Annotated in this window: 54 protein-coding genes (1 of these 54 only partly in view); 27 read left to right on the top strand and 27 right to left on the bottom strand. The window is 54.9% G+C overall.

From position 1 onward, the window contains the following. Window positions 1–9: 9 nt before the first annotated feature. Complete coding sequence (locus QC816_RS12370) at window positions 10–216, top strand: transposase (RefSeq protein WP_422823743.1); 207 nt, start codon at window positions 10–12, stop codon at window positions 214–216. Between the two features lie 374 nt (window positions 217–590). Next, window positions 591–890 carry an addiction module antidote protein gene (locus QC816_RS12365; protein WP_309782582.1) on the top strand — a complete coding sequence of 100 codons (300 nt, stop codon included), beginning with the start codon at window positions 591–593 and terminating at the stop codon, window positions 888–890. 190 nt (window positions 891–1,080) lie between these two features. Here the strand turns inward: QC816_RS12365 and QC816_RS12360 are convergent, their stop codons facing one another. Next, window positions 1,081–1,929 carry a hypothetical protein gene (locus tag QC816_RS12360; protein ID WP_309782580.1) on the bottom strand — a complete coding sequence of 283 codons (849 nt, stop codon included), beginning with the start codon at window positions 1,927–1,929 and terminating at the stop codon, window positions 1,081–1,083. Between the two features lie 1,247 nt (window positions 1,930–3,176). On the opposite strand from QC816_RS12360, the gene QC816_RS12355 reads away from it, so the two are divergent. From QC816_RS12355 to tal, 7 genes are all read left to right on the top strand, one after another. Further along, window positions 3,177–3,905 (top strand): SDR family oxidoreductase, encoded by a 729-nt coding sequence (locus QC816_RS12355; protein ID WP_085918922.1) that lies wholly within the window; start codon window positions 3,177–3,179, stop codon window positions 3,903–3,905. 177 nt (window positions 3,906–4,082) lie between these two features. Next, window positions 4,083–5,021 (top strand): ABC transporter substrate-binding protein, encoded by a 939-nt coding sequence (locus QC816_RS12350; RefSeq protein WP_085918923.1) that lies wholly within the window; start codon window positions 4,083–4,085, stop codon window positions 5,019–5,021. A 61-nt stretch (window positions 5,022–5,082) separates the two neighbouring features. Next, complete coding sequence (locus QC816_RS12345) at window positions 5,083–6,585, top strand: sugar ABC transporter ATP-binding protein (protein WP_309782577.1); 1,503 nt, start codon at window positions 5,083–5,085, stop codon at window positions 6,583–6,585. Further along, complete coding sequence (locus tag QC816_RS12340; protein ID WP_199284954.1) at window positions 6,582–7,562, top strand: ABC transporter permease; 981 nt, start codon at window positions 6,582–6,584, stop codon at window positions 7,560–7,562. The genes QC816_RS12345 and QC816_RS12340 overlap by 4 nt, the downstream gene beginning before the upstream one ends. 55 nt (window positions 7,563–7,617) lie before the next feature. Then, a complete protein-coding gene (locus QC816_RS12335; RefSeq protein WP_309782575.1) occupies window positions 7,618–9,159 on the top strand; it encodes an FGGY-family carbohydrate kinase in 1,542 nt (513 codons plus the stop codon). A gap of 9 nt (window positions 9,160–9,168) precedes the next feature. Beyond that, a complete protein-coding gene (locus tag QC816_RS12330) occupies window positions 9,169–9,900 on the top strand; it encodes an SDR family oxidoreductase (protein WP_309782574.1) in 732 nt (243 codons plus the stop codon). 17 nt (window positions 9,901–9,917) lie between these two features. After that, window positions 9,918–10,871, top strand: a complete 954-nt coding sequence (gene tal / locus QC816_RS12325) for a transaldolase (protein WP_309782571.1) — start codon at window positions 9,918–9,920, stop codon at window positions 10,869–10,871. Window positions 10,872–10,890: 19 nt separating this feature from the next. On the opposite strand, the gene QC816_RS12320 is transcribed toward tal, so the two are convergent. The 3 genes from QC816_RS12320 to QC816_RS12310 form a co-directional block, all read right to left on the bottom strand. Then, window positions 10,891–11,889: a LacI family DNA-binding transcriptional regulator gene (locus QC816_RS12320; protein WP_264826537.1), complete on the bottom strand. Its 999-nt coding sequence runs from the start codon at window positions 11,887–11,889 to the stop codon at window positions 10,891–10,893. Window positions 11,890–12,095: 206 nt separating this feature from the next. Further along, window positions 12,096–12,728: a nucleoside/nucleotide kinase family protein gene (locus QC816_RS12315; protein WP_268900903.1), complete on the bottom strand. Its 633-nt coding sequence runs from the start codon at window positions 12,726–12,728 to the stop codon at window positions 12,096–12,098. Further along, window positions 12,706–13,770, bottom strand: a complete 1,065-nt coding sequence (locus QC816_RS12310; RefSeq protein ID WP_268900904.1) for a LacI family DNA-binding transcriptional regulator — start codon at window positions 13,768–13,770, stop codon at window positions 12,706–12,708. The genes QC816_RS12315 and QC816_RS12310 overlap by 23 nt, the downstream gene beginning before the upstream one ends. Before the next feature lie 260 nt (window positions 13,771–14,030). On the opposite strand from QC816_RS12310, the gene QC816_RS12305 reads away from it, so the two are divergent. The 5 genes from QC816_RS12305 to QC816_RS12285 all read left to right on the top strand — a co-directional run bounded on the left by QC816_RS12305 (window position 14,031) and on the right by QC816_RS12285 (window position 19,648). Beyond that, entirely contained in the window at window positions 14,031–15,038 is a 1,008-nt protein-coding gene (locus QC816_RS12305; RefSeq protein ID WP_268900905.1) for a substrate-binding domain-containing protein, read from the top strand. Between the two features lie 41 nt (window positions 15,039–15,079). Next, window positions 15,080–16,600, top strand: a complete 1,521-nt coding sequence (locus tag QC816_RS12300) for a sugar ABC transporter ATP-binding protein (protein ID WP_309782564.1) — start codon at window positions 15,080–15,082, stop codon at window positions 16,598–16,600. Next, complete coding sequence (locus QC816_RS12295) at window positions 16,593–17,612, top strand: ABC transporter permease (protein WP_309782562.1); 1,020 nt, start codon at window positions 16,593–16,595, stop codon at window positions 17,610–17,612. The genes QC816_RS12300 and QC816_RS12295 overlap by 8 nt, the downstream gene beginning before the upstream one ends. Next, entirely contained in the window at window positions 17,612–18,637 is a 1,026-nt protein-coding gene (locus QC816_RS12290) for an ABC transporter permease (protein ID WP_268900908.1), read from the top strand. The genes QC816_RS12295 and QC816_RS12290 overlap by 1 nt, the downstream gene beginning before the upstream one ends. 156 nt (window positions 18,638–18,793) lie before the next feature. Then, window positions 18,794–19,648, top strand: coding sequence for a sugar phosphate isomerase/epimerase family protein (locus tag QC816_RS12285; protein WP_268900909.1), 855 nt, complete (start codon window positions 18,794–18,796; stop codon window positions 19,646–19,648). 333 nt (window positions 19,649–19,981) lie between these two features. Here the strand turns inward: QC816_RS12285 and hglS are convergent, their stop codons facing one another. The 5 genes from hglS to QC816_RS12260 all read right to left on the bottom strand — a co-directional run bounded on the left by hglS (window position 19,982) and on the right by QC816_RS12260 (window position 25,225). Next, window positions 19,982–21,358 (bottom strand): 2-oxoadipate dioxygenase/decarboxylase HglS, encoded by a 1,377-nt coding sequence (gene hglS / locus QC816_RS12280; protein ID WP_309782559.1) that lies wholly within the window; start codon window positions 21,356–21,358, stop codon window positions 19,982–19,984. A gap of 146 nt (window positions 21,359–21,504) precedes the next feature. Beyond that, a complete protein-coding gene (locus QC816_RS12275; protein WP_309782558.1) occupies window positions 21,505–22,305 on the bottom strand; it encodes an alpha/beta fold hydrolase in 801 nt (266 codons plus the stop codon). A gap of 100 nt (window positions 22,306–22,405) precedes the next feature. Further along, a complete protein-coding gene (gene pcaF, locus QC816_RS12270) occupies window positions 22,406–23,608 on the bottom strand; it encodes a 3-oxoadipyl-CoA thiolase (RefSeq protein WP_309782557.1) in 1,203 nt (400 codons plus the stop codon). A 10-nt stretch (window positions 23,609–23,618) separates the two neighbouring features. After that, window positions 23,619–24,392: a CoA-transferase subunit beta gene (locus QC816_RS12265; RefSeq protein WP_309782555.1), complete on the bottom strand. Its 774-nt coding sequence runs from the start codon at window positions 24,390–24,392 to the stop codon at window positions 23,619–23,621. Then, window positions 24,392–25,225 (bottom strand): CoA transferase subunit A, encoded by an 834-nt coding sequence (locus QC816_RS12260; protein WP_309782553.1) that lies wholly within the window; start codon window positions 25,223–25,225, stop codon window positions 24,392–24,394. The genes QC816_RS12265 and QC816_RS12260 overlap by 1 nt, the downstream gene beginning before the upstream one ends. Before the next feature lie 361 nt (window positions 25,226–25,586). Here QC816_RS12260 and QC816_RS12255 point away from each other — a divergent pair, with 361 nt between their 5' ends. Continuing rightward, the gene (locus tag QC816_RS12255) at window positions 25,587–26,381 is read left to right on the top strand and encodes an IclR family transcriptional regulator domain-containing protein (protein WP_309782551.1); all 795 of its coding nucleotides are present in this window, start codon (window positions 25,587–25,589) and stop codon (window positions 26,379–26,381) included. A gap of 107 nt (window positions 26,382–26,488) precedes the next feature. Here QC816_RS12255 and QC816_RS12250 read toward each other — a convergent pair whose 3' ends face one another. From QC816_RS12250 to QC816_RS12230, 5 genes are all read right to left on the bottom strand, one after another. Then, a complete protein-coding gene (locus tag QC816_RS12250) occupies window positions 26,489–27,415 on the bottom strand; it encodes an electron transfer flavoprotein subunit alpha/FixB family protein (protein ID WP_309782549.1) in 927 nt (308 codons plus the stop codon). Window positions 27,416–27,485: 70 nt separating this feature from the next. Next, complete coding sequence (locus QC816_RS12245; RefSeq protein WP_309782547.1) at window positions 27,486–28,235, bottom strand: electron transfer flavoprotein subunit beta/FixA family protein; 750 nt, start codon at window positions 28,233–28,235, stop codon at window positions 27,486–27,488. Window positions 28,236–28,268: 33 nt separating this feature from the next. After that, the gene (locus QC816_RS12240) at window positions 28,269–29,534 is read right to left on the bottom strand and encodes a CaiB/BaiF CoA transferase family protein (protein ID WP_309782545.1); all 1,266 of its coding nucleotides are present in this window, start codon (window positions 29,532–29,534) and stop codon (window positions 28,269–28,271) included. Next, complete coding sequence (locus QC816_RS12235; protein WP_309782543.1) at window positions 29,534–31,063, bottom strand: 3-hydroxyacyl-CoA dehydrogenase; 1,530 nt, start codon at window positions 31,061–31,063, stop codon at window positions 29,534–29,536. Before QC816_RS12235 ends, QC816_RS12240 begins: the two co-directional genes overlap by 1 nt. Beyond that, window positions 31,063–31,854, bottom strand: a complete 792-nt coding sequence (locus QC816_RS12230; RefSeq protein WP_309782541.1) for an enoyl-CoA hydratase — start codon at window positions 31,852–31,854, stop codon at window positions 31,063–31,065. Before QC816_RS12230 ends, QC816_RS12235 begins: the two co-directional genes overlap by 1 nt. A 277-nt stretch (window positions 31,855–32,131) precedes the next feature. On the opposite strand from QC816_RS12230, the gene QC816_RS12225 reads away from it, so the two are divergent. Both QC816_RS12225 and QC816_RS12220 read left to right on the top strand, forming a co-directional pair. After that, window positions 32,132–32,953: an IclR family transcriptional regulator gene (locus tag QC816_RS12225; protein WP_309782539.1), complete on the top strand. Its 822-nt coding sequence runs from the start codon at window positions 32,132–32,134 to the stop codon at window positions 32,951–32,953. Between the two features lie 46 nt (window positions 32,954–32,999). Continuing rightward, on the top strand, window positions 33,000–34,151 hold the full coding sequence (locus QC816_RS12220) for an acyl-CoA dehydrogenase family protein (protein WP_253024688.1): 1,152 nt from the start codon (window positions 33,000–33,002) through the stop codon (window positions 34,149–34,151). Between the two features lie 113 nt (window positions 34,152–34,264). Here the strand turns inward: QC816_RS12220 and QC816_RS12215 are convergent, their stop codons facing one another. From QC816_RS12215 to QC816_RS12190, 6 genes are all read right to left on the bottom strand, one after another. After that, window positions 34,265–35,380 carry a hypothetical protein gene (locus tag QC816_RS12215; protein ID WP_309782538.1) on the bottom strand — a complete coding sequence of 372 codons (1,116 nt, stop codon included), beginning with the start codon at window positions 35,378–35,380 and terminating at the stop codon, window positions 34,265–34,267. A 416-nt stretch (window positions 35,381–35,796) separates the two neighbouring features. Further along, window positions 35,797–37,305: a tripartite tricarboxylate transporter permease gene (locus QC816_RS12210; protein ID WP_253024691.1), complete on the bottom strand. Its 1,509-nt coding sequence runs from the start codon at window positions 37,303–37,305 to the stop codon at window positions 35,797–35,799. Between the two features lie 32 nt (window positions 37,306–37,337). Further along, window positions 37,338–37,838, bottom strand: a complete 501-nt coding sequence (locus QC816_RS12205; RefSeq protein ID WP_309782536.1) for a tripartite tricarboxylate transporter TctB family protein — start codon at window positions 37,836–37,838, stop codon at window positions 37,338–37,340. A 96-nt stretch (window positions 37,839–37,934) separates the two neighbouring features. Continuing rightward, on the bottom strand, window positions 37,935–38,924 hold the full coding sequence (locus tag QC816_RS12200) for a Bug family tripartite tricarboxylate transporter substrate binding protein (protein WP_309782535.1): 990 nt from the start codon (window positions 38,922–38,924) through the stop codon (window positions 37,935–37,937). Window positions 38,925–39,159: 235 nt separating this feature from the next. Further along, window positions 39,160–40,188, bottom strand: coding sequence for a cyclase family protein (locus QC816_RS12195; RefSeq protein WP_309782533.1), 1,029 nt, complete (start codon window positions 40,186–40,188; stop codon window positions 39,160–39,162). Then, window positions 40,185–41,090, bottom strand: a complete 906-nt coding sequence (locus tag QC816_RS12190; protein ID WP_309782531.1) for a 3-hydroxyacyl-CoA dehydrogenase family protein — start codon at window positions 41,088–41,090, stop codon at window positions 40,185–40,187. The genes QC816_RS12195 and QC816_RS12190 overlap by 4 nt, the downstream gene beginning before the upstream one ends. A 170-nt stretch (window positions 41,091–41,260) precedes the next feature. Between QC816_RS12190 and QC816_RS12185 the strand changes: the two genes are divergently transcribed. From QC816_RS12185 to QC816_RS12170, 4 genes are all read left to right on the top strand, one after another. Continuing rightward, window positions 41,261–42,595 carry a short-chain fatty acid transporter gene (locus tag QC816_RS12185; RefSeq protein WP_253024700.1) on the top strand — a complete coding sequence of 445 codons (1,335 nt, stop codon included), beginning with the start codon at window positions 41,261–41,263 and terminating at the stop codon, window positions 42,593–42,595. Window positions 42,596–42,621: 26 nt separating this feature from the next. After that, window positions 42,622–42,918, top strand: coding sequence for a YciI family protein (locus tag QC816_RS12180; protein ID WP_253024702.1), 297 nt, complete (start codon window positions 42,622–42,624; stop codon window positions 42,916–42,918). Between the two features lie 42 nt (window positions 42,919–42,960). Further along, window positions 42,961–43,251, top strand: a complete 291-nt coding sequence (catC, locus tag QC816_RS12175) for a muconolactone Delta-isomerase (protein WP_309782528.1) — start codon at window positions 42,961–42,963, stop codon at window positions 43,249–43,251. Between the two features lie 88 nt (window positions 43,252–43,339). Beyond that, window positions 43,340–44,083: an SDR family NAD(P)-dependent oxidoreductase gene (locus tag QC816_RS12170; protein WP_309782526.1), complete on the top strand. Its 744-nt coding sequence runs from the start codon at window positions 43,340–43,342 to the stop codon at window positions 44,081–44,083. 739 nt (window positions 44,084–44,822) lie between these two features. Here the strand turns inward: QC816_RS12170 and QC816_RS12165 are convergent. Then, entirely contained in the window at window positions 44,823–45,554 is a 732-nt protein-coding gene (locus tag QC816_RS12165; protein WP_309782524.1) for a FadR/GntR family transcriptional regulator, read from the bottom strand. A 220-nt stretch (window positions 45,555–45,774) separates the two neighbouring features. On the opposite strand from QC816_RS12165, the gene QC816_RS12160 reads away from it, so the two are divergent. From QC816_RS12160 to QC816_RS12135, 6 genes are all read left to right on the top strand, one after another. Then, window positions 45,775–46,794, top strand: coding sequence for an asparaginase (locus QC816_RS12160; RefSeq protein WP_309782521.1), 1,020 nt, complete (start codon window positions 45,775–45,777; stop codon window positions 46,792–46,794). A gap of 68 nt (window positions 46,795–46,862) precedes the next feature. Next, window positions 46,863–47,867: a TRAP transporter substrate-binding protein gene (locus QC816_RS12155; RefSeq protein ID WP_309782519.1), complete on the top strand. Its 1,005-nt coding sequence runs from the start codon at window positions 46,863–46,865 to the stop codon at window positions 47,865–47,867. A 65-nt stretch (window positions 47,868–47,932) separates the two neighbouring features. Beyond that, window positions 47,933–48,454, top strand: a complete 522-nt coding sequence (locus tag QC816_RS12150) for a TRAP transporter small permease (RefSeq protein WP_309782517.1) — start codon at window positions 47,933–47,935, stop codon at window positions 48,452–48,454. Between the two features lie 15 nt (window positions 48,455–48,469). Next, complete coding sequence (locus QC816_RS12145; RefSeq protein WP_309782515.1) at window positions 48,470–49,744, top strand: TRAP transporter large permease; 1,275 nt, start codon at window positions 48,470–48,472, stop codon at window positions 49,742–49,744. 25 nt (window positions 49,745–49,769) lie between these two features. After that, window positions 49,770–51,026: a M20 family metallo-hydrolase gene (locus QC816_RS12140; RefSeq protein WP_309782513.1), complete on the top strand. Its 1,257-nt coding sequence runs from the start codon at window positions 49,770–49,772 to the stop codon at window positions 51,024–51,026. 133 nt (window positions 51,027–51,159) lie between these two features. Beyond that, entirely contained in the window at window positions 51,160–52,563 is a 1,404-nt protein-coding gene (locus tag QC816_RS12135; protein ID WP_309782512.1) for an amidase, read from the top strand. A gap of 112 nt (window positions 52,564–52,675) precedes the next feature. Here QC816_RS12135 and speB read toward each other — a convergent pair whose 3' ends face one another. From speB to QC816_RS12105, 6 genes are all read right to left on the bottom strand, one after another. Further along, complete coding sequence (gene speB, locus QC816_RS12130; protein WP_309782510.1) at window positions 52,676–53,662, bottom strand: agmatinase; 987 nt, start codon at window positions 53,660–53,662, stop codon at window positions 52,676–52,678. Window positions 53,663–53,672: 10 nt separating this feature from the next. Next, window positions 53,673–54,962, bottom strand: a complete 1,290-nt coding sequence (locus QC816_RS12125; RefSeq protein WP_309782508.1) for a M20 family metallo-hydrolase — start codon at window positions 54,960–54,962, stop codon at window positions 53,673–53,675. Between the two features lie 20 nt (window positions 54,963–54,982). Next, window positions 54,983–55,702: a DUF1989 domain-containing protein gene (locus tag QC816_RS12120; RefSeq protein ID WP_309782506.1), complete on the bottom strand. Its 720-nt coding sequence runs from the start codon at window positions 55,700–55,702 to the stop codon at window positions 54,983–54,985. A gap of 79 nt (window positions 55,703–55,781) precedes the next feature. Continuing rightward, window positions 55,782–56,600, bottom strand: coding sequence for an amino acid ABC transporter ATP-binding protein (locus QC816_RS12115; protein WP_066315887.1), 819 nt, complete (start codon window positions 56,598–56,600; stop codon window positions 55,782–55,784). Next, the gene (locus QC816_RS12110) at window positions 56,587–57,285 is read right to left on the bottom strand and encodes an amino acid ABC transporter permease (RefSeq protein ID WP_309782504.1); all 699 of its coding nucleotides are present in this window, start codon (window positions 57,283–57,285) and stop codon (window positions 56,587–56,589) included. Before QC816_RS12110 ends, QC816_RS12115 begins: the two co-directional genes overlap by 14 nt. 13 nt (window positions 57,286–57,298) lie before the next feature. Beyond that, window positions 57,299–57,671, bottom strand: the 3' portion of a protein-coding gene (locus tag QC816_RS12105; RefSeq protein ID WP_309782502.1) for an amino acid ABC transporter permease. The gene runs 284 nt beyond the window's last position; only the last 373 of its 657 coding nucleotides appear in the window; its start codon lies beyond the right edge, outside the window; the stop codon is at window positions 57,299–57,301.

The raw sequence follows: 57,671 nt of genomic DNA, 5'->3' as shown, positions 1-57,671 counted from the left end.
AGGTGTCAGATGACCAGAAAACGACGACCTTTTACGCCAGAGTTCAAACAGGAAGCTATCTGTCTGGTGCTTGACCAAGGTTACAGTGTTGCCGAAGTCAGCCGATCTTTGAATGTCGGACGAGATGAATCGTACGTGCTGATAGACCAGTTAAGTGAGCTGGAATCGGTTCAGCGTCAGCCATCCCGCATCGAGCAAAGCATGGCTCGCCGGTGAAATTGCTGGGATAACGCCCCGGTGGAGGCATGCCGCCCATGATTGCAGAAGAAAACTTAAAATACTGACCGGAATTAGTTGATCACTAAAGATAGCGTCTATCGCACCACCAAGACCAAGTTGACGACCAGCCAAACATAGCCTTAATGATCGAGCCACCGTAGGCTATCGCCCGACGAAGTCTGGCTCCTAAAGGGGCTGAGTACCAACCACCAACGCATGTGCATGTGGGTTCGTAGGAGCTCAATTCATTGAGCGATCAGCAATAATACCCCCACAAAGACTCTTGAATTATCTTGCGTCTAAGTAGTCCAAAAACTACAGCAAAGCGATATCGAAACTGCGCACCGATTAGCATTAGAGTGGGAGGCGTCATGACCGACAAAATCTATGAGTACGATCCAGAAGCGGCCTTGGAGAGTGAGGAAGCGATTGCCGTGTTTCTCGCGGATGCCCTAGAAACCGGCGATTCAGCTTACATCGCAAAAGCGATGGGGGTGATTGCACGCGCCAAGGGCATGACAGAACTAGCCCGTGAAACAGGTCTCTCACGTGAGCAGCTTTACCGCTCATTCAGCGAGCAAGGTAATCCCACACTTAAAACCATGCTCGCCGTAACGCGTGCACTGGGTGTCGATCTCACAGCACGCCCACACGAAAAACCAGCGGCATAACCCCCGGCCGGATAATGAGGTTCGAAGCCCAATTCATTGCGCGATCAGCAACCATTGAGCCACCGCAGATTATCGCTTTTCAACGGTCTGAGCACCCGACAAGCGTAGCGCTAAACGTGCATCATTCCTTTCCCCTGCCAACCGAATGTTACCACCGGACAGATAAGCGAGTGTTTAAAACTACTTAATTCTAATTGCACATTTCACTAATTTCCGATCGTGCCTTTTGAAAACTGTCATTAGTAAATAGCGCAGGATGGGGGCGTCCATCTGCATTCCATGCCATAAGGCTCATTTTGATGGGCAAGCTCAAATTGATACCTATTGCTTGATTATCTGACACCGCATCCTCAGGCGGAGTTGGGTAACCAAAGAACAATTCATTAGCAAGTGCCAAGGTAGTTGCCGATTGGTCATTGAGTGATTCTTGGATATCAGCTTCTGATTGAGAGCTTTGCAACTCCGCGACTAACTTTTCATCATGGGAATGATTATTCTTCCATTCTTGAATGGCTTCGACAGCCGTGAAGCATAAGGCACCTAGTTCCACAATATCTTCGGCAGATCCAGACCTAGCATAGAAATCAAGATTCCTATAGGCAATTTCGGCCGCGTGCATCCTCATTATAAAATCATGCATGGCACCTTCAGTGAATATTCCAAGCCTTGGCCCCAGCACAATGTTACTTAAGCCTGAGTTGATTGATACAGCAAGCGTCGTGATTTGCTTTCCCTCCGTCTGGTATAAGCTTTTTGCTAAAGACTTTATTTCATCAGACGATGGGTAGTCTTGCATAATCGAAAAAAGCCCATAACATTGATAAAAATTTACAACGTTTCTGGCTTTATTTCTACTTCCTGCCAACATCGACAAGGCGGTACCTTTCGGCATACCTAAAGTCTGGTTTATCTGATGACAAGCTGTCTCTTGAGTATCTTGTTGTGGTGGCTCTTCCGGAGGTGACTGCATAACGTCTGCCAACCCAATCGCAGGAAATAATGTCAAAAAGCATGTCATTAAAAAGCTTAATCTTGACATTTTATTAATCCTCCACGCTTAGTTGGTATTTCATATTTATTCGACGCAGTAGTCGCCAAGACTCATCATGCCTCACATGCTTTTGAGGAAAGCCCTGTGAGTCGATTTAATTCGGTATTATTGGTTATACGAGTTCTGAAAAAATCCGCTAATGCTTTTGATTTAGTAACAATAAGGCTATCGCTACCGACTGGTGCTCTCAATGCGCAGCCTTGCCTCTGACAGCTGCCAGAGGGTAATATATACATGATCGGTGCTAAACAAACTGGTTTAGCTAAAGACATAAAATATGCTGAAGGAGCGCCATCATAATCTAGTCGTTGAGTAACCTAATGCTCTGTTTCACTATTTAAGCAAGCGCTACCTCCCCTGTTAGGTCCCGATGTTTCGAGCATAGGTGAAGTGGTTAACAAATTTCTACTTCTCTCAAGAATCAATGCAACCCCGTTATTGTGTGTATTGTTGTTGCGAATCACTTTAGTGCAACTATTTGAAAAAATACTTATAAGATAAACAGGGTCAGCGCCATCAACCCAACTCTTTAGTAAATCACTATCTTCTGGGCTTGGAGGAAAAGGCTCATACTGTGCTTTAGCAGAACCTATAACCAAACATATAGTTATTAGCAGGGTTGCTATTAACAGTCCGCGAGACGACTTCATGACATCACCATGATAAAATATTTTTATTAACTTTTGTCTATAACTTAGATTTATTCAAGAAGCAAAGTACAATTGACTATATAAATAAAGGTATAGTGGTATTTATTTCCGACTGATAAAATTATATCAACATCTTGATAGGTGAACTTTTTTATTAGATTACTAAGATAGTTCTGATAAAATCTTAAACTTTTCAAGCTGGTACGGATCAGGACCTCTCATGGCACCTCATTAAGGACGTCAAATCGGTTTACAACGCGGCTAAATGTCGTTTATCAAGATCAGGGCGTATGCAGGTTCTGAGTGCAACACCGTCAATGTGTCGATGACGTAACCTCATGGTACTTCGCCATCTGCTTGATATTTGCCTGCGCCTGATGGCACTCCAGCATTGAGTGATGGCAGCCATACCTCCCCCCACGCTAGACATTGGTCTACCCTCCATTGATTTGCCCATGGCGGACGACTAGTGTTCATTAATGTTGACGTTAACATTCGAGAGATATCAGCACTCACCCGCTGTACAAATGTTTGTCCAACGTCAAGTTGCTTTAACGACAAAAGACAATTAAAGGAGAGAATTTGATGGCTAATGAATTGGAAGGAAAAGTAGCCGCCGTTACAGGCGCGGCGTCGGGAATAGGGCTTGCGACGGTAAAGGCGATGATTGCATCAGGCGCTCGCGTCGTACTGGTTGACCGCGACCAGGCCGCACTGAAGGCAATCTGTGAGGAATTGGGCGATGCGGCGATTCCGCTGGTCATGGACTTGCTCGATCCCAAGGACTGCGCAACGCTGCTGTCACAAATCCTGGAGAAAGCCGGCCAACTCGATATCTTCCACGCCAATGCGGGTAGCTATATCGGGGGTGACTTGCTTGACGCTGACCCAGATGCCATTGACCGCATGGTGAGCCTCAATGTCAGCGTCGTGATGAAGAACGTCCAGAACGTCTTGCCACACATGATTGAACGCGGAACAGGCGACATCATGGTGACAAGCTCGGTCGCCGGGCACTTCCCCGTCCATTGGGAGCCGGTCTACGCCTCATCCAAATGGGCCATGAACAATTTCGTTCAGACCGTGCGTCGCCAAGTCCTGAAACATGGCATCCGGGTGGCTTCGGTGTCACCGGGTCCTGTCAACAGTGCCTTGCTGGCTGACTGGCCGGAAGAAAACCTGCGCAAGGCGAAAGAGTCAGGCAGCATTATTGAGCCAACGGATGTATCTGATGCTGTCATGTACATCCTGACTCGCCCTCGCAATGTCACCATTCGTGACATGGTGGTCCTGCCCAGCAATTTCGATATGTAAAGTAAACCTCGGAGAGAGTCATCAGGCGCTAGTAGACATTGGTCTGAGTTCTATTGCTTTGTCATCAGGACTCTTCTAGCTTTTCAATGTTGACGTTAACATTTCAATAAATGTCAGCTCTCTCGCATCATTAAATGCCACAACAGCAATGCCACAACAAAAACCTTGGAGCCAACCATGAAAATTAATGATATCGCAGCCCCCTTTCGCAAGACGGCCATCGTCGCCGCCAGCGCCGCCGTTTTGACAGCGGGAACCGCAACGGCCGATGAGCATAACCTTAAGATCGGCATGTCTTTTCAGGAACTTAACAACGAATACTTCGTGACCATGCAAAAGGCGCTCGAGAGCGCCGCGGAGAGCATTGGCGCCGAAGTGATCACCACCGATGCCCGCCACGATGTCTCCAAGCAGGTCAGCGATGTCGAGGATATGATCCAGCAAGACATTGATATCCTGCTGCTCAATCCCGCCGACTCGGTCGGTGTTGAAACGGCGGTGCTGGCCGCAGAGGAAGCAGGCGTCACCACCGTTGCCATTGACGCTCAGGCCGAGGGACCCGTGGACGGCTTCGTGGGGTCAAAGAACTACGACGCCGGTTATAAAGCCTGCGACTACCTGGCCCAGGAACTCGGCGGAGAAGGTCAGGTGGCGCTACTGGATGGCATTCCGGTCGTGCCTATCCTTGAACGCATCGAAGGCTGCAACGATGCGCTTGCGGAATACGATGGCATTGAGGTCGTCGACAAGCAGAATGGTCGCCAGGAGCGTACCCACGCCATGTCCGTGACCGAGAACATGATTCAGGCCAACCCCGAGCTCGACGGCCTGTTCAGCGTCAACGACATCGGCTCCCTGGGGGCCCTGATCGCCATCAACTCCAGCGGCAATGATATCAAACTGGTGAGCGTTGACGGTCACCCCGAAGCCGTTGCCGAGATTCAGAAAGACGACTCGCAGTTCATCGCCACCTCGGCACAATACCCCGCCGACATGGTGCGTGTGGGCCTGGGCCTGGCGCTGGCCAAGCATTGGGGCGCTGAAACCGCACCCGCAGAAATCCCCATCGACGTCGAGCTGATTGACCGAGATAAAGCCGCCGATTTCAGCTGGTAACCCTGATACCACTGACGCTGACAACGTGTGCCGCCGCCAGGCGGCACATGAGGGTATTTCCATGACTCCATTACTTTCCCTGAGGCACATCTCGAAGTCGTTCCCCGGGGTGAAGGCCCTGCAAGATGTGTCGCTCGACCTCCACGCTGGCGAGGTGCATGCCCTGCTTGGCGAGAACGGGGCTGGCAAGTCGACGCTGATGAAAATTCTCTGCGGCATCTACCGTCAAGATGAGGGAGACATCATCATTGATGGCAAGCGCTGCGAATTTCACGGTTATCAGGATGCGCTCGACGCCGGGATCGGCATTATCTTCCAAGAGTTCAGTCTGATCCCCGACCTGGACGCCGTCGACAATATTTTCCTGGGACGTGAAAAACGCAACCGACTAGGGCTACGTGACCGACGTGGCATGGTCGCCGACGCTCAGCGCCTGTTCGAGCGCCTCAAGGTGAGTATCCCCCTGGACTGCCCTATCGTGGAGCTGAGCGTCGCCGACCAGCAGTTTATCGAAATTGCCAAAGCACTATCGCTGGATGCGCGCATCCTGGTGCTTGACGAGCCAACCGCCACCTTGACGCCCAGTGAAGCCGACCACCTGTTCAGCATCATGCGCGAATTGCGCAAGCAAGAGGTCGGCATGGTGTTCATCTCTCACCATATGGAAGAAATCTTCACCATCTGCGATCACGTCACGGTGATGCGTGATGGCGAAAAGGTCTATGACGGTGACACCGCCTCGACCACCCCCGATGACCTGATCGAGAAGATGGTCGGACGGCGCGTGGACAACCTGTTCCCCGAATACCGGTGCGATGCCGACCACGCTGACGTGGTGCTGGACATTGAGTCGCTGCGCCTCGCCCCCGGTGGTCCCGAGTATTCATTGAAACTGCATCGTGGCGAGATCCTTGGCTTCGCTGGCCTGGTAGGCTCCGGTCGCACGGAACTGGCCATGGGACTTATCGGTGCGACACGTCCCGCACATGCCAAGGTCACGATGGAAGGCCAGTCGATCAAGCTCCGACACCCGGCAACCGCCCTTGAGCAGGGAATCGGGTTGCTACCAGAAAGCCGCAAGACCCAAGGACTGGTTCTGCCATTTTCTTGCCGCGATAACATCTCCCTGAATAACCTGGCGCAATTCCAGGGCGCCTTGCCTTTTATCAAACGCCGAAAGGAATCAAGTACTGCCGCCGACCTGATGAACTCGGTGCGGGTTAAAGCTCCTAGCCCTGAAACGCCGGTCGACAACCTTAGTGGTGGCAATCAGCAAAAAGTGGTCATCGCCCGCTGGCTGGGTCACCAGTGCAAGGTATTGATCTTCGACGAACCTACCCGGGGCATCGATGTTGGCGCCAAGTCAGAAATCTATGCCTTGATGAAGGAGCTCACCGCACAGGGCGTGTCGATCATCATGATCTCCTCAGAACTACCCGAAGTGCTCGGCTTGTGTGACCGCGTCGCGGTCTTCTATCAAGGCCGGATAGCCGCCGAACTCGAAGGCGAACATCTCAGCTCACAATCTATCATGCACCATGCTACTGGGGGACTCAGCGCATGAACCAGCTTGCATCTACTCCCGGCTCCGCCCGTCAGTCACTCAAGATGCGACTGGCTCGCTGGCGCCGCACGCCAGTCTTCTACCCGTTGATCGGTTTCATCGTCGTCTTCCTCGCCATGGGATTAATCAATGACAACTTCCTGTCAGGCAGCAATCTGGCCAACCTGGTGCGCCAGTCGTCGATCATCGCGATCATCGCCGTCGGCATGAGCCTGGCCATCCTCACCGGCGGCATCGACCTGTCGGTCGGCCCGGTCATGGCGCTATCAGGAACGCTCATGGCCGGCATGATGGTGGCCGGGTTGCCACCCTCGCTGGCGATCGTGCTCGGGCTCTTGGTAGGTGCCGCTTTCGGAGCCTTCAATGGTGTCTTCGTCGCCTTTGCGGGGATGCCACCGATTATCGTCACCCTGGCGACCATGGGCATCGCGCGTGGCCTCGGGTTGATCTACACCGGCGGCTATCCGATCTCCGGTCTGCCGGAGGGGTTTGCCTTTTTCGGGCGCGGCAGCGTGGCCGGTATCGAGACGCCGATCCTGATCATGATTGCCGTTTATGCCGTCGGTTATGTACTGCTCAGCCATACATCGACCGGTCGCTACCTGTATGCCATCGGTGGCAACGAGGAAGCGACCCGGCTGTCCGGTATTCGCGTCTCCCGCTACAAACTGCTGGTCTACACCCTGAGCGGTACGACGGCCGCTATCGCCGGGTTGATTCTGACCTCTCGACTCATGAGCGGGCAGCCCAATGCCGGGGTCGGCTTCGAACTCGATGCCATCGCCGCCGTGGTACTGGGGGGCGCCGCCATCACCGGGGGGCGCGGCATGATCCTGGGTACGCTAGTCGGCGCCATGCTGCTGGGCGTGCTCAATAACGGCCTCAACCTGATGGGCGTGTCGCCCTATCTCCAGACCGTCATCAAGGGCTTGATCATCCTGCTGGCGATCTACATCAGCCGCAAGCGCACGCTGTGAATCCCGACATACGCTTTGGCGAGATTCAGCCGCGCGCGGGGAAAAGGAGAGCTGCATGGAAACTGTGATCGGTATCGATATTGGCACCCAGAGCACCAAGGCGCTAGTGCTCGATGGCAAGGGCCAGATACTGGCCGAACATAGCCGGGGTTATCGCGTTGACACGCCACACCCACTCTGGGCTGAACAATGGGCGGATGTGTGGTGGGAGGCGGTGCTCGACTGCCTTCGCGACTGCCTGGCTGACCCGAGGGTCGATCCCCAGCATGTCAAAGGCCTTTGCGTCAGCAGCCTTTACGGCGGTTCGGGTATCCCGGTCGACGCGGATATCCGGCCCGTCTATCCCTGCCTGATATGGATGGACCGTCGGGCTGAGGCTCAGGTGCAGTGGGTGAAAGCGCACGTCGACCTCAGCCGGTTGGGGGATATCACCGGCAACGGCGTGGACAGCTACTACGGGTTCACCAAGATGATGTGGCTCAAGGCCGAACGCCCCGAGGTCTGGGAGCAGACCCGTTATCTGCTGCCGCCCAACAGCTACATCAACTACCGCCTGAGTGGCGAAATCGCTATCGATCACAGCTCAGCCGGTAATATCGGCGGTATCTACGACCTGGAAAAACGCGCCTGGTCCCCCGAAATGCTCGATGCGCTGGGTCTCGATCGAGACAAACTGCCGACCCGGCTGGTGGACTCGGGAGCGACAGTCGGCGGCCTGGTGCCATCGCTGGCCGAATCGCTAGGGCTGCAAGCCGGTATCCCCGTGGTCGCCGGTGGCGTCGATGCGGCGATGGCCACGCTGGCGGCAGGGGCGACCCGTCCAGGCAACCACGTCGCCATGATAGGGACCAGCATGTGCTGGGGGGTGATCAATCGGCGCGTCGATGCCCGGCAGGGGCTCATCAGCATGCCGCATGTGCTGAATGGCGACCAGGACCTTTACACCTTCGGCGGGGCCCTGACCGCGGGGGCTTCCGTTAGTTGGTACGTCGATACCTTCTGTGGTGAGGACAAGGCCGCCGCCGGTGAGAGCGGGAGTGCCTTTGAACGTCTCGAGCCGCCCGCGCGCGAACTCCCCCCGGGGGCCAACGGCCTGCTCTTCCTGCCCTACTTGATGGGCGAGCGCAGCCCAGTATGGGATGCCCATGCCAGCGCCGGTTTCATCGGGCTCAGCCTTTATCACCAGCGCCATCATCTCTACCGAGCCGTGCTGGAAGGCGTGACCTTCGCGCTACGGCACAACATCGAAGCAGGCTCCCAACAGGGAGTAACCCTCGACGACCACCTGGTCGTGGTCGGCGGTGCCACTCAGTCGGATCTATGGATGCAAATCATCGCCGACGTGACCCGCATGCCCGTCTACACCTACCGGGAGAGCGTTGAGGCCGCCCTGGGGGCTGGCCTGCTGGCCGGTCAGGCTTGCGGTTTGCTCGACCTCGCCAGGCCGCTACAGCACGGCACCCTCGTCGAGCGCGCCACGCCATGCGAGACGGCGGCTTGTCGATACGATGAACTCTTCACACTTTATTGCCAGCTCTATCCGACGCTCAAGCCGATCATGCATCAGCTCAATACCCGCCACACACAGAGCGAGTGAACGTATTCCATGAATTTCGAACTGCAGAGTCAACGCATTCTCGTCACGGGCGCGACCAGCGGTATCGGTCTCGACATTGCTAAAGCCCTGGCCGAGCTGGGCGCTAACCTGGTGCTGATAGGCCGTAATCAAGACATTCTCAACGAACTTGAGCAGTCGCTCGGGGCGCTTACCCTGGCCGTCGATATTACCGATGAAGCGGCGGTCACCGCGGCCTTCGCTGAAATGCCTGTCATTGATGGCCTGGTCAACTGCGCGGGCGTCTCGATCCTCGACGACGTTCTCGACGTCAAGGCGAAAGACCTTGAGCAAATCATGGCCACCAACGTCACCGCCAGTGCCGTGGTCGCCCGGGAGGCCGCACGTCACATGATTGCCAATGGCCGCCAGGGCAGCATCGTCAATGTCTCCAGTCAGGCGGCCATGGCGGCCCTGCCGGGGCATCTCGGCTACTGCGCGTCCAAGGCGGCCATGGATGCCATGACGCGGGTGCTGTGTCTCGAACTTGGCCCCAAGGGCATACGCGTCAACAGCGTCAACCCGACAGTGACACTGACGCCCATGGCCGAACGCGCCTGGGCAGACCCCGCCAAGCGCGACCCGATGCTGGCAGCCATTCCCCTGGGGCGCTTTGCCTCTCCTCGTGAAGTGGCGCTGCCGGTTGCCTTCCTGCTCAGCTCGGCGGCGTCAATGATCAGCGGTGCCAGCCTGCCGATAGACGGCGGCTTCACGTCTCACTAATGCCAAGGGGAAACTCCATGACCTATCAGCTCGATGCGCTTCGTCAGCACTCCATGGTGGTCGCCGACACCGGTGACCTGGAGGCCATTCAGCGCTATCAACCGCACGACGCCACGACCAACCCGTCATTACTGCTCAAGGCCTTTGAGCTACCGGGTTACCAGGCATTGATTGATCAGGAACTCGCTGCCGTCAAAGCCGAACCCCGCGACCAGCAGGCAGAACATGCCGTGGATCGCCTCGCCGTGGCCATGGGCAGCGAGATTGCCAAGCTCATCCCAGGTCGCGTATCCACCGAAGTGGCCGCGAAGCTGTCCTTCGACACCGAGGCCAGCATCCGCAAGGCCCACGAGTTGGTGGCGCTCTACGAGAAGCGAGGGGTGGCCAAAGACCGAATATTGATCAAGTTAGCCTCCACCTGGGAAGGCATTCGTGCCGCAGAAGTGCTGGAAAAAGAAGGCATCAACTGCAACCTGACCCTTCTGTTCAGCGATGCGCAGACCCAGGCGTGTTTTGATGCGGGTGTGTTCCTGGTGTCTCCCTTCGTCGGCCGCGTCACCGACTGGTACAAGAAGGAGACCGGGCAAACCTTCACCCCCGAAAACGACCCCGGCGTACAGTTCGTGCGTGGCGTCTGCGAGCGGGTCAGCCAAGGCGGTTACGATACCGTGGTGATGGGCGCCAGCTTCCGCACCGCCGACCAGGTGCTGGCACTCGCCGGCTGCCCCCGGTTGACCATCTCGCCGGTGTTGCTCGAAGAACTGGCGACGACATCGGGCGACGTGAAGGCCAATGTGTTGATGACACGCAATGGCGGCCCACGGCCAACACCGCTCAACGAGCCTGCTTTTCGTTGGGGACACAATCAGGACGCCATGGCCAATGACAAGCTGGCCGAGGGTATCCGCCGTTTCGCCGATGATCAGTCGCGCCTTGAAGAGCAGATTGCCGAACGCTTGGCCACCCTGTGATGTCAAGTTCCCGCGCGACTTACTGAATCAGCGTGGCAGAGATCGTGACCTCACGGCCATCGGTGGTGGGGTCTTTTATTTGCTCGAAGAGCAATCGAAAGGCTTCATGCCCTAATTGGTAGGTGTCGTGCACTGCGCAGGGGATCGATACATCGAAAATATCGGCATAGGGAAGCCGATCGATGCCGACGACGAGCACATCATCCCGTGATACATGGGCATCGTGCAGGGCTCGCATCGCCCCCAGCGTGATCAACTGGTTGAAACCGAATACGGCGTCGGGGAGCTTACCCTGGCGAAGATGGGCGGCCATGTCGCGATAGGCAGGCTGTAAGGTATAGTCGCCTGGGCGTTGCTCCAATGACAAAGGAACGCCCGCCTCCTCATAAGCCGCTTTGAGCCCGGCCAGCCGATGCCGTGTGATTTGCGAGCCGCTGGGGCCTGTTAGTGTCAGCACGCGCTCGATGTTCTTCTTTACCAGCCACTCGCCAAGCAATCGCCCGGCCAGGTGGTTGTCCAGTACCACACGGCTGAAGTCTGTCACATCCAGCGTTCGGTCCAGCATCACCACCGGCAAGTTGGCCTTGCGCAGCCGTTCCAGATAATTGGGTCGGTAACTGGCATCGTCAGAAACGGGCGACAGAATGATCCCCGCCACCTGATAACTGAGCAGGGTATCGATCGCCACTTCTTCAAGCTCTGGCGAGCCATCGGTGTCGATCAGCATGATGGTGTAGTCATGCTCCTTGGCCGCACGTGAAATCGCCTTGATCACTTCACTGTAAAAAGGGTTATCCACGCTGGCTGTCACCAGCCCAATGAGCCGGTTCTTGCGACTTCGGAGATGGCTGGCGAAGGCATTCGGTACGTAGCCCAGCTCGTTTGCCGCAGCCAGTATTTTCTCACGCGTCTCTGGCCTGACCTTCTCAGGCTTTTTCAATGCACGCGACACCGTCATGTTGGTCATGCCCACATGTTTGGCGATATCGGTGATAGTGACTTGGCTGCGTTTCGTCATTTACGACTCGTATATCAGGGATACAGTGCACGACCAACGATCCAATAGCCTGGCAGTTGGAACCGGGAATACAACAGGATCAGTGCTTAGTAGCGCCTTCAAACTTTCAATTGGCGGGAGCCACCTCAGTCGGTCTTGCCGCGGTTGACCGTACCGTAACGTATTACCTCCATGAAGTGGCCTTCATTGTCAGGAAGCTCAGACTGTCAAACATTGTAAAGATAGAAATCAGGAAAGCTACTCTGCTGGACGACCAAACGCATATTTGGCAAGTCATTGCCTTCCAACTTGGTCTTACGTTGCGCATCAGGTAGATGAGCCCAGCGCTGCCACAAGCGCTGCTCAAGTGTATGTTCAGGCACCTGAATGAAAACACGCAAATCCATCAGGTCAGACAACCTCACCCACTGCGGGTCATTCAGCAATAAGTAGTTCCCCTCAACGATGACCAGACGCGCCTCGGGATCGATTATACGCGCGGCAGCTCGCGAAATCTCCCTGGATCGATCAAATACCGGGACGGCTACGGCGGTGCCATCATCAGCTGTAATACGCTGTAGCATCACATGCAGGCCATCAACATCAAAGGTATGAGGAGCGCCCTTGCGACCCAAGTCACCGCGTTGCGACAACAACTCATCATCGTAGTGGAACCCATCCATGGGCAGAATCGCCACGTGGCCAGGAGAAATTGCCGAAAGCGCTTCAAACAGTTGTTTGGCGATATAACTCTTGCCTGCCCCGGGTGGACCTGCCAATGCGAGAAGGCGTCGCTCAGGCCCCTGTAACCAAGGGGTGAGACGTACAACCAGTTCATCAAGGTTGATAGTATTCAGCATCCGGCTGCTCCTCCTGCAAAAACTGAGACTCAGAGGGATTACCAATCACCAAACGTGGCGGAATAACCACTACCTCACCAGCCCGCTCGGCGCTGCCATCAAACCACTCGAAACAGGTTTGAATCATTGTTTCCATATCCTGCCTCAGCATGATGGTATCGAGCGGTAAACAGGCAGCAAAAGGGTCCCAGTCAAAGCAAGCCAGGCGGGCATGACGAACCCGTTCGGGATAAGCGTGCCAGAACATGGCAAACCCCTCAAAAGCAGTGATCGAGTTAACCAACAACGCCGCAGGAGGCTTGCCGCCATCGGAAAAAAGCGCCTCCAGAGCGGCCTTGGATGCCAGAGGGCTGTATCCACAGCGCAAAATATCGCCTGGCTCAACGGTACGAGAATGCTCTCGGCATACCGCCATAAACCCCTCCACCCGCTGGTCTGTTGCGTACTCGTCCTCCCGCCCACCGAGAAAAATCACTCGCTCGCTCTGAGGAATATCCTTCAACAACATACGGGTCAGATTACGGGCACCACCCACGTTGTCCGTCACTACAGAAAATGTATCAGCCCCCGGCAAGTCGACATTGACACAACGCACCCCCCGCGATCGGCATAGCTGATTCAAGGGCTCCGGATGGCGCACGCCTGCAATGACCAATAGCTCTACCTGTTGGCCCACCAGAGTAGCGGTCACTTGCTCCTCAATATCCTGATCACGCTGAGTACTCACCACAATCGGCACTAAAGAGCGTCGCCGCGCCTCACTCTCAAAGTTCTCGATCAGGCCAGCAAAAAAGCGATTGCGATGGTGAGGCACGATCATACCGGCCAGCGACGAGCGCTGCATTCGTAGTCCCCGGGCACGCTGATTCGGTTGATAATCCAGTTGCTTGGCCAACGCCAGTATATGCTTTGCCGTCGCCTCCTTGATCCGATGCTGCTGCCAACTGCCATTGAGCACAAAGCTGACCGCCGAGGTCGAAGTGCCCGCCGCACTGGCAATATCCCTGATCGTAGTTCGCCCTCCCGGCTTTGCTCTGGTCATATTGATCTCCGTGATATAAGCGCTGAATCACCATGCCATGCTCTTTTTGACGAGACAAGCTAAAAGGTTTTAGCTTCAGGGCATAAATATGCGCCAAGCGTCTTGACGAAACAAGCTAAAAGGTTTTAGCTTTTAACTGACAGAGGCAGCATTAGCTCTGAAAACAGGCTCCCAGCCAGCAAAGTGCATATCCGTTAGATCTATAAGATCAACCAACAAGATCCGTAAATAAGATCAACAAACATAACGGGAGAACAAACATGAACCTCAGCAAACTTTCACGCCGCGCATTCAAGCTCGCCGCCACAACAACCATCATGGCCCTCGCGTCTGGTGCTGCCATCGCCGATGAAAGCCCCACCATAGGTGTTGTTGCCAAAATCGGCGGAATCCCCTGGTTCAACGCCATGGAAAATGGCATTGAAGAAAAAGCCGAGGAACTCGGGGTTGACGGCTTCATGGTCGGACCTACCAGTGCAGATCCAGCCCTTCAGGTACGTGCCATCGAAGATATGATCGCCCAAGGCGTGGATGTAATCGGCGTCGTGCCTAATGATGCTCAGGTACTTGAACCTGTGCTTGCCCGAGCACGTGAGCAAGGCATCATCGTGCTTACTCATGAATCGCCTGATCAGCAAAATGTGGACTGGAACTTCGAGCTTGCCTCAGCCCAGGGGTTTGGCGAGGCTTACGGCGAGCGTCTGGCCGAACTGATGGATGGCAGCGGTCAGTATGCGGTATTTGTTGGCGGACTTTCCGTTCCCCTGCACAACGCCTGGGCAGACGCCGCAATCGCCTATATCGAAGATAATCACCCGGACATGAGCGTCGTTGGCGACCGCTATGGCGTTGCCGAGGATGTGGACGCCTCACGGCGTACAGCGCTTGACCTGATGCGGGCCAACGAAGACCTCGGTGGCATACTCGCCTTTGGCAGCCAAGGGCCGATTGGTGCAGCACGCGCTGTAGCGGAACGCCGACTCAGTGGCGAGGTTGTCGTGCTTGGCCCGTTCTCACCAGGCCAGGGACGCCGCCTGCTACATGACGGCGTGTTAAGCGGTGGTTTCATGTGGAATCCTAAACAGGCTGGCGAAGTATTTGTCACTCTTGGCACCCTGCTTGCCAATGGCGAGACGCTGGAAAGCGGCATGGAAGTCGAAGGACTCGGCGTGATTGACCCGGACGTAGAGAGCCGCAACATCATTGTCGACCAGCTGATCGAGATCAATAGCGAAACCGTCGATGAGCTGGCCGCTCTCGGCCTCTAACAGCGCCTAGCTATCCCCCAGGAGCACGCCAGAGGTCAACCATGAACCATAAACTAGCTGGGGCTGATGAGCAGCCCCCTGAGTTGCTGCGCCTTGAGCACGTATCCAAGCGTTTTGGCGGTGTGCAGGCGCTTGACGATATCTCCTTTAGCGTCATACCAGGCGAGGTATTATGCCTTGCCGGAGAAAACGGTTGCGGGAAATCCACGCTGATCAAAACCATTAGCGGCGTACACCAACCAGAACCCGGCGCCATCATGCAATGGGATGGCAAGGACATGCTCGGTCTAGGTCCCTCCCAGGCAAGAGAAATGGGCATTCAGGTTATCTGGCAAGACCTTGCCCTATTTCCCGAAATGAGCGTGGCCGAAAACATAGCCTTTGAACAGAACCTCGGCACTCGCGTGAGCTTGGTAAACTACGCGACCATGCGTCAAAAGGCCGCCGATCTACTCCAAAGGTTAGGGGTATCTATCGACCTGGACGTCAGGGTCGACTCCCTGTCCATTGCCAACCGCCAGCTCGTCGCCATCGCCAGGGCCCTGATTGCTGACGCACGCCTGGTTTTCATGGACGAGCCTACCGCCTCACTGTCGCGGCACGAAACCGAAGCCCTCATCACTATCGTCCGAAAGCTGTCCGAACAGAATATTGCCGTAGTGTTTGTAAGCCATCGGCTAGCGGAAGTTCTGGATATCTGTACCCGGGTCACAGTGCTGCGCGACGGTCGCTACGTGGGCACCTACTCCACCAGCAACATGACCCAATCACGCTTGACCGAACTGATGACGGGCCAACGTTTCGATTACCAGACGCGCCCAGCTCCAGCCCAACAGGGCGACCCGCTACTGAACGTTAAAAATCTCTCCCGCAGTGGGGAGTATCACAATGTAGATCTCGATATACACCCTGGAGAAATCGTCGGGCTAACTGGCCTGCTTGGCGCGGGCCGCACAGAACTCGCACTATCGCTATTCGGCATGCGACGACCCGACGAAGGCCAGATTGTGTTCGAAGGCAAGCCGCTTCACATGGCCTCAAACCGTGATGCCATCAAGGCCGGGATTGCCTATGTATCCGAAGACCGGCTATCGCTTGGCCTGATCCAACAGCAATCCATCGGCGATAACACTGCCATTACCGTGCTTGGTCGCCTGCTAAACCCGCTCGGTTTGCTCTCACCGAAGAAAAAACAGAGTCTGGTGGATGACTGGATTCACCGCCTGAAGGTCAAGATTGGCGATACCCGCGATCCCATTTCCAGCCTGTCTGGCGGTAATCAGCAGCGCATCGTACTTGCCAAATGGCTAGCCACCGAGCCAAAACTATTAATTCTCGACAGTCCCACCGTCGGTGTGGACGTCGGTGCCCGTGCCGGTATTTTCGAAATCGTGACCGCCCTTGCAGAGCAGGGAGTGGCGATTCTGCTGATTTCAGACGAAATACCTGAAGTCTATTTCAACTCGGACCGCGTGTTGCACATGCGTGATGGCCGTTTAATAGAGGAATTCACACCCGCGACGACCGAGCTTACGCGCATTGAGGAGGCTGTTCATGCATAAATTTATTCCTCGTGTGGGTGGTACCGAGCTATGGCTGATCGCCGTGATCGTGTTGATTTGCATCGCGCTATCACTCACCACCGATACCTTTCTGACGCTGGTCAATATCCTGGACCTCCTTAACTACTCGGCCGTCAACGTGATCTTCGCTGCGGGCCTTTTGGTGGTGCTGGTCGCCGGTGGTATCGACATCTCCTTCGCCGTGGCCGCCTCGGTCGTCCAGTACCTTACTGCCACCACCTTAATCAGCATCGGCGGCGGCAACTGGGCTATTGGTTTTGGCTTAGCCATTGGCTTTGGCACTTTGCTAGGTTCCATCAACGCCGCCTTTATCTATCACTTCAAAATCATCTCGATTGTCGTGACCATCGCCACCTTTAACCTGTTCTTCGGCTTGCTGATGTTTCTAACCGACGGCGCCTCGATTTATCTACTACCGGACTGGGTGGTTGACCGTGTCGTATTCTTCGAACTGGAAACCAGCAACGGCTGGGCCGAACTCACCCTGCCCGTTTTCGTCATGGCAGTGGTGCTATTTGCCACTTGGCTGCTGCTTAGGCGCCTTAACATTGGCCGCCAGATATTCGCCATGGGCGACAACCCCGAAGCCGCACGGCGACTGGGGATAGGCATTGGCAAGATGCACTACCTGGCCTACGGCTGGCTGGGTGCTTGCGCCGGCATTGCAGGGCTGATGCAGATGCATTACGCCCAAGAGGTCGTGCCCAATGCCATGTACGGTCGAGAGCTCGAAGTGCTTGCCGCTGTCGTGCTGGGCGGAGCACGCCTGGGAGGCGGACGCGGCACATTGCTGGGCGCAGTACTTGGCCTGGCTCTGATAGCCATTACTCAAAACGGCCTCAACCTGCTTGGCATTTCCTCTTACGCTTTCCGAATGATCGTGGGGGCCACCATTTTGATCGCCATCTGCATGTCGGGGGACACCCTCGATGCCCTGCGCGCTCGCCTTAAACGCACTCGTGCCACGCGGCGTCATGAGGAGGTAGTGTAATGTACTCATTTGTCATGCAACTTTTCTCTCGCAACGCCTCCAGAGGTAGTCCCTCATCAGGCCCAGCAGGAGAACTGATAGGCATAAGCATTGTTCTGTTAGCGCTGCTGATCCTGTTCAGCTCTTTATCCGACCGCTTTTTTACCGGCGCCACCTTTTCCTCCATCGCCTTCCAGCTACCTGAACTGGGCCTGCTGGCCCTGGCCATGTTGATCCCCTTGCTCTCCGGTGGGCTCAACCTCGCGATTACTTTCTCCGCCAATATCTCAGCGCTAGCGATGGCTTGGGTAATTGGCTGGTTGGGTGGTACAGACGCAGGAATGACAGGCATTCTACTCGGCATGTTGGCCGCCATACTCAGCGGTGCCCTGATTGGCTGGGCGCTGGGGGCAATCGTTGCCTATACCGGAGCACATCCTATTCTCGCCTCACTGGCAATGATGATATTCCTGCGCGGATTAGGCGAGTTTCTTACCCGTGGCGGCAGTATTTCAGGTTTCCCCGAAGAACTTGCCTATCTTGGCCAAGGCACACTGTTTGGCATTCCCATTCCACTTCTGATTTTCGGCCTCAGTGCCGCTATTTGGGCACTGATCCTCAACCGCACCCGATTAGGGTTCTCGATCTACATGCTGGGTTCCAACACAGCCGCTACACGCTACTCAGGCATCAGCACAAGACGCACCCTAACCATGGTGTATGTACTGTCCGGCATCATGTGCGGTATCGCGGGTATCATCATGGCAAGCCGCTTCAACTCAGTGCGCGTTGGCCATGGCGAAGCCTACCTTTTGATCACCGTGCTGGCTTGCTTTTTAGGCCGGGTTGACCCCTTCGGTGGCTTTGGTCGCGTAGCGCCGGTTGTCATGGCACTCATCATTTTGCAGGTCATCAGCTCCGGTCTTAACCTGCTCGGCACCAACCAACACCTGGCAACGGCGCTATGGGGCGGCATTCTCATTGCCGTCATGGTGGTGCGCTACATCTGGGCCAGGTTCTCCTCAAGGCGCAAGGCAAGTGCCTGAGGATTCCGCCACGATGACGTAAGTGTGCAACGAGCACGTACTCACATAACAAACGCACTTACATAACAAACGCACTTACATAACAAACGCACTTACACATAACCATCATATCCACGCAAGAATCGCACGTTCACACAACAATAGAAGGAGTGACCCATGAGTGTTAGTGGCTTTGGCGTACATACCGCCATGTGGGCAATGGAGTGGGACCGGGCAGCCGCCGAGCTGGCCATTTCCGAAGCGGTCAAGCACGACATCGACTTTCTTGAGATAACGATGCTGGATCCCATGGGGGTCGATACCGCCCATACCCGCAACCTGCTGGAAAAAGCTGAGGTAGATTGTGTCTGCTCGCTAGGGCTCCCCCTGGACAAGCTGCCTACCAACAACCCAGAAGGTGCACTCGACTTTCTAACCATGGCCATTGATAAATCCGCCGAGATAGGCGCCCAAGCGATGAGCGGGGTCATTTACGGCGGCATTGGTCAGCGCACCGGCTCCCGCCCCACGCAGCAAGAATACGACGCGACGGCGCGAGTGGTCGAAAAAGCCGCCGCCTACGCCCAGTCAAAAGGAATGCTATACGGGCTTGAAGCGGTGAACCGCTATGAAAACCACTTGCTCAATACCGCCGACCAGGCGGTCATGCTATGTGAAATGGTCGGCGCCGAAAATATCTTTGTCCACCTCGATACCTATCATATGAATATCGAAGAAAAAGGCATCGCCCAAGGCATTCTTCGTGCCCGAGAGCACCTCAAGTACATTCATCTGTCCGCATCCGACCGTGGCACGCCGGGCCGCGACACAATTGCCTGGGATGAAGTTTTCACCGCTCTTGCCGCCATTGAATTCAAGGGCGGCATGGCCATGGAGAGTTTTATCACCGTACCCCCTCAGGTGGCCAGTGCCCTCTCCGTTTGGCGCGATGTCGCTCCCTCCCGGGAGGAAGTACTCACCGACGGCCTTAGCTACCTGCGAATGAAAGCGAACCAGTATGGTTTAATCTGATCGTTTGCTCTCGCCTTGAGCCTTCTCAAAGGAGCCCTTCTCAGAACAGCATCGCCTTACTAGAAAAGTACCAGCCCGTCTTGATTGGTTGTGATTGGTTGGTACGACGTCACCCCTGATTGAGTAGCGCTAAACTTTAGAGTCCGATTCGCTGCTCGGCTACAACCCTGGGGTGATGCCAACCATAGCCGTCCAACGATGTCTCGCCTTACGTGTTCTTCTTTGGCACTTAAATGGCGGAGTGGGCAAATGACAGAACCACAAGGACTTTTTATGCGGCCGTCACATCACGCCGCCCTGATCTTGGCTCCCGGCTTCCATACACCGGTTAGACTAGGCTTTTACAGTATCGCCTTTCACACTCGACAAGACATTTGCTTTCGATGCCCGCTCGCGCTCAGCGTAAAGCGAAAGCTCATCGGTCACCTGAGAACCTAACGCTTCTTCAAAGGAACCGCGATTAGCGTTACCCTCATAGGCCTCGTTCTGCTCTCCACCTAAGTTCGACCGAAAAATACCCGCAGCACTCACCGGTAAAAAGTCTTCATAGGTAATCGGATGGGCTTCCACAAGGCCTTGTTCGATCAAAACCTCAAGATCGTTACTAGCATTACCCTTAGCGGTCTGACCCGCTTCTGTAAGGCAGTAGTGAAAGTACGCCAAGCCTTCATGGCGCATTGTCTCCTCACAGTCGGGAAGCGCCATAAATACCTTATTCATTACTGCTTGATAAGCCTCGTTATCCAGTTCCGCGGCTTGTTTGCGGCCTTCTCTCAGTAACTGGTCATAAAGTTCACGCCCTCTGGGCGTGAGTGCCATCCCGCGCTGCTCAATTTCACCAAAGCGTGCCGTATGGGTTCCTTTTGCGTTACCCGCAAAACGAATCGACTCCTCTAACGCCTTAAAGCTCGTTTGGCGCAACAAAATAGGGCATTCACGATGCGGCGGCCCTTCAATCACCACTTTGGGATTCATGCCCATATCCGGCATACGGCGCTGCACTTCATCAATATCCAAGGTGCGCGGCGTCAGGTGATTAATATGTGGCCCCCGGAAGCAAACCACGTCTGCAATCAACCGATGCTCGTCATGCAGCGCATGATAAGTCTCCAGATCGACCGTAGCGTCCTGGTGCCAGCGGAACGTTTCCAGTGCTTCCTTAACAAACTGGTCAGCTTCCTTGTTGGTTAGCCCGCCCTCGGATTCGTGACGCTCAATGAGTTCCCGCACGCGCGAAGTGAAAATATCACGCTTGGCCAGTATCTCTTCTGAACGCTGGCGTAACGTCTCGCTTTCGATTAACTCTAAACGAAGCAGCGAGGTAAAAACACGAAAAGGATTGCACGCCAGCGCCTCATCGTCGATGGGCCGAAAAGCTGTTGAATGAACTGGCACTCCCGCTTCGGAAAGATCGTAATAGCCCACCGGATACATCCCCATAACGGCAAACAGCCGCCGCAACATGGAAAGCTCGTTTGCTGTTCCCACTCGAATGGCCCCGTGGCGCTCTACGCTCAAACGCGCCAGCTCATCCTGGCTTTTCAAACGGCGGTGCAGGTCAGGCTGTTGGTTGAGCGTTTCTTGGTTGACTCGTTCCACAAGTTCAAGCAACGCGCCGTATTGTGGCACTTCTGCTTTATACATGTCCGACATGGCCTTAGAGAAACGGTCGCGAATAACGTCGGTTGAAAGGAACGATATTGGGGTCATTTCGAGGCTCTCTATAGCGTATTGTTAATGTCAAAAGGATTTATAGATATCAAGTGTGCTAATAGCGCTTGAAAAGGATGATGCAGGCAAGTATCCGAAAGCGCTTCACATGGCTACTTAAGGAGTAGCCCTACCCAAAAATCGCTTCAATCGACGGCGAGCACAGCTAGTAGCTTTTGCGCGAACAGCGCCGGGGCTTCTACCGAGGGTACATGACCCACGCCTTCAAAAATTTCTAGTGGTGCGTCATTGAGGTCCGCTGACAGGGCTTCCAGCGTCGCGGGCGGCGTGGCCAGATCCTCGCTTCCGCCAAACAGCTGTACCCTATCCTTATGAAGAGTGTTCTTACCTGAGAGCCTTCCAGTGAACGTATCGCGGCCGAGCATTTCGCACAGCTGGGCGTAGGACTCATCATCGCCACGGCCCATCTGGGTGCACCAGCCCGCTTTCAGCGCCGGGCTTGCTTCAAACGCCTTTGGTGCAAACCAGCGCGGCACAATCTCTTCAGACATCGCCGCCAAGCCTTCCTGCCGTACACGACCTGCACGGGTGTTCCAGAGATCCGGGTTGCCGATCACCGCGCCGGTATTGGTCAGCGTTGCTGACAATAGACACTCGGCGTGCGCGACAATCAGCTGCTGGCCAACCACACCACCGATCGATGTTCCAACAAAGTGAAAGCGCCTAGCGCCAGCGAGCTCCACCAGTGCCAACGCTTCAGCTGCCAAGTCGGAGGGGCTGATTTGTTTACCGCTTACAGCCGCGCTTGCCCCGTGACCAGGTAGATCCCAAGTCAGTACCCGGTAACGTGGCAGCAGCGCGGGAATCACGTCGTCCCATACTGATTGACTCATGCCCAGCGGGTGCGCCATAACGATCAGTGGGCTCGTTTCCGAGCCGAGCAGCCGGTAGGCGACGCTGCGGTCGTTGATATCCATAAATGCCATAGTAACTCTCCCTTCCTCAGGCATCGCATCATTGGAAGCTCGCGGTAATACAGAAGATCAGAGCTTCAACTCTTATATCTTCCCCCTTACCTTATCCTTCTTACGCCCTTTCTATCAGCGTGGCGATACCCTGACCGACACCTACGCACATGGTGCACAGCGCATAGCGCTTGCCGCTGTTTTGCATTTCATGGGCGGCGGTAAGCAACAGTCGTGCGCCGGACATACCCAGCGGGTGGCCCAGCGCAATCGCCCCGCCGTTAGGGTTAACTCGGGGGTCGTCGTCTTTTAGGCCAAGGTCGCGCATGCAGGCCAGTGCTTGAGCGGCAAAGGCTTCGTTGAGTTCGATAATATCGATGTCATCGAGGCTAACGCCGGTGCGTTCTAGCAGGCGGTTGACCGCCGGCACGGGGCCGTAGCCCATGAGTCGCGGCTCAACACCCGCCGTGGCCATACCGATGATTTTCGCCATCGGTTTAAGGCCGTGCTGTTTGACCGCTGCCTCGCTGGCTACCAACATCGCTGCCGCGCCGTCGTTAACACCCGAGGCGTTGCCGGCGGTGACGCTACCGCCTTCACGGAAAGGAGTAGGCAATCCGGCGAGTTTCTCAAGTGTGGTTTCCCGCAGATGCTCATCCTGATCAAAGATCAGCGGTTCCTGCTTGCGGCGGGGTATCTCAATGGCGGTGATCTCCTGGGCAAAGCGCTCCGCCCGTTGAGCGGCAGCGGCTTTCTGCTGGGAGCGCAGCGCAAAGGCGTCCTGATCTTCCCGGGAGATGTTGAACTGCTCGGCGACATTTTCCGCAGTCTCCGGCATCGAGTCGACGCCGTAGGCTTTCTTCATCAGCGGGTTGATAAAGCGCCATCCGATAGTGGTGTCTTCGATCTTTTGGCCACGGGCGAAAGCGCTATCGGCCTTGCCCATCACGTAAGGCGCACGGGACATGGACTCCACACCACCAGCGAGCGCCAGCTCCATCTCACCGGCTTTTATGGCACGAAAGGCCGTGCCCACCGCATCCATTCCAGAGCCGCACAGGCGATTCATGGTGGTACCAGGCACCGAGGCGCAAATACCCGCTAGCAGCGACGACATGCGCGCGACGTTGCGGTTATCTTCACCGGCCTGGTTGGCACAGCCCATGAAGACTTCTTCTATAGAGGCAGGGTCAAGTTCCGGCGCTTCCGCCAGAACGGCTTTGAAAATTGTCGCAGCGAAATCATCTGGACGCACACTGGCAAGCGTACCGCCGAAACGGCCCACGGCGGTGCGACGCGGATGGCAAAGGTAGACATGGCTCATCAAAAACTCCTTATGCGCCCGCGTGGGCGCGCTCAGTGCGGGCTTTCAGCTCACGTAAAATTGTCAGCTCGTTTTCGCTGGGCTCGGGAGTGCTCTCAAGCTGCTCGGCAAAGCGAATCTCCCAGCCAGTCGCCTCAATCACGTCTTCACGGGATACCCCAGTGTGCAGCGAGACCACCACTAGCTCTTTAGTCTCAGGATCAGGCTTCATGACACAGAGGTCGGTGATCACCCGGGTAGGACCTTTGCCAATGTTGGGCACGTTGTCGCGGCCTTTACCGTCACGGCCAAAACCGAGCGTAGTGACAAAGTCGACGTCTTTTACAAACGTCCGCTTGGAGTGCTTCAGAGTAATAAACACTTCGCCCGCGTTGGTGGCGATTTCCGGTGCACCGCCGCCACCCGGCAGACGTACTTTAGGTGCCTTGTAATCGCCGATCAGCGTGGTATTGAGATTAGCGAAGCGGTCAATTTGCGCAGTGCCCAAAAAGCCCACATCAACCTTGCCGCCCTGAAGCCAGTAGCGGAACATTTCCGGCACTGACACGGTGGTCAACGCCGATTCGCACAGCTCGCCATCGCCGATGGAGAGCGGCAGAATATCGGGCTTGGTTTGCAGCGTACCGGACTCATAAATCAGCACCACGTCAGGCGCATGAGTCAGCCGCGCCAAGTTGGCGGCTTCAGAAGGTAAGCCGATGCCCACAAAACAGGTCATGCCATTTTCCAGTGCCCGCGCAGCAGTCACCGACATCATTTCAGAAGAGGTATATTCAAGACTCATTAGATATTCTCCCCTACATGATGTTGAACATCGTTAAAGACGTTGTCATCGAGCCACTGGGTAAAGGCGTCACGATCACGGGCAATCGCATCCCACTCTTTATAAAAGCGGTTGCTGCGGTCGTAGTAACCATGCGTATAAGAAGGCAGCGCCCCCTTTTCTGCGACCGCAACGGCGCTGATGGCCCAGCCGGGAATCACACAGGCGTTGGGGTGCGTGTCCAGGTCATCGACGATTTCCTCTACAGTGACGATGCTGTGCTTGGCTGCCAAAACCGCCTCTTTCTGCACACCAACAATCCCTTCCACCAGCACGTTACCCTGACGATCTGCCCGCTGGGCGTGAACAATCGACACATCCGGACGCACCGACGGCACAGCGGCCAGGCGCTCCCCGGAAAAGGGGCAATCGATGAATTTGATTTGATCATTGACGCTGGGCAGCTCGCTGCCGATGTAGCCGCGAAAAACCGCTAGCGGTAATCCGGCTGCCCCTGCTTCAAAGGCACAGGCCATGGCCGCGTGGCTGTGCTCAAGAATCTCGATCTTGCGCGGCCACCCTTTCTCCACCGCATCCCTCAGACGGTGCAGTGAGCCCACGCCAGGGTTGCCGCCCCAGGAGAAAATCACTTTTTTCGCGCAGCCCGCGCCGATAAGTTGATCGTAGATGATATCGGGGGTCATGCGGATCAGTGTGAGATCGCGCTTTTTTTGACGGATCACTTCGTGACCGGCGGCAAACGGAATCAGATGGGTAAAACCTTCCATGGCAACGGTAGCGCCGTCTTCGACGAAGCGCGCTACCGCGTCATGCAAGCTTAGAAACTCGGCCATGTTGGGTGCCTCTTAGCTGAACGTTACTAACTTATTGGCATTTGTTCGTTAAACGAACATAGATTCTCAATACGAACAATTTACTGCCGAATACATACCGGGTCAAATGGCTGTTGGGCTCAGATCAGCAAATTTGGGGCAATACATAGCCTCAGATAAATTAAAAACCTTATAAATAACAATATTTTATATATAAAACCAACATGCACAGGCACACTTGGGCCGCGCTTCGCTACTACCAAGGTATAAAGGAGAGACACAGGTGTCGAGCGTCGATAGCTCAGAAGCACATTTGTTCGCTATTCGAACATTATGCTAAATTACCAGATGACCATGCATTGACTGGATGAGAGCAAAAATAATGCAAGACTTACCCCCGGTAGACACACTTAAACCTGATGATCGTGACTTCGTAACAGCACTGGCGAGTGGTTTGGAAGTCATCCTGGCCTTCGATGATTCCCATCCAAAAATGACGTTGAGCGAGGTCGCTGCACGTACAGGTATGAATCGAGCGAAAGCACGACGATTCTTGCTAACGCTGAACGCACTAGGCTATGTACGTAAAAATCAGCGTTACTTTGAACTCGCCCCCAGGGTACTTCAACTCGGATATGCATACCTGTCGGCGAATAATTATCGCAGCGTCATACAACAATATCTGGAAGATATTACCGCTCAAAGTGGCGAGTCATCCTCACTTGGCGTGTTGGATGGAGACGATGTCATTTATGTGGCACGCTCAGCGGCACCACATCGCCTGATGGCGATTTCTTTATCAGTGGGTACGCGCCTTCCAGCAGCCCATACTTCCATGGGTCGCGTACTGTTGTCGCAGTTAACTGACACAGAGCTAAATGCCTATTTGGAACGTATTTCATTGAAGCGATACACCGATAAGACCATCAATGATAAAGAGGAGCTAAAGAAGTGTCTCGATGAAGTACGTCAACAAGGTTATTCGGTAGTAGATCAAGAGTTAGACTCTGGCTTGCGATCCATTGCCGTTCCGGTCTTCGACATCCATGACAAGCTTATCGGCGCTATCAATATCAGCACCAACGCCGCACGCGTTGATATGCAAATGCTGTTAAACACTTATAAGCCCTTATTACAGGATAAAGCCCAACTTATCCGGCAAACGGTCAATACCTAGAGGCACTCACTCGCCAGGCCGACGGCTAGCCAGCCTCAGCAGCTGAGTGGCAAGCAAAGCTAGTGCTCAAGGAGGCTTGAACACTAGCATCGAGTAATCAGGCCCTGCTAAATGCTGCTTTCAAGCTCTGGCAGAATCTCGAACAGATCGCCCACCAGGCCATAATCGGCAACCTGGAAGATCGGCGCTTCGTCGTCCTTGTTGATCGCGACGATGACCTTGGAGTCTTTCATGCCCGCCAGGTGCTGAATGGCGCCGGAAATCCCCACCGCGATATACAGCTCCGGGGCAACGATTTTACCGGTCTGACCGACCTGCATGTCGTTGGGAACAAAGCCGGCATCAACCGCGGCGCGGGAGGCACCAATCGCCGCCCCAAGCTTGTCGGCAATGCCATCGAGCAGCTTGAAGTTCTCACCGTTGCCCATGCCGCGACCACCGGAGATGACCACCTTGGCGCCACCCAGCTCCGGGCGGTCCGACTCGGCCAGTTCCTGCTTGACGAAACTGGACTGGGCATTGTCGACCACGGTATCAATGGCTTCAATGGTGGCGCTACCACCATCGCCCACGGCATCAAATCCGGTAGTACGCACGGTGATGACTTTCAGCGCGTCGTCGCTCTTGACAGTCGCAATGGCGTTGCCGGCGTAAATCGGGCGCTTGAAGGTATCAGCGCTATCCACGGCAAGCACATCGGAAAGCTGGCTGACATCTTTCAAGGCCGCCAGACGCGGCAGTACGTTCTTGCCAGTGGTAGAGGCGCTGGCCAGCACGTGGGTGTAGCCATCGGCCAGTTCGACCAGCAGCGCGCCCATGGGCTCAGCAAGCTGGTGGGCATAAACGGCGTTATCCGCAACGCGTACTTTACTCACACCGTCAAGCTTGGCCGCCGCCTCGGCCGCGGCCTGAACGCCTTCACCGGCGACAAGAACGTCGATATCGCCACCAATGGCTTTAGCCGCGGCCACGACGTGGGCCGTGGCGCCCGCCAGTTGGCCTTCATGCAGGTCGGCAAGTACCAAAATGCTCATAAAATCAGCTCCTTTCAAAGCGCTTGTCTCGAAGAACTCGTCTCAAAGTACGGGTTGTAAAGAACCGACCTTAAAGAACCTTGGCTTCGTTTTTCAGTTTGTCGATCAGCTCGTCTACCGAGGCCACTTTGATACCGCCTTTGCGCTCCGCTGGCGATTCGACTTTCAAAAGGCTGACCTTGGACGCCACCTCAACACCCAGATCGGCGGGGGTCTTCACGTCCATGGGCTTTTTCTTGGCTTTCATGATATCCGGCAGCTTGGCGTAGCGCGGCTCGTTGAGGCGCAGGTCGGTCGTGACGATCGCCGGCAGCGTCAAGGCAACCGTCTGCAGGCCGCCATCGATTTCACGGGTGACGTGAACCTTGTCACCGTCGACGGCCACCTCTGACGCAAAGGTACCCTGTGGCAGGTTGGTCAAGGCGGCAAGCATCTGGCCGGTCTGGTTATTGTCGGTGTCGATGGCCTGCTTGCCGAGAATCACCATGCCCGGTTGCTCTTCATCAACCACCTTGGCCAGCAGCTTGGCCACGGCCAGCGATTCAGCGCGCTCGTCGGTTTCGATATGAATGGCGCGATCCGCGCCCAGCGCCAGCGCGGTGCGCAGTTGCTCCTGGGCGGCCTTGGGGCCCACCGTCACGGCGACCACTTCCGTCGCAACGCCCTTCTCTTTCAGACGCACGGCTTCTTCCACGGCAATTTCGCAGAACGGGTTCATGGCCATTTTGACGTTGGTAAGTTCGACGTCAGAGTGGTCTGCTTTGACACGAATTTTGACGTTGTAGTCGATGACGCGTTTCACCGCGACAAGTACTTTCATGAAAGCTCCTTAGTGGTATACGTAAAAAGTGGATTAACCAACGACGCCGTCATTTTTAAACTGCGATAGTTGTTCTGGTGAAAGGCCAAGGTATTCAGCAAGCACATCATTCGTATCTTGGCCTAGCAGTGGTGCTGGCCTTTTATATTCTACTGGCGTATCAGAAAGATGAATTGGGCTCCCAACCATCTCGAAGTCAGGATTCATGGGATGGGGGATGTTAACTAACATGCCACGAGCATCCACTTGAGGCTCCGCTAATGCATCGGCAATGTTATTGATTAGCCCGACGGGCACTTTGACCTTACTTATTCTCTTCACCCAAGCGTCCGCTGTGTCGCGCTTGAAATGGTCCGATAGAATCTGAGTAATCGCCTCTCTGTTTCTGACGCGATCTTCATTCTTTGAAAACCGGGGATCCACAGACAATTCGGGCAGCTCTATCGCATTGCACAATGCGGCAAACTGAGAATCGTTGCCACAGGCGATAATGAAATCCTTATCACTTGCATGGAAGGAGTTATAGGGCACGATATTGGCATGCGCATTACCGTAGCGGCCAGGTGATACGCCCGTACTTAGGTAGTTTTGGCTCTGGTTACCCAACGCAGCCAGCTGTACATCCAGTAAGGCCATATCACAATGCTGTCCACGCCCTGTTTTTTCACGAGCCAGCAGGGCTGCCTGTATAGCAATAACCGAATACAGGCCCGTCATCACATCGGTGACAGCCACGCCCACTTTCTGCGGGCCGCCACCCTGAACACCATCACGTTCACCCGTGATACTCATCAGCCCGCCCATACCCTGAATAATAAAATCATAGCCAGGCTCCTGCGCACGAGGCCCCGTCTGACCAAACCCCGTAATGGAGCAATAGACCAATCTCGGATTAAGGCTTGAAAGTGACTCGTAATCCAGACCGTATTTCTTTAAGGAGCCTGCTTTGAAATTCTCTATCAGCACGTCGCTCTCGGCAGCCAGCGCACGAACAATTTCCTGGCCTTTCTCGCTAGCAATATCGACAGCCACCGAGCGTTTATTGCGATTGGAAGACTGATAGTAAGAAGTTTCCTGAGTATTTTCACCGTCAGCAGTCTTCATGTAGGGAGGCCCCCAGGCACGAGTATCATCCCCACGCCCAATACGCTCCACCTTGACAACATCCGCACCAAGGTCTGCTAGCACTTGGCTGCCCCAAGGCCCCGCCAGCACCCGGCTTAAGTCGAGCACACGAACGCCCGTTAGCGCTCCCATGGCACCCTCCTCTTTTGAACCAACATAATCCATCTCCGACATCACCGAGCACCCGATGAGGGATGCAGCAGCGATACGCCAAGCGTGGCACGACGACGCAGCCACGGGCTTGGCCGATAGCGTGGATCACCCGTCAATGCGTGAATACGATTGAGTATGCCAAGCAACCGTTTCGCTCCCAGGGCATCCCCCCACGCCAGCGGGCCCTGAGGATAGTTGAGCCCGAGCCTGACGGCATTATCGATATCGGCAGGCGTCGCAATCTCACGCTGGGCAATATCGCAGGCCAGGTTCACCACTGCGGCAAGCACCCGCTGAGAGACAAAACCCACGCTGTCACGGATCACCGTTACGCAGGTACCATCTGATGCCAATAACGCATGCGCTGCGTCGCGCATTTCATGTCGGGTGACCGGTGTCACCATGAGAGTACGATGACGCTCAAGGCCCATCAGTGCATCAAGGCAGAGCGTGCGCTCTGGGTCGGTACCGAAGTACGCACTCGCACTCACCGCATCATCACCAAAGGGCAGCAATAGGCAGAGCGCTTCGTCCGAGGGTGAATCCGTCTGCTCGACTCGTCCGCCAAGCGACGCTATCAATGATGCAACGTACGTATGTAGGTCGGCGTCATCACATCCCACCCAGATTGGCGGTAGCTCAGTGATGTCAGGCACCGGCTGTGGCGTCGGGGCATCGACTTTTTGTCCTTTTTCATAGCGATAAAACCCAACACCGGTCTTGCGGCCCAAGCGGTTACCTTTCAACATCTGTCGGGATATATAAGACGGACGGTAACGCGGATCGTGATAGAACTGCGTGAAGATCGCCTCCATCGCAGGATGGGACACATCCAGGCCCGTTAAATCAAAAAGTTCAAGCGGCCCCATCCGGAATCCAGCCTCTTCGCGAAGAATCCGGTCGATATCCCCAGTAGGCGCTACTCGCTCCTCAAGGATTTTCAGACCTTCTGTGCTGTAGGCACGTCCCGCGTGGTTGACGATGAAGCCAGGGGTGTCCTGGGCGCGCACGCCCGTATGGCCGAGTCGGCTTGCCAGCTTAAGCAAAGTGTCGACGACAGCTTCATCCGTATCAATGCCCCCGATCACCTCAATAACCTTCATCAACGGCACAGGATTGAAGAAGTGGAAACCGGCCACTCGATCAGGGCAGTTCAAGCCAGCGGCAATCGATGTGACCGAGAGTGAAGAGGTGTTAGTTGCCAGAATGCACTCTCGGGCAACAATTGCCTCCAGATCAGCGAATAGCGCTTGCTTGATTCCCAGGTCCTCAACGATTGCCTCGATGACCACGTCGCAATCTGCCAGGGCCGGTAAGGACTCGATGACAGAAAGATGAGACATCGCAACCTCAGCCGATTGGCGAGATATCTTGCCCTTACCCACTAGTTTGTCTAACGTTGCCTTCAGGCCATCAAGCGCCTTTTGGGCCGCACCTTCATTCTTGTCAAACAGCACCACATCCAGGCCAGCCTGGGCAGCAATTTGAGCGATCCCCGCTCCCATCACGCCGGTTCCGACAATCCCCAGTCGGTTTACGTCACTCGCCATTACGGTGCTCCTCGATAGTTCGGTTTACGCTTCTCGACAAAAGCAGCGGCCCCTTCCTTCTGATCCGCCGTGTCAAAAAGCATCTGGAAAGCTTTTCGTTCAAGAACCAGGGCACTCTCAAGCGGCAGATCGGCACCCATGAGCACTGTCTCCTTGATGTGCTCGAGTGCCAGCGCTGGCAAACGCGCAATGTCTTTAGCCAATGTATTGGCGCGCTCCAATGTCTGATCGTCGGCCACCACTTCGCTCACCAAACCCATGCCCAACGCTTCGGAAGCTGGCACCATGCAGCCGGTCATCAGCATGCGCATGGCCTGAAATTTGCCAACGGCTCGAACCAATCGTTGTGTCCCGCCAGCGCCAGGCATCAAGCCAAGTTTGACCTCTGGCTGCCCAAACTGAGCAGACTCCCCAGCAACGATGATGTCGCAGTGCATGGCAAGCTCACAGCCACCGCCTAAAGCGAATCCGTTGACCGCGGCAATGACGGGCTTGGAGCAGTGCGCGATCGGCTCCCAAAAGCGTTCATTGTGTCGTAAATGCATTTCGGTCGGAGACGCAGTAGCAAACTCGTTCACGTCAGCACCGGCTACAAACACCTGCTCGCCTCCGGTCAGTACGATGGCCCTGACCTCGTCATCCTGGGCTAAAGATAAAAACATCTCGGCGAGCTGGCACCGAACAGCGCCGTTGAGGGCATTCTTGGCATCTGGGCGATCGATTCGAACCACCGCCACTCCATCATCAAGCGAAGCAAGGTAGACCTCGGCGGGCGGTTGCTTGTCCGTCATATAAACCTCATCATTTATGTCTGCATTGCGAACATTTGTTTTGATAATGAAGTTATTTTTACACAGCTTATCGAACGGCTGTCAATTAGGCTAAAACAGGATCAATATAAAAACGATATTAATCATACTTTTATATTAAAAAATGTTTTTTTAAATCTTGCACAAGGCATTAAAAGAAATGTCCGCATTGCAGACTTTTAGTCTGCATAGTTGACATACCTCCATCAGGAATCGCAAAATCGATTCATTGAGCAAACCACGAGCGGAGCATAACTCGGTGAAGACAACAAACAGTCAGGGTGACTATCAGATCGTGGTGGACCCGATGAACACAGCAAGCGAGCAGGAGGAGGACCGGCAGTTTGTGACGGCGCTGGCCAGAGGGCTTGAGCTATTACGCTGCTTTACGCCAAGCGAAAGCGCCCTAAGCAATCTCGACCTGGCAAAAAAGTCAGGCTTGCCGCGCCCTACCGTCAGCAGGCTTACCCATACGCTAGCTCGACTGGGCTATCTGCGCCCTCTGCAACGCGGGAAATACCAGTTGGATGTGGGCGTCATGGCCTTTGGCTATTCGATGATATCCAACTTGCCAATTCGCGCGATTGCCCAACCCTTGATGGTAAACCTTGCTAACGAGGTCGGTGCAACGGTAGCCATGTCCGCCCGCGACCGACTAGACATGGTTTATCTCGATGTGGTCCAGAGTGCTCTTCGCTCTACCATCCGTCGTCAGATCGGTACACGCCTGCCCATCCACCAGAGTTCGGCGGGCCGCGCATGTCTCGCTGCCATGTCCACTCAGGAGTCTGATGTGATGATGAATCACCTGCGGGACTCGAATCCTGCAGAGTGGCCAGCCATCCGAAGATCATTGGAGCGTGCTTTTCGAGACTACGCTGATCACGGGTACTGCCTATCGATTGGTGAATGGCAACGCAAGGTTAATGCCGTTGCGGTGCCCCTCCATCATCCCCAGCTTGGAATTCTCGCGTTCAATTGTGGTGGCCCCGAATTCCAGATATCACGCGAAAAGCTGGAAGAGTCTATCGGGCCGCAGCTGGTGCAACTGGTCAACGATATAAAGACCCAAATCTCATAAACCGCACGACATCCCGACATACAAATTCATATCAAGAGGCGCACACATGATTCGTGATCAGGAAACCATGCAGCTCCTGCTCGACTCCATCCGCAGTTTTGTTCAAGAAGAGCTGATTCCGCGTGAGGAAGAAGTCGCTGAAAGCGATGACATCCCCGAGGACATTGTTTCACAGATGCGCGATATGGGGCTCTTCGGCCTCACCATCCCCGAAGAGTTTGGTGGACTGGGGGTGACCATGGAGGAAGAGGTCAATATCGCTTTCGAGCTTGGCCGGACATCTCCTGCTTTCCGCTCTTACATCGGCACTAACAACGGTATTGGCTCAATCGGTATCCTGGTCGACGGCACCGATGAGCAGAAAGCCCACTATCTGCCCCGGCTAGCCAGCGGCGATATTCTGAGTTCTTTCTGTCTAACCGAGCCTGACTCGGGTTCGGATGCGGCCTCACTGCGCACAACGGCAGTGAAGGATGGCGATGACTACCTGATCAACGGTACCAAGCGCTACATCACGAATGCGCCGCATGCCGGCATTTTTACCGTCATGGCGCGCACGAACGTCGAGATCAAGGGTGCCAAGGGCATCAGTGCTTTCATCGTGGAAGCCGATACCCCCGGCATTACCATCGGGAAGCGCGATAAGAAGATGGGCCAAAAAGGCGCGCATACCGCGGATGTTATCTTCGACAATGTGCGGGTACCGGCCAGCGCACTGATTGGCCAGCAAGAAGGCGTGGGATTCAAGACCGCCATGAAGGTTCTGGACAAGGGACGCCTGCACATTGCCGCCATTGCGGTCGGCGCCGCTGAGCGAATCCTGGAAGACTCTCTACGCTTCGCCATGGAACGCAAACAATTTGGCACACCCATCGCCGAGTTCCAACTGATTCAAGGCATGCTGGCCGATTCCAAAGCCGAGATTTATGCTGCCCGCTGCATGGTGCTCGATGCCGCTCGCAAGCGCGATGATGGCCACAACGTCAGTACCGAAGCCTCTTGTGCCAAGATGTTCGCTACCGAAATGTGTAGCCGTGTGGCCGACCGCGGTGTTCAGATTCACGGCGGCGCTGGTTATATCAGCGACTATGCCGTTGAGCGGTTTTACCGGGATGTACGCCTTTTCCGGCTCTATGAAGGGACGACTCAAATTCAACAGGTGATCATTTCGCGTAACATGATCCGCAACGCCCAGTAATCAGCACCACACAGCCCGCCATACTTGTGCCAAAGTACCTTGTCAGTCCGCTGAGCCCTGGCAAGGACTTGCTCACATCCAGAACCTGGAACCAGCGATGTACTTGCCCCCTATCAGCTTGCTAATCGAAAGAGGACGGCGGCCATCATCAACGATGTCGCAAGAAATACGCCATTCCAACGCAGGCCGATCTGTCCCGCCGTCATCCCTGTAAAACGTGACATTATCATCATCGCTGCCGTGAACGGCGACGACACCATCGTCAACGACCAGCCCGACAGCATCGCTGCTGCCAACAGCGGCAACGACACGCTTTCCAGCCCTACCTGGGCCACCATGCTGGTCAAGAAGGTCACGCTGATAATCGGATTAACGCCTACCTGAGCAAGAATGACGATCAACAAGAGCACGACTGCTGGCAACCAATTGCCAAGAGCAACAAGCAGGGAGGCCACCCCACCCAGTTGGGCAGGATCAAGCAGCGCCACGCTGAGATAGCCGAGATAGGCCCCCGAGCCCAGCGCCACAACCTCATTACCAATGCCACCTAATACCTCAGGCAAGCGACGGGCTAGCATGACCATGGCAGGCCCCACGCCCGCATAGCTAATACCACGACACTGCCAAGCCAGCCAGATCCATGCTCCCAACGGCACACCAATCACAACCGCCTGAGGCAAACGCAGCGAAAGCACCGTTGCCAGCGCAAAAACCAGCATCACTAACGCAAGCAGCATCAAGCTAAAAGCTGCCAGCGGCATCAGTGAGGGCCGTGCGACTAAGGCTCCCCGCGCTCTCGGGGGAGGCCCTGCAACGTGATCACAGGCCCAGCCCAACAGAAATAGAATGACGGCCGACAACAATACGTAAGGAAAGAGTTCACCCCAGGTTAGCGTTTCAAGATTAGCCAAGACGACCGCGACACCGATACCTAGCGGGGAAACCAGCGGCGCCAGGGTGAAACCACGCAAGGTTGCCAGAAGCATGCGTCGACGACGCACCTCTTGCAACCATACTCTCCCCTGTGCTGAGCCGAGGGTGTTGGACTTGTCGATCATCGACATGAACAAATTCAACACACCGAAGTTGAGCACGATACCGAAAAGGGTGGAGCCCAATGAGAGGATCGGATAACGCCAGGTGGGTGGCTGCAACAACAGGCTATGACCGCAGCGGCGGATGAGTCTTGAACGGTAAGCTGGCAGGCGAAGCACTGCAAGCGCCGTCATGAACGCCGCCAGGAATACAAAGCCACTTGCAGCCTCATGAAGCACAGCCCAAGGTGAAGGAAGTCTCCATAGCGCAAAGAGCGACGCTACGACACACGCCAACGCTAGCATCCGGGCCATCAAGCTGAAACGTGGCCAGCCAAGTAGTAGAAAGCTAACCAGCAGGAGTTGAGCCAGGCTTTCGGCCCACGTTGCACCGCTTAATAAATGCATTGCAGCCAGCACGGCCACACCAGCGAGCAAATGGCTAGACCACACGCCTGCTGCGGATTCATATCTGCCAAGATCCATGGTTACCCCACTTCCCTGATAAAAATCGAGCCGACCCCCGCCAAGAAGTCGGCTCGATTCCCTAGAGCCTTAAGCCCGCCTCGCGGACTTAAGGAAAGTCGCCACTTACAGCAAGGCCCGCAGCGTCATGTTCCCGCTTCTGATTCATTAGAGCTCTGTTTCGCTTTTTGCCGTGAAGACATAAAGCGATAAAGGGCCAGCAAAATCGAGCCCACGGTGAGCGCAATGAAGAACCATGTGATCGGGCCCCGCACGAAAATCGACAGGTCGTTGGAACCGATCAACAATGACCGGCGCAGGTTGTCTTCAAACATGGGTCCCAAAATGAAGCCAATGAGGAAAGGGGCCGTCGGGATACCGGTACGATTAAACACATACCCTAGAACGCCAAACGCCAACATCAGCCATACATCGAAGGTATCGTTATTAACGGCGTAAGCCCCATAAACGCAGAACATCAATACGATCGGGAAAAGGATCGATTTGGGGATATCCGCAATCAAGGAGAAGTAGCGGATGGCCGCATTACCCACGAACAGCAGGATCACCGAGCTCATCATGATACCGAGGAACAGTGCATAAATCAGGGGCAGGTTTTCCTGGAACAGGAGTGGTCCCGGGGTTAGGCCATGGACCATAAAAGCCCCCAGGATGATGGCCGTGATCACATCACCGGGAATGCCTAACGACAGGAGCGGAATCAAGGTCGCACCAGCAACACCGTTGTTACCTGCTTCGGAAGCGGCCACACCTTCTACTTCCCCCTTACCAAAGCGCTCGGGATGGGGTGAACGACGCTTCGCATCGCTATAGGAGATAAAAGCAGCCGCCGTAGCCCCAGTGCCCGGAATAGCACCGATCAATACCCCGATCAAACTGCCACGAACGATGCTTTTGAGGCTGCCTTTTAGCTCTTTGAATGAAATGCCCGCACCACTCGCTTTAGCACGTAAATGCGGAACCACCTTTTTGCGATAAAACTCGATAATCTCGGGTATCGCAAAAAGACCGATCAATAGTGGAATAAACGAGATGCTATCCATCAAGTTATAGTTGCCAAAGGTCAATCGCTGCGAGCCAAACACTGAGTCCAGCCCTACCAGCGAAAGCAGTATACCGAGAAGAGCGGCTATCAGCCCCTTGATCATTGAGCCACTTGCGAGCGAGATGATGATGGTCAAAGAAAAGCAGATCAACCAGAAGAACTCTGGCGCGCCGAAGTTAAGGGCAATCTTGGCCAGGTAGGCAGCGAAGAAGATCAGCGCAATATTAGAGATGAAATCCGCAATCACCGAGGAGTAGAGCGCCATCTTAAGTGCCTTTTTCGCTTCACCCTGCTGCGCCATCGGATAGCCGTCCAATAGCGTACAGGCCGAAGCAGGAGAGCCAGGCGTTCGGATCAAAATGGCGGTAATAGAGCCGCCATACATACCGCCTTTATAAATACCTATCAATAAGAGTATGGCCGCCACCGGCTCCATAGAAAAAGTAAAAGGTAGCGCCAAAGCCACCGCCATGGTGGCTGTAAGGCCCGGTATGGAGCCGACAGTCACGCCAACTATCACCCCTACCGCTATGGCCAAGAAATTCTCTGCAGCCAAAAACAACTGCAATACTTCTGTAATGGTTTCCATAAGTCACCAGATCTTGAAAGATGGCCGCCGGGTTAAAACGGCAACAGAGGCAGCGGGACGTTCATGACCTCGGTAAACAGTAGTGTTACGCCTACGGGGAAGACGATAGCCAGACCATAGACCCACAAAGTACGCACCGGGTGAGCAACGAACAGCATAAAGGTGGCAAGGATACCGCTGATGATCGCGCCCAACATTTCGAATAAGCCAGCATATACAATCAATGCTGACAACATCAGAACAAAGCGCAACCACGGGCCTCGTTCGAAGCGACGCCCACTCTCCTCACTGTCATCAGCAACTAGCAAACCCTGGGCGATCATCAGTATCGAGAACATCAGCAGCAACCAGCCTACGATGGTTGGTAGCCAACGCGGAGACATCATGGGGCTTTGCAGAATAGGTGGCTGACCAATGTAATCCGGGATCAAGAAGAACAGCAGAAGCAGGGCGAATCCCAGCAATATCACCCCTGCGATCACATCCCACAGATCCTTGATCAGCGTGCCAGAACTAGAGTGAGACTTCGTCATCGGGGATACCCTCTCGACGTAAAAAGCTCCATAAGTAAACCAACTGAGGCGAGGGGCATGGCCCTCGCCTCGTCATGCTCATTATTCGAAAAGGACTTACTCTTGACGAATACCGGCTTCAGCCGCCACTTCATCCCAGCGAGCAACTTCATCGGCAATGAAAGCTTTGAACTCTTCACCCGCAATCGTGCCTTTCTTCGCGCCCAACTGGTCTACAAAGTCAGTGAACTGCTCGCGCGCCATCACCTTCTGCAGAGCTTCCTGCAGGACCGTAACGCCTTCCTCAGGAAAGCTCTCATTAGCAATCAGACCAAACCAGGCAGTGGTAATGAACTGGTCAAGGTTATATTTACCGATTTCATTAAGAGTTGGCACGTCGGGCAAATACTCTGAACGCTCTGCGGAAGTGACCGCCAAGGCTTTTAGATCGCCGGACTGAATGTGTGAATAGACAGTGGGCATATTCTCGAAAGAGACATCAACATCCCCACCCAACAAGGCAGGAAGTGCTGCACCACTACCCGCGAAAGGCACTGCGGTCATATTGGTCTCAGTCAGCGTTTTGAAGAGCTCACCTGACATATGGATAGAGCTGCCTACACCACTGTGGCTAAAGGTCATGTTTTCCTCTTTAGCCGCTTCGACAAAGTCCGATACGTTGTCATAGGGGCTATCAGCCGGCACCACCATCACGTTAGGGATATCGATCATGTTCTGAATAAACACAAAATCTTCAACCGGATCGTAAGCGAGGTTGGGGTATATGGCTGCTCCGATAGCGTGGCCTGGTGAAGCCATCAGAATTGTATGATCAACGTCCCGACCGCCTCGAGCTAAACGCCCTGTCGCGACAGTAGAGCCTGCACCCGGGCGATTTTCCACCACAACATTGGTATCAAGTTCTTCTTGTAGCAGGTCAGCGACACTGCGTGACAGTACGTCAGTGGTACCACCCGGCGCATAAGGGACGACAAGACGCACATCGTCAGTAGGCCATTCCTGTGCCTGGGCACTCGATACGGAAAGCGATAACGCAATCGCACCGCCGAAGGTGGCTAGTCCTAGGACATTAAGTAGCTTATTCATAATTACCCCTGATGCATTATTTTGTTTGCTATGCGTACATTTATTCGCATTACAATCGTAGGTTACTTTGAAAGGGCAAAAGCCAGATATCCAACTTTAGTTTTATACTGAAAATTTTGTATTTGAGCACTAACTAATGCATTGAAACTGATTCGTCGTAATTACTTCATGGAACAGGTTTTTTTGAGCTAAAAAGTTACTCGTCCTGCTCATAACCGCTAGTTACTGATTAGCGCTATACAGTTGCCACCGGCGTAACCGGTGAGCCAATCGCTCCCGGCAGGCGTAGAGGCGGCGCCGTTAGCAAAAACCGGTTACGCCCTCGACTATGCAGCCAAGCCGCCAGGTCCTTCAGGTACCAGAGTTCTGCCAAGGGTAAACCTAGCTTGAATAGGCAATGGTGATGCAGCGGCAGTTTGGAGCAACAGTCCGGTTCCAGTTCACGATCAAGGTTCTCCACCGCGTAGTTATCAGCACAGATCGCCGCAATGCCACTGGAGGTAATCCACTCCAGCAGCGCCGGATCATTGCCATCAAGTACTGCCCCCGTGTTTTTGAGAACGTCCGGTTGGGGCGTCCCCTCCATGTCAAGCAAGGCTTCGGCAAACCCTGTGCGCAATACCAGCATATCGCCTTGCTCCACCACTACGTCCTGATGTTCCAGCGCCTCCAAAAGCTCTCGGTACCCTACCAGCGTTCTCCCCGAACCGAAGGCTCGCACCAGGTCTACTAAAACCGCCCGACCCTGCATGCCATGCGCGGCCAGTGTCTCGATGCCGAGGCGTCTGGCATAGGAATCGTGACGTTGAGAATGCTCCCCGCTCAAATCAAGCACATCCTGCGCCGCCATGTAGCCATTGTAATAGCGACGCTCAGGCGTACCGTCGTCATCAGCATCGAAAAGAGCACCCACATGGGCCAAGGAGTCCCATTGAGTGGAGTACTGCAACGATAGCTGGACTTGATCATCGCTGATGACGTCGTTCAGCTTGGGACTGTGGGTGGACAGGGGAAAGTTGATGTACTGGTCTTCATCCAGCGCTGTTGGGGTCAATGTCGGTGGTGAACGGCGAGGGTTCAATACGTTCCCACCGGGGATATCCAGAGGCAAAGACAAGCAGAAAGTGACTCCCTCCTGAACTTCCTTGACACCTTTGAGGACCTGCTCTGTCCCGATCAAGTTGACACGCCCCAATTGGTCATTGGGTCCGTAATCGCCCCAATTGCTGCCCTCAGGACGTTTCTTCCAGCGTTGCTGATTCATGGTTCGCCTCCATTTGAGTCTTGCGCAGCGAGTTCAATGATGCGTTGCAGATTGTTCCGCTCTTGAGTCTGGTGACGCGCAAGCGACTCGTCGCTCCAGCGATAAAAGCCTCGCCCTGACTTGGCCCCCAGACGCCCCTCGGCCACATACTTTTCAAGAAGCGCTGCAGGCTGCTGGCTTGCATCAAGATCTGGATAGAGATACCGAGCAATATGCAGATGCGTGTCCAAGCCATTGAGATCGCGCTGACGCAAGGGGCCGTTCAAAGCCATCCGCACACCGATGGAGTACTGCACGATGTCATCCAGCGCCTCAGCCTCTACCACGCCATTCTCCAGCAAGGAGAGGCATTCACGCATGACCGCATGCTGGATCCGGTTGGCGACGAAACCGGGCACGCAAGTCTTGAGCACCGCTGGCCGTTTCCCCAACCGCGTCAACCAATCGCGAGTCTTTTGCACTGTGTCAGCATCAGTGTGGCTACCGGGAACGACTTCAACAGTGGGCACAATGTCCGCGGGATTAAAGAAGTGAGCTCCCACGAATCGTTGTGGAACGTGCATGGTGCTGCCTATTTCGTCGATCGGTATCCCCGACGTATTGGTCATGATGATGGTGGTGTCATTCACGCTAGCTTCGATCTGTGCCACGACCTTCTGTTTGACCTCGACATTTTCGGTCACGCTCTCAATGACGAAGTCAGGGACCTCCGCCATTTTCAAATCCGTGGCGAAGCAGGTCATAGTCGCATGGGTTTCTAAACGCTGACGGCTGCTTTCCAACACGTTCTGATTGGTATCCACAACGGTGACCTGGATGCCATTAACCGCCATCAACTTGGCCAGTGTGGTGCCCATCGTGCCAGCACCCACCACGACTGCTCGCAAAGCCTCTTCTTGCATCAGCTCTCTCCCTTCGCCTGGAATGGCGATTTATCTCAAGCGGCATAGACAAATGTCGCATTGAATAAAATGATTCGCAGGTTAAATATAAGCTCACGACACGAACTTATGTACGCTATACGTACAAAATAGACCATGATAAACACATCTACAATAAGAGGCTGCTTCCTATGAATGCGCTGGCAAATTTCTTCACCCGGCTCGTTAACCGGTACATGCCCGACCCTCTAGTCATCGCTATCCTCCTAACCGTACTCACCATGCTCCTGGCGGTGCTAATGCAAGGCACTAGCCCACTGGATGCGGTGCGTTACTGGGGCGACGGCTTCTGGGACCTGCTGGCCTTCAGCATGCAGATGACGGTCATCCTTCTGGCAGGCTATATCCTTGCCAAGACGCCTTTGGTGGATGGTGCTCTCAACCGCCTCGCTGCTCGCGTGAAGACACCGTTCATGGCGATTGTCGTCGCCACCTTGGTGGGCGGCATTGGCAGCTGGCTGAACTGGGGTTTCGGCTTGGTAATAGGCGGCATCGTTGCTCAGAAACTGGCGCTCAACGTAAAAGGCTTACACTACCCGCTTGTGATCGCCGCGGCGTACTCGGGTTTCGCCCTTTATGGCATCGGCCTATCAGGTAGTGTCCCATTGCTGATCGCCACGGAGGGGCATTTTCTTCAAGATGCCATCGGTCTGATCCCATTAAGCGAAACGATTTTCTCGCCCATCCTCTTGATTACCAGCGCTCTGATTCTGCTCACTTTGCCTTTCTTCAATGCCTGGCTGCACCCCAAGCTGGATAAGGACATCGTGGAAATCGACCCAAGCACTGTCGCAAAACCGACTGCAGCGCCCTTACCCGGAGACGAGAAAGTCACCATTGCCGAGCGCTTGAATCGTAGCCGGGTGGTAGGTATCGGCATCGGCTTGCTGGGCATGCTGTATATAGCGCTGTACACAGTCGACGGGGGGTCGCTGAACCTAAATACTGTCAACTTCGCCTTTCTGTTCCTGGGGATACTCCTTTTTGCATCACCCGCCAACTACTTGGCCGCACTGGCGGACGGCATCCGCATCGTCTCGGGTATTATCGTGCAATACCCCTTCTACGCCGGGATCATGGGGATTCTGGTGAGCTCAGGCCTGGTGGTTTCGTTTGCGAATACATTCGTTGATATCTCCAGTGCCCAAACCTTGCCTATCTGGTCATTCATCAGCGGCGCCATCATCAACCTGCTGGCACCATCCGGCGGCGGTCAATGGGCAGTCCAGGGTCCGGTCATGGTGCAAGCCGCTACGGAAATCGGTGCCTCCCAAGCAGCCACGGCGCTCGCCGTACAGATTGGTGACCAGTGGAGCAACATGATCCAGCCGTTCTGGATCCTCCCGGTGCTGGCCATTTCCGGTTTGAAGTTGCGCGATGTGATGGGCTATATGGTGTTGATCCTGATCTACCTGGGCATCATCTACGGCAGCGCCATGCTGATTTGGGGCTACCTCGGTGCTTAACCACGTTCACTAACAGAGGTTTGCAAATGCCATTTTTGATCGAGACCTTCGACAAGCCCGACCTCCAGGCCCTGCGCCTGGAGGTACGTCAAGAACATCTAGATTACCTGGATGCCAACGTGGATATTCTGCTGGCCTGTGGGGCCAAGCTCTCCGATGACGGTGAAACGGCGTCAGGCGGTATTTACCTTCTCGACCTGGACAGCCGAGAAGAAGCGGAGCGCTTCATCGAGGGTGACCCATTCCACCAGGCAGCACTATTTGACGAGGTCAAGATCGTGCGTTGGCGGCAGGCCTACCTGAACCGGCAGAACACCCTTTAGGTCAGGCATAACCTTGTCGCAACAGTACATTGGAGAAAGACGATGTTGTTTCATGTAGAAATGGTAGTAAAGCTCCCGCCCGATATGCCGGCCGAGCAAGTGGCTGACATCAAGGCAAGGGAGAAAGCCTACTCACAGGAGCTACAACGCCAGGGCAAATGGCGCCATCTATGGCGAGTTGCCGGCAGTTACGCCAATGTCAGCATATTCGACGTCAATGACAACGCCGAACTGCAAGAAATCATCAGCGGCTTACCCCTGTTTCCCTACATGGATATCCAGGTAAAGCCGCTATGCCGCCATCCCTCCTCAATACGTGAGGACGACTCATAACCAAGCTTCATCGCCTCGCTGACCTGTCAGCGAGGCCGACGTGCCTGCCCTCCTTCACTCAATCATCATGCCTACCGAGGAAACCCCAATGAGCCAAGACGCCGCCCAAAGCCAAGCAAATCAAAGCCACTGCGCCGTGGTGACTGGCGGAGCAAGAAACATCGGCCAGGCCATCGCCTTGCGTTTACAGCAAGATGGTTATCGCGTGGTCGTGGTGGATATCGTCGAACCCGAAGCCCACTCCCTGCAAGCGGATTCCCATCAAGTCGACCTTTCTGATGCCGACGCAACTCGCCGTGTCATGTCGGAAATTGCCGAGCGTTTTCAGGTGACGCGACTGATCAACAATGTCGGCATTGTTGCCCCAGCGCTGATTGAGGAAGCACAACTCGAAGACTTCGACAAACTGATGCACCTGAATGTGCGTTCGGCACTGATCTGTACGCAGTCGCTATTGCCTAGTATTAAGGCTAACGGTAAGGGTCGCATCGTTCTGAACACCAGCCGAGTGGTACTTGGGAAAGAAGCGCGCACCATATACAGCGCCACTAAAGGAGCGCTGCAATCCATGGCCCGAACATGGGCGCTGGAACTCGCTGAACACGGTATTACCGTGAACTGCGTTGCGCCTGGGCCTATTGCCACCAGCGCCTTCTGGCAAAATAATCCACCCGATTCAGAGCGTGCCCGGCGTATAGTCGAAAATATTCCCTTAAAACGCATGGGCCAGCCTGAGGATGTCGCCCAGGCGGTAAGTTTCTTCTGCGACGAACATAGTGGATTCATCACTGGCCAGACGCTTTTCGTCTGTGGTGGTGTCACGGTAGGGTAAGCGACGCGCCTGAGCCCTGAGCCCTGAGCCCTGAACCCTGAGCCCTGAGCCCTGAGCCCTGAGCCCTGAGCCCTGAGCCCTGAGCCCTGAGCCCTGAGCCCTGAGCTATGCTAGCGAAAATTAGTGGTCGCCTCCGCAACCGTAATGTGATCTGCTTCAGAGTGTTGCAATCATGTGAGCTTCAGTGATATTCATTCTCGAAGTTTTATATTTGATGGTATCAATAACCAAGTGCAACACTTCAACTATCAGGTAGGGTATTGTCATGAATCATTGTTATATCTGAAGGTCAGATCCAATATCATGTTGATGGAAGTTCAACACACTATCCGTGATATCACGCGTCAGTTGGGAAGTGCACCTAGCACCATTTCACGAGAACTGGAACGCCACGTTGAATAGTTGCAGATTGCGTAAGTCGGAAAGCTGCGCGCCGATGCGACGCTCAGCACTGAGCGACTTTCATTTTCCGCCCCATCTCAAGCATGAAGTAACACCAGCCTAAGTAGCTGCCCTTGATATAACATTGTGTTACCGTTTCTTGCTTGCTGGCACGCTGAGTGGCAGGACCAAAAATTTTAGCTGTCATGCTCCATGTGAATTTACTAACCGGCAATCGGAGGTCTCAATGAGCAAACGACTCGACATCTGGTTTTTGCTTTCTCGGTGAGCTAGGTCGGGTCAAAACGATTTGCGAACCGCCTTGGAAAAGAAGAAACGCACTGTATAAAGAAGTTGCCTAATCCAAGTAGGTTAGGTTAGTTTCCCAGCTTTTACTGCTTATATCGATTGCAGTCTGCACGCCCTCAGCATCACCCGCCTTAAAAGCAGCATATATCGCTTTATGATCCCTCAAGGCCACTTCAGGCAATGTCTGCATCGATGTTTCGAGAGCTGCTTCGATCAATTGAATCAGCGTCTCTCCCACCCGAATGGTCATTGGGTTGTGGGTCGCATGCAAGATCGCACGATGAAACGCCCCGTCGTGGTGTGCGGTTTGTTCATTGTTCATGATAGCGGCTTCCATCTCATTGATCGCTTGGCAGATGCGCGAGTGATCCGCTGGCGTGGCGTTGTGCATCGCCTGAAGGGTGTAAGCTGGCTCAAACATCAGGCGGAACTCCATCACATCACGCGTCATCCCCCGGGCAAGAATCATCCCGAATGCCATGGGATCCACAATCGGGTCACCCGGATCGCGACGAATCATGGTGCCCTGACCACGGCGAACTTCAACGACGCCTATCGCCTGCAACATCTTAATGGCCTCGCGCACACTCGACTTGCCAATGCCCAGGCTTTGGGTGAGCTCGTTTTCTGAGGGCAGGTAGTCACCTGGTTTTAGTTCACCACGAATCAATGCCGCTTTGATCCGCTCAAGAATCTGCATAGCGACGGAACTGCGCTCCATGGAACCACCGAAGGGTTCGCTTGAGTAGGATCTCTCGGCGAGACGGGGTTTCAGACTCATGTATTTTCTCGCTTTGTCAGTCTTTCCAAATTTTATCAATTGAAACAATTAGCTGGCGTGCCATTGCAGTAAAAATTAAGCATGTCTTGACGCTTCGTTGGGATCTTATAAATCAATACGTTGATCATTATAGCTTGCAAGAGTGCTGAATCTTTGGCTAGAGTCATTATCATGATATCAGACATCAGATGTCTGCCATGTGATGATATTGGGCATCATAATGACAACACCGAAGATAATGGTTCTAACCACAGGCGGCACCATTGCCAGCGGCCAAACTGACTCAGGCCGCCATCGTTCAGGCGCTCTCAAAGGTGAGTCCCTACTGTCGCAAGTCGCTTTGCCTGAGGGACTGACGGCACAAGTCGAAGTGAAATCAGTGCTTCAAAAATCAAGTAATGCCATCACTTTGGATGACTTGATGATGCTGAGTGCCCAATGTCAGGTGCTTTCTGAGTCCCCTGAGGTAATGGGCATAGTGATCACGCACGGTACGGACACCTTGGAAGAAACCGCTTTTTTCTTGGATATAACGCTTTCCGACAAAGTCCCAGTTGTCATTACCGGTTCTCAGCGCGCTCCCCACGAACCTGGCACAGATGCTTTTCGCAATATCGCCGACGCCATCAAGTTGGCAGCTTCACCTCAGGCGCAAGGGCTTGGCGCCCTAGTGTTATTTAACCAGACAATTTTTGCCGCCCGGCAGGTGCGTAAGGTCAATACCTTCCAGTTGGCGGGCTTCGCTGCTCCGGAAACAGGTTCCCTCGGTTACATTGACGGCACTCGAATACATCTAGCCGCCAAGCCAGTCCGTCCGAACCCTATCAGTGCGACGCTTGCGAAGACGCTACCGCGAGTTGACATACTGCCCGCCTACCTCGGGGCCTCTAACGATCTCATCGAAACGGTTATCAACCATGGTAGCCAAGGCCTGATCATCGACGCCTTGGGGCGTGGTCATGTTCCTCCTGACTGGCGCTCGCCAATCGCCCGGGTAGTTTCGCAAGGTATACCCGTGGTGATTGTCAGCAGTTGCCACGTAGGGCCCATAGAAGCCGTTTACGAATTTGAAGGCAGCCTCTGCGACCTCGTGTCTGCAGGTGCAATACCCCTACAGGATATCAGTGCTCGGAAAGCCCGATTGGCACTCTCCGTTCTGCTTGCCTCATCCCCCAATGGGTCGATTGAGGCGAGTTTGAAAACTCTGACTAGCGCGGATGCAGCGAAACATAACGCTTAGTATCGCGCATTGTCAGGTCTGCAAGCCATATAGTAATGGACACACCCAACGACCTCTAGAGGTACGACATGAATAAGAAGCTGATGAAAACATCACTGGTTGCTGCCGTAGCAGCCGCCACTTTCGGGATGAGCCAGGCAAATGCTGCCGAGTATAACTTCACATTCGCTCACGTCCTGATCGAAGACACTCCCAACGGTAAAGCTGCCTTACGCTTTAAAGAAGAAGTCGAGGAGAACTCCGACGGACGTATCAGCATACAAGTATTGCCCGCCGCCCAAGTAGGAGGCGATGTCGAGATCATTGAGCAGATCCAGATGGGCCTTGTGGATATCGGGATTCCGCCGACTGCCACGCTCGGCAATTTTGAAGAGCGCTTACAGATTCTCGACTTGCCGTTCCTCATTTCAGATTACGACACCATGGTCAAACTTCTTGACGGTGACGTCGGCCGAGAGATTCTCGATACCCTGGATGATCAAAACATGTACGGGGTGAACTTCTGGGGTGCCGGTTTCCGTCATATGACCAACAATGAACGCCCCATCGAGACGCCCGAGGATCTGGAGGCCATTCGCATGCGCACCATGCAGGCCCCGATCATTATCTCGACATACGAACACTTCGGTGCCAATGCGACGGCCATGGCCTTCACGGAAGTATATAACGGCCTGCAGCAAGGTGTGGTATCAGGCCAAGAAAACCCGCTGGCCAATATTTACACCATGCGCTTCCATGAAGTGCAGGATTACCTGTCTTTGACCAGCCATGCTTACCACGCCTATGCGGCCGTTATTAATACTGACTCATGGAACTCGCTCCCTGAAGACCTTCAGCAAGTCATGCTAGATGCCTTCGAAACTGGCCGCGATGCTTCTCGGGAACTGACCCTCGAAGATGAAAAGGAAATACTCGCCTCTCTAGAAGAAAGTGAGATCGAGATCAACGAGATTTCGGACGAGGCTCGCGAAGCGTTCGTCGAAGCCAGCATTCCGATCCATGAAGAGTACGAAGACGTGGTAACCACCGAATTACTTCACAAGGTATACGACGTCGTTGGCATCGACTACTGAGACTCGCAGGGCGCTTTTATAGCGCCCTCTCTCGCTCTCGCGTTTTACTACGAAATGGCCTAACCATGTTCGCAACGCTAAACAAGATTCTTGACCGCTTGGAAAGCATGGCAATGGTGCTCTTCATGTCCATTGCCACCCTCCTTACGTCTGTCCAAGTAGTCTATCGCTACGGCTTCAACAGTTCGCTGTTCTGGGTTGAAGAGGTCGTCATTTACTCCATCATCTGCATGAGTTTCGTAGGCGCAAGTATGGGAGTTCGACACGGCGCGCACATATCTGTCGACGTGCTTAACGCCTTTGCGCCGCCTGCTGTCAATCGCTGGCTTCATATCACGGCGGCTGCGCTAGGGATCGCATTTGCTGGCTTCATGGTCTTCTACGGTTTTCAGCTGTTCTTCAGCACCTTGGGGAGAGGTCAGTTGACTGCCGCCCTGCGTTTACCCATGGCCTGGTTTTATTTGCCAATCGCCATATCGGGGCTGCTGCTGGTCGTCCGATACCTTTGGGTCATCCATGAAGCCTGGACCAAACCGCCGGTTAGCCTCGCTGAAGAGCTTGCCGCTGCAAAAGACAAGCTCGTCTAACGCCTGGAGTTCGTTATGATTACAGCACTTCTGCCAATCTTCTTTGCAGTGCTGCTCTTGGGGCTGCCGATTTTTGCTGCCTTGGCATTTGCGGTCTTTCTTGCTATTCAGTTTTTCGGTGGCACAGATCCCGTCATTGTGCCAATGCGCATGTTTACCGGGATGAACAATTTCTCGCTGATGGCAATCCCGTTCTTCATCCTGGCGGCGGAACTGATGCGCATTGGCGGTCTCTCAGAGCGACTGATCGAACTCGCCAAGGCTCTTGTGGGTTGGGTGCCGGGTGGGTTGGCTGCTGCCACCGTCCTCTCTTGTCTTCTGTTTGGGTCAATTTCTGGCTCCAGCCCAGCCACCGTTGTCGCTATCGGCTCAATCATGTTCCCCGCTCTGGTCGCAGCAGGCTACGACAAGCGCTTCGCGATTGGCCTCATTGCCACTGCCGGGACCCTTGGGCCAATCGTACCCCCCAGTATCGCGCTGATCATTTATGGTTCTGTGACGGGTACGTCAGTGGGACAGCTATTCGCCGCTGGTCTCCTCCCCGCCATCCTGATCGCCTCGCTGCTGATTGCCTACTGCATCATCTATTCCTCAATCAAGGGATACGCCCGCGAGCCCTTTCCTACGCTCAAGGAAATAGTGGGGGCATTCAGATCTGCTGCCTGGGGTCTGGGGCTGCCTTTCATTCTGCTCGGCGGCATCTATAGCGGCGTTTTCACCCCGACCGAATCTGCAGCCGTCGCCTGCATGTATGGTCTTTTCGTCGGCATGGTGATCTACCGCACCATAAGCTTACAGAACCTGTTAGGCACGCTACGCAGTTCAGGACTTACGTCAGCGACCCTTCTTCTGATCACCGCTGGCGCTTCGGCCTTCTCCTGGCTGTTGGCGATTACCGGTACGCCCACGCAACTCGCTAATGAGGTGCTCTCGCTAACGGACGAACCCGTGCAGGTAATGGCGCTATTTAATGTCGTGATGATCATTGCGGGGTTCTTCTTAGACAGCGCCTCAGCCATTATCGTCCTCTCGCCGTTGCTTGAGCCAATTGCCGGTCGCGTCGGCGTCGACTCCGTGCACTTTGGTGTCATCACATTGGTAAATTTCTCTGTAGGCATGATCACGCCGCCGGTCGGTCTCAACCTGTTCGTCGCCATGGCAATCTCCAGGATGTCACTGGTGGAAGTCTTTAAAGCCTGTCTGCCGATGATCCTGATGATGTTCATCGCCTTGATCATTCTCACTTATGTGCCAATGCTCAGCACCTGGTTGCCATCACTGATCTACTGAGCGGTCTTCATAGGAGGATCAGATAATGAAAAGGTCTACATCACTCGCCGAAAGCATTGATGGCCAGCGTTTCTGGGACGACATGCTAAAGCAGGCAGAGATCGGTGCATTAATACCCCGCGGCCTGGGCCGCCTGGCACTGGATGACAATGACAATAACGCCCGATGCTGGTTAGTCGAACAAGGCCGCGCGCTTGGCTGCGAGGCCTTCTACGATGCCATGGGCAATGTTTTTTTGCGCCGAGAGGGACGCGATCCAAACCTGCCTCCTCTGTTGATCGGCAGCCACCTCGATAGCCAGCCCAATGCTGGCATCTATGACGGAACACTCGGGGTGCTGGCCGGTCTAGCGGTGCTTCGTGCTTTGCAGGAAAGCGACTTCCCTCACCAGCAGCCGGTGGAAGTCGTGTCTTGGACAAATGAAGAAGGCGCCCGCTTCGCACCTGGTGCATCAGGATCATCCTGGTTCGCAGGCCAGCGCGAAACAGCGCGCATTCTCGGCACAGTCGATGATGACGGCGTTCGCTTTGCCGATGCGCTGAGTACATGCCAAACACTGCTCGACGCTGACAAGGTAAGCTATCGCCCTTATCCGTTTACCCCTTCCGCCTTTCTTGAACTTCATATCGAGCAAGGACCAGTGCTGGAATCACTCGGGGTACCAGTCTGCACCGTAAAAGGCATTCAGGGCGTTAACTGGTACAGCATCACGGTAAATGGCCAGGCCAACCATGCAGGCACCACACCAGAGCACGCACGAAGAGATGCCTTTACTGGCGCCCATGGACTGATAACCGCACTTCGCGAGGCGGTGGCCGAACACGGCGAGTCTGTACGATTCACCATCGGCAAATTCACCCTTGAACCTAACGCGACCAATACCATCCCTCAGCAAGCAACGTTCAGCATTGACCTCCGTCACCCCAGCACGGCTGTGCTGACATCCTTGGATAACGCCTTCCAACGCCTCGCCACCGAGACATGGTCCGGCTGTAGTGTCGAGTTGACCGTCAGCTCGCGTGTGTCGCCGGTGGAATTCGATAAAAAGTTAGTCGAGACGCTTGATGCCAGCGTAAAGAAGTACGCCCCCGATGCCCCAAAGTTGGTGTCAGGTGCCTTTCATGACGCCATTCACTTAGCGCATCAATGCCCCACTGCCATGCTGTTCATGCCTTGCCGATCAGGGATCAGCCATCATCCTGATGAGTATATCGAACGCGAGGATGCCGAAATCGCAGTACGGGCATTGGCAGATGCCGTCGGCACTCTGCTAACCCGTTAATTCTTACCCGTGCACAAGGATAAGAAACATGCTAGCTGCAGATACCCTGACCGAACATGGAAGCCCTGCCGGGTAAAGCCGCCGTCGAAGTGGAATCGATCTTAGAAATTCGCTAATAACCAGGAAAGCCACAATGATAGCACCAACGCTCCAACAACCTCTGCGTGCCTTACACAGAGAACTCCGCGACGGCAGTATTACCGCCTTTGATCTCACGGAAAGTGCCATCCAGGCCTACCGAAGCCGTGGGCAGCAGGACCATGCCTATAAGACCTGGAACGGAGATGCCGCCCTCGCCTTCGCCCAGGCAACTGACGCCCTCCTACAACAAGGCGGCGATGCCGGCCGCCTTATGGGGGTGCCCGTATCGATTAAGGATATCTACGCCGTGCCCGGTTTGCCCACCTACGCTGGTTCTTCGCGTCGCCTGCCCCCTGAGTGGGAAACACCGGGGCCGGTAGTCAGCAATCTCCTCAACCAATTACCTGTCATAATGGGAAAGACCCATACCGTCGAGTTTGCCTTTGGCGGCCTAGGAACCAATGCACACCACGGCGCTCCTAGAAACCCTTGGGATCCGGTGGCGCACCGAACACCTGGCGGCTCTAGCTCCGGTGCTGGCGTCTCGCTGGCAAGCGGTACGGCGGCACTAGCCTTCGGTACCGATACCGCCGGCTCGGTACGCGTGCCCGCCAGCATGACCGGTGTCACCGGGCTCAAGACCAGTGTAGGGCGCTGGTCGACTGCACAAATCGTGCCGCTATCGACAACGTTGGACACGCCAGGGCTACTGGCCCACCGCGTTGATGATTTGGCGTTTGCGTTTGACGCCCTCGATCCTGGCTTAAACCCTGGCGGAGGTGCTGTCCCCGCCACGCCCAACCTTGCGGACCTGACATTCGGCGTTCCGGAAACTTTCTTCTGGGACGATTGCAGCCCTGGTATCGCTGAGGCTGTATCTCACGCCATCAAGCAGCTAGAAGCCGCAGGCGCGCGAATCGTCACTCTAGAGCTGCCCAACACCGACGACGCTTTCACGTTATTCCAGCAAGGTGGCGTAGCAGCTGCGGAGCTCGCTGCTTTTCTGCACACCTCACTGCCAGAGGCCATTGAGGCACTAGACCCCAATGTCGCTGCCCGTATTTCGGCGACAGATGGTATGCCAGGATGGGAATACGTTCGTCGTCGCCAGATGATTGATGAGCTATCACACAAAGCAACTGAACAACTCAGTCAGGTAGATGCCATTCTGACGCCCACCGTTGCCATCACCCCACCAACACTTGAGAGCTTGGAGCCCGAGGGCGCGTACCCAAAGGCCAACATGAAAGCATTACGCAATACCGTTATGGCCAACTTCATGGGGCTATGTGCACTCACCCTGCCAATCGGCAAGGACGCCGCCAACATGCCCGTCGGCCTGCAAGTGATGGCCGGTCCATGGCAAGACGCCAGATTACTGGCCATTGGCAAGGCAATAGAGGAACGGCTGGGCAATAGCTTAGACATTCTCGGTCAGGTGCCGCCCGGCGCTTAACTTATCGACGTTGAATCGGCCACAAAATGACCTTCAAGTGCTAAACGCTCCATATTGTCAGAACAATACGGATGGCTATAGCCGTCTATGGTTTGTCACTCAGAGAAGCATTTTAGGTTTTTGTGTGATCAACCCCTTCAGCCATCAAGCAAAGCAGCTCATACATGAGAGTGGCGCCAATCAGCGCTGTGTTACCGCTGGGATCAAAGGGGGGTGATACCTCGACAACATCCGCCCCTATGAGCGGTAAACCACGGAAGCCACGGACGAGCTGAAGTGCTTGCAGGCTGGTAAGGCCGCCGACCTCGGGTGTCCCTGTGCCAGGGGCGAACGCGGGGTCGATACTGTCGATATCGAAAGATAAATACACAGGTCCATCGCCGACGACGCGACGGGCTTCCGCGATGACCGCGTCAATACCCATCGCATCCACTTCTTCCATGAACATGACGCGCATGCCGGTATCGTGAGAATAGTCCCAGCCTTGCGTCGTGTTCTGGGCACCACGAATGCCTATCTGCACGGTGCGTTTGGGATCGATCAGGCCCTGTTCACAGGCAAGCCGGAACGGGCCGCCATGGTGAAATTTGGAGCCTTGAAACTCGTCCCAGGTATCGGTGTGGGCGTCGATCTGGATCAAGCCGACGGGGCCGTCTGCCGCTAAGCCGCGTAAAATGGGAAACGTGATGGAATGATCACCACCCGCGCTCAGTGGGATAACGCCTGCTTTTCGAATGGCGGCGTAATAGGCAGCAATATCATCAGAGACTTTTTCAAGGTCATAGATTGAGGAAAATCGCACATCGCCGATGTCAGCGATGCGTGCCTGGGCAAAGGGATCCAGTCCGGTGATGTGATGCGCGCTACGCATCATGCTCGACTGGTTGCGAATTTCACGCGGTCCGTGGCGGGTGCCGGGGCGATTGCTGACGCCGCCATCAAACGGAATCCCCACCAAGGCAATATCCAGCGCTTCCAAGGTGTCGGCAAGCGGGGCCCGCAGGAAGCTTGCGATCTCTCGGTAACGGGGTTCGTGGCGGGGTAGGTAATGTTCGCCGGTGGCCGCATTTCGGCGAGTACCGTCTGTACCTTTGACCATTTTATGCTCCTTATCGGCTTAAGCGCGCCAAGCTGGCGGCTAGCAGTTGCGTGCCTACGACGGCATCATCGAGTTCGGTATGTTCATCCGGGTGATGACTGAGACCATGGTGACAAGGCACAAACAGCATGGCGGTTGGGCAGTAGTTGGCGAGGTGAATAGCATCATGAAAGGCCCCCGATACCAGGCGAGGCGCGGTGATCCCTAGCTCACCTGCGGCGGCATCAATCTGCGCCGTCAGGGCGTCAGGAAAGGCCACCGGCTCAATGCGCGATAACGAGGCAAGCGTTACCCGGCAACCTGCCCAGGTTTGTTGCGTGATGTCATTGAACGTGGTTTCCATTGCTTTCAGCGTCGCTGCGTCGGGGTGTCGTAAATCGATACTGAAGGTGACGCGGTCGGGAATCGTGTTCACCGAACCAGGGCTGACATCGAATTTGCCGATGGTAAAGCGCACGCGGTCTTCGTTATCCCGTGCCGCTTCCCGTAGCGCGGTTGCCACTGCGCAGGCGCCCTCGAATGCATCGCGACGATGGGCACGCGGGGTGGTGCCCGCGTGGTTGGCGCTCCCCGTGACGGTGACTTCAAACCAACTCACTCCCTGGATACCTTCTACGACACCCACAGAGGCACCCTCGCGCTCAAGGATGGGGCCTTGCTCAATGTGCAACTCGATAAAGGCGTGCATGGGCGTAGACATCGGACGACGCGGCACGTCGGCAGCGTCCATCTCGGCCAAACACGTATCGAGGGCATGCCCCATCGTCATGCCTTCGCTATCTTTAATCAGGCGGGTTTCCTCAAGGCTTCGCACATGGCAGAAAACCGCTGACCCGGAGGTGCCTGGTGAAAACCGCGCCCCTTCTTCATTGGTCCAGCTCACCAGTGATAAAGGGTGGCGTGGGGTAAAGCCAGCCGCTTTGAGCGCGCGAAGTGCTTCAAGACCGGCTAAAACACCCAATGCACCATCGTACTTGCCACCGGCCGGTTGGCTGTCCAGATGACTGCCTGTCACGACAGGGGCCAGCCCGGGGTCGCTGCCGGGTAGATCGAGAAATACGTTACCCATAGCATCGACGCTCGCTTGAGCACCAAGCTCTCTGGCCTGTTCAACCAGCCAGAGACGTGCCCTTGTGTCATGATCATCCAGCGCTAAACGCGCCACACCGCCATCGTCGCGAGCACCGATCATCGCAAGCGTTGCCAGGTCATTGGCTAGACGCTGCGGGTCGACGGCAGCCGCAATGGTGGCCAGGTCAAAAACGGCATGGTTGTCGGGGGAGTCAGGATAGTCCGCCATGGGGCTCTCCGTGGCTGTGTTTATTCGTAAACTTCGAAGTGCACCTCTACCGGCTCGCAGTCCTCCCCATTGATCGGGATGATGTCCTGGGGGCAGGACGACATGGCCACGACACAGTCCATTTCAGCGCGCAGGTCGACGTAATCACCCGGCTTGGACACAGGCGGGCACCAGTCAACGTTCATCTGATCATTAACCGGGATGTTCATCCACAGATTGAACGGTTGCGGAACTTCGGGGGCATCGATGCCAATGGATTTCATGGCCAGGCGCAGGTTATCAGCGCAATTGTCGTGGTAGTCCTTGACGCCTAATGTCATATATCGAAACAGGTCGCAGGCAGCCATTAACGTATCGTGAATACCAGGAGAAGAATCTGCTGTGAGGGTCATGATCGGACGGCGACGGTTGCTGATCAGCGGATCACCTACCTTGGGAATCAACCCGCTGAGCCAGGCACGACCGTGCTCCCAGGACATGAACTCATTGAGATTGTGGGTGCTGAACGCCCAGGTATCGCACACCTGGGTTCCATGGGTATTGATGATGCGGATAGTTTGTCCCGCTTTTAGACGCACTGCTCGTCCACCCCGGGCAGCCACTTCATAACGCTCCCCCAAGACCGGCGTGCCGTCCGGGGAGATTGGCGTGTCCAGGGTGTGGTTGTGGCCACAGGGCTCAGTGTTGCTTTTGGGCATTTGCTCAATACGCGCATGATCAAAGGGTGTCGCAGTATTCATAGGGTTCTCCAAGGATGTTGACCATCGCCTTTACGTTGTAAAAAGTGGATGGCACCGGTTGATAGACGCAGTACGTCCGTTAATCGATATGGCGCTCGCGCCAGGTGTTAAGAAATTGCTGAAGGCGTTCGCTTTGGGGTTGGCGGAATAGCTTGTCAGGCGCGCCGCTCTCCACCACTCGGCCTTGATCCATAAAGATCACGCGGTCGGCCACTTTGGCGGCAAAGCCCATTTCGTGAGTGACGACCACCATGGTCATGCCGTCGGCAGCCAGCTTATTCATTACCTCCAGCACTTCCCCAACCAGCTCTGGGTCGAGAGCGGAAGTAGGTTCATCGAAAAACATCACTCTGGGTTTCATGGCCAGCGCTCTGGCAATGGCGACTCGCTGCTTCTGCCCGCCAGAAAGGCTCTCAGGAAAATGCCCGGCACGGTCGGCCAGACCGACTTGCTCAAGCATGGCCATGCCTTCCTCGTCAGCATCCCGGCGCGAGAGGCCGTTTACCAGTCGCAGCGCCTCGGTCACGTTCTCAAGCGCGGTGCGATGGGGCCATAAATGGAAATGCTGAAACACCATGCCGACCGGGGCGCGCACTTCGTCAACGCGCTTCTCACTGGTGCGAACGCGTTTCCCACCGCTGTCTTCGTAGCCCAACAGTTGGCTGTCTATATAAACGCTGCCGTGGTCATAGGGCTCCAAGAAAGCCAGGCAACGCAACAGGGTCGATTTACCTGAGCCAGAAGGCCCTATCACACAAACCACCTCGGAAGGCAAAAGACTGAAGTCGATATCGGTCAGCACTTCAAGGTCGCCAAATTGCTTGCTTACGCCCTGCGCCTCGACAATCGCTTTTTGTCGGGTAGACGGTGATGTCGCTAAGGTGTCAACCATGGGCATGGCGGGTATCTCCTCGTGGTTCGATGGGGCGTGGTTGACGGTTGGCCAAGCGCTTCTCCAGTGCATAGCCGCCTCGTGCAATCAGCTCAATGATCAGCCAGTAGAGCAGTGCAACCGCCACGTAAGGCTCAATGACCTGGAACGTCTCATTGACAATAGAGGTTGCATTCTTGGTCAGGTCATTCACCGAGATAATCGATATCAGGGCAGACTCCTTCACCAAAATGATTAGCTGGTTGGTGCTTGGCGGCACTATTAAACGCGCCATTTGAGGAATCTGAATCCGGGTTAACACATGCCATGGGGAAATACCGAGCATGCGCGCCGCTTCCAGGTGCCCTTTAGGAACCGACTTGAAGCCGCCGCGGTAGATTTCAGCAAAATACCCCGCACCATACAGGCCGATGCCGACAACGCCAGCGACGCTCGCGCTTAAGGTCAAGCCGATACTGGGGCCGCCGTAGTAGAGTAAAAACAGCAGAATCAGCAGTGGAATCCCGCGGCATAGCTCGACGTAGCAAGCCACCGGATAGCTGAATATCCTTGGGTTCGCGAGCCTAAGGGCGGCAAGCACCAACCCGAGCGAAAGGGCCAGCAAGCAGCCCAGAAAGCAGATCCAAACCGTGTTCCACAAGCCTTGTAGAATAAGTTCACGTGTTTCCCATAGGATGGTGATATCAAACATTCAGGACGCTCCCTTATTCGGTGGCGAGACCGCCAACCATGCGGCGTTCCAAATAAGCGCTGACGCGGGCCAGCACCAGGTTCACGGCCAGATAAAGCAGTGCCGCCGCCAAGTACGTTTCCAGTGGCTGAAACGTACGCGATGCAATCTGCTCGCTAACCCGCATCAATTCCGTGACCGCAATTACCGAGATGAGCGATGAGTTTTTGAGGATAGTGATGATTTCATTCGTCAGTGGTGGCAACGTCAGGCGGAACACCTGAGGCATGATGATGCGCTTTCGGATTTGCCAGGCAGATATGCCTGCCATTCGGGCGGCTTCTATTTGACCCGCAGGAATGTGGCTGATCCCACTGCGAAAAATCTCCGATTGAAACGCCGCTGTA

This window comes from Vreelandella janggokensis (assembly GCF_031451615.1).
In the GTDB taxonomy this organism is placed as follows: Bacteria; Pseudomonadota; Gammaproteobacteria; order Pseudomonadales; family Halomonadaceae; genus Vreelandella; species Vreelandella janggokensis.
This window is presented reverse-complemented; position numbering and strand designations above follow the sequence as displayed.

What these genes read in the sequence shown, in the direction of transcription:
- QC816_RS12250 (WP_309782549.1), bottom strand. Translation starts at nt 27,415, where the DNA reads ATGAGCATTTTGGTACTTGCCGACCTGCATGAAGGCCAACTGGCGGGC.
- QC816_RS12275 (WP_309782558.1), bottom strand. Translation starts at nt 22,305, where the DNA reads ATGGCATTTATGGATATCAACGACCGCAGCGTCGCCTACCGGCTGCTC.
- QC816_RS12285 (WP_268900909.1), top strand. Translation starts at nt 18,794, where the DNA reads ATGAGTGTTAGTGGCTTTGGCGTACATACCGCCATGTGGGCAATGGAG.
- pcaF (WP_309782557.1), bottom strand. Translation starts at nt 23,608, where the DNA reads ATGAGCCATGTCTACCTTTGCCATCCGCGTCGCACCGCCGTGGGCCGT.
- QC816_RS12290 (WP_268900908.1), top strand. Translation starts at nt 17,612, where the DNA reads ATGTACTCATTTGTCATGCAACTTTTCTCTCGCAACGCCTCCAGAGGT.
- QC816_RS12235 (WP_309782543.1), bottom strand. Translation starts at nt 31,063, where the DNA reads ATGGCGAGTGACGTAAACCGACTGGGGATTGTCGGAACCGGCGTGATG.
- QC816_RS12200 (WP_309782535.1), bottom strand. Translation starts at nt 38,924, where the DNA reads ATGAATAAGCTACTTAATGTCCTAGGACTAGCCACCTTCGGCGGTGCG.
- QC816_RS12365 (WP_309782582.1), top strand. Translation starts at nt 591, where the DNA reads ATGACCGACAAAATCTATGAGTACGATCCAGAAGCGGCCTTGGAGAGT.
- QC816_RS12370 (WP_422823743.1), top strand. Translation starts at nt 10, where the DNA reads ATGACCAGAAAACGACGACCTTTTACGCCAGAGTTCAAACAGGAAGCT.
- QC816_RS12115 (WP_066315887.1), bottom strand. Translation starts at nt 56,600, where the DNA reads ATGCCCATGGTTGACACCTTAGCGACATCACCGTCTACCCGACAAAAA.
- speB (WP_309782510.1), bottom strand. Translation starts at nt 53,662, where the DNA reads ATGGTCAAAGGTACAGACGGTACTCGCCGAAATGCGGCCACCGGCGAA.
- QC816_RS12135 (WP_309782512.1), top strand. Translation starts at nt 51,160, where the DNA reads ATGATAGCACCAACGCTCCAACAACCTCTGCGTGCCTTACACAGAGAA.
- QC816_RS12145 (WP_309782515.1), top strand. Translation starts at nt 48,470, where the DNA reads ATGATTACAGCACTTCTGCCAATCTTCTTTGCAGTGCTGCTCTTGGGG.
- QC816_RS12155 (WP_309782519.1), top strand. Translation starts at nt 46,863, where the DNA reads ATGAATAAGAAGCTGATGAAAACATCACTGGTTGCTGCCGTAGCAGCC.
- QC816_RS12140 (WP_309782513.1), top strand. Translation starts at nt 49,770, where the DNA reads ATGAAAAGGTCTACATCACTCGCCGAAAGCATTGATGGCCAGCGTTTC.
- QC816_RS12215 (WP_309782538.1), bottom strand. Translation starts at nt 35,380, where the DNA reads ATGACGGCGCTTGCAGTGCTTCGCCTGCCAGCTTACCGTTCAAGACTC.
- QC816_RS12205 (WP_309782536.1), bottom strand. Translation starts at nt 37,838, where the DNA reads ATGACGAAGTCTCACTCTAGTTCTGGCACGCTGATCAAGGATCTGTGG.
- QC816_RS12265 (WP_309782555.1), bottom strand. Translation starts at nt 24,392, where the DNA reads ATGAGTCTTGAATATACCTCTTCTGAAATGATGTCGGTGACTGCTGCG.
- QC816_RS12125 (WP_309782508.1), bottom strand. Translation starts at nt 54,962, where the DNA reads ATGGCGGACTATCCTGACTCCCCCGACAACCATGCCGTTTTTGACCTG.
- QC816_RS12300 (WP_309782564.1), top strand. Translation starts at nt 15,080, where the DNA reads ATGAACCATAAACTAGCTGGGGCTGATGAGCAGCCCCCTGAGTTGCTG.
- QC816_RS12295 (WP_309782562.1), top strand. Translation starts at nt 16,593, where the DNA reads ATGCATAAATTTATTCCTCGTGTGGGTGGTACCGAGCTATGGCTGATC.
- QC816_RS12195 (WP_309782533.1), bottom strand. Translation starts at nt 40,188, where the DNA reads ATGAATCAGCAACGCTGGAAGAAACGTCCTGAGGGCAGCAATTGGGGC.
- QC816_RS12335 (WP_309782575.1), top strand. Translation starts at nt 7,618, where the DNA reads ATGGAAACTGTGATCGGTATCGATATTGGCACCCAGAGCACCAAGGCG.
- QC816_RS12260 (WP_309782553.1), bottom strand. Translation starts at nt 25,225, where the DNA reads ATGGCCGAGTTTCTAAGCTTGCATGACGCGGTAGCGCGCTTCGTCGAA.
- QC816_RS12240 (WP_309782545.1), bottom strand. Translation starts at nt 29,534, where the DNA reads ATGTCGGAGATGGATTATGTTGGTTCAAAAGAGGAGGGTGCCATGGGA.
- QC816_RS12220 (WP_253024688.1), top strand. Translation starts at nt 33,000, where the DNA reads ATGATTCGTGATCAGGAAACCATGCAGCTCCTGCTCGACTCCATCCGC.
- QC816_RS12190 (WP_309782531.1), bottom strand. Translation starts at nt 41,090, where the DNA reads ATGCAAGAAGAGGCTTTGCGAGCAGTCGTGGTGGGTGCTGGCACGATG.
- QC816_RS12245 (WP_309782547.1), bottom strand. Translation starts at nt 28,235, where the DNA reads ATGAAAGTACTTGTCGCGGTGAAACGCGTCATCGACTACAACGTCAAA.
- QC816_RS12110 (WP_309782504.1), bottom strand. Translation starts at nt 57,285, where the DNA reads ATGTTTGATATCACCATCCTATGGGAAACACGTGAACTTATTCTACAA.
- QC816_RS12340 (WP_199284954.1), top strand. Translation starts at nt 6,582, where the DNA reads ATGAACCAGCTTGCATCTACTCCCGGCTCCGCCCGTCAGTCACTCAAG.
- QC816_RS12320 (WP_264826537.1), bottom strand. Translation starts at nt 11,889, where the DNA reads ATGACGAAACGCAGCCAAGTCACTATCACCGATATCGCCAAACATGTG.
- QC816_RS12170 (WP_309782526.1), top strand. Translation starts at nt 43,340, where the DNA reads ATGAGCCAAGACGCCGCCCAAAGCCAAGCAAATCAAAGCCACTGCGCC.
- QC816_RS12360 (WP_309782580.1), bottom strand. Translation starts at nt 1,929, where the DNA reads ATGTCAAGATTAAGCTTTTTAATGACATGCTTTTTGACATTATTTCCT.
- tal (WP_309782571.1), top strand. Translation starts at nt 9,918, where the DNA reads ATGACCTATCAGCTCGATGCGCTTCGTCAGCACTCCATGGTGGTCGCC.
- QC816_RS12160 (WP_309782521.1), top strand. Translation starts at nt 45,775, where the DNA reads ATGACAACACCGAAGATAATGGTTCTAACCACAGGCGGCACCATTGCC.
- catC (WP_309782528.1), top strand. Translation starts at nt 42,961, where the DNA reads ATGTTGTTTCATGTAGAAATGGTAGTAAAGCTCCCGCCCGATATGCCG.
- QC816_RS12350 (WP_085918923.1), top strand. Translation starts at nt 4,083, where the DNA reads ATGAAAATTAATGATATCGCAGCCCCCTTTCGCAAGACGGCCATCGTC.
- QC816_RS12230 (WP_309782541.1), bottom strand. Translation starts at nt 31,854, where the DNA reads ATGACGGACAAGCAACCGCCCGCCGAGGTCTACCTTGCTTCGCTTGAT.
- hglS (WP_309782559.1), bottom strand. Translation starts at nt 21,358, where the DNA reads ATGACCCCAATATCGTTCCTTTCAACCGACGTTATTCGCGACCGTTTC.
- QC816_RS12255 (WP_309782551.1), top strand. Translation starts at nt 25,587, where the DNA reads ATGCAAGACTTACCCCCGGTAGACACACTTAAACCTGATGATCGTGAC.
- QC816_RS12185 (WP_253024700.1), top strand. Translation starts at nt 41,261, where the DNA reads ATGAATGCGCTGGCAAATTTCTTCACCCGGCTCGTTAACCGGTACATG.
- QC816_RS12315 (WP_268900903.1), bottom strand. Translation starts at nt 12,728, where the DNA reads ATGCTGAATACTATCAACCTTGATGAACTGGTTGTACGTCTCACCCCT.
- QC816_RS12150 (WP_309782517.1), top strand. Translation starts at nt 47,933, where the DNA reads ATGTTCGCAACGCTAAACAAGATTCTTGACCGCTTGGAAAGCATGGCA.
- QC816_RS12355 (WP_085918922.1), top strand. Translation starts at nt 3,177, where the DNA reads ATGGCTAATGAATTGGAAGGAAAAGTAGCCGCCGTTACAGGCGCGGCG.
- QC816_RS12210 (WP_253024691.1), bottom strand. Translation starts at nt 37,305, where the DNA reads ATGGAAACCATTACAGAAGTATTGCAGTTGTTTTTGGCTGCAGAGAAT.
- QC816_RS12330 (WP_309782574.1), top strand. Translation starts at nt 9,169, where the DNA reads ATGAATTTCGAACTGCAGAGTCAACGCATTCTCGTCACGGGCGCGACC.
- QC816_RS12120 (WP_309782506.1), bottom strand. Translation starts at nt 55,702, where the DNA reads ATGAATACTGCGACACCCTTTGATCATGCGCGTATTGAGCAAATGCCC.
- QC816_RS12310 (WP_268900904.1), bottom strand. Translation starts at nt 13,770, where the DNA reads ATGACCAGAGCAAAGCCGGGAGGGCGAACTACGATCAGGGATATTGCC.
- QC816_RS12305 (WP_268900905.1), top strand. Translation starts at nt 14,031, where the DNA reads ATGAACCTCAGCAAACTTTCACGCCGCGCATTCAAGCTCGCCGCCACA.
- QC816_RS12180 (WP_253024702.1), top strand. Translation starts at nt 42,622, where the DNA reads ATGCCATTTTTGATCGAGACCTTCGACAAGCCCGACCTCCAGGCCCTG.
- QC816_RS12165 (WP_309782524.1), bottom strand. Translation starts at nt 45,554, where the DNA reads ATGAGTCTGAAACCCCGTCTCGCCGAGAGATCCTACTCAAGCGAACCC.
- QC816_RS12345 (WP_309782577.1), top strand. Translation starts at nt 5,083, where the DNA reads ATGACTCCATTACTTTCCCTGAGGCACATCTCGAAGTCGTTCCCCGGG.